Here is a 57,671-nt window from a genome sequence, read left to right as displayed (position 1 = left end):
TTAAAAAAGGATATTTTTTAAAATTCCCCTTCATTTTGAGAGTCCAGAAAATGGCGATGGCTAAAAATAACAGGGCTGTTATGGCATTTAAAGGCTCAGGGAAAAACTGAGACATATCTGTTTCTTTATATAACAGGCCTCCGTCCGGAGGTATTAGGTTTACTGGCATTGTCTTTTTTTATAATATTTACAGGCATGTTTAGAGTGTACAATACAAACACAAGCCATTTTTCTAACTATTAGTAAAACATTTACTTACTTCTTATAAATATAGAAAAAATTATAGCATCCTATACCTGGATGTGCCGGTTATATTTTATAAGACAAAAAAATAAACCATTTTATTATTTCCGAATAGTAAGACAAAGGCTATTCCGGCCATTAAAAGCAAACCGGAGAAATGCACTGAAAACGGATCAAATCCGGGTCTGCCAGCTACTCCTTTCCGTGTAATCAAAAGAACAGAAAATACTGATCTGCTTAAAAAAGTACCACATTTCTGTCCAATGGCAAAAAAATTGTAATTATTTAAATCAAAATAACAATCGTATGAACAATATCGTAAAAATTACATTGGCTCTTGCAGCAGGAAGTTCTTTGCTTTATCTGGGCCTGCGAAAAAAAAGTAAGAAAAGTAAAGTTTATCTTGCTCCTGATGGAAACACTTATAAAGAAAATCAGATTTACCGTACTTACGATAATACACTTTATAAGAACGGCAAGGAGTTTCATTATTCCATGCCTCAGACAGATAATGATCAGTATTCCAATAAAAATTACAGCAGTACCATTGACAATGTTCAATCCAACTATAAAACTGATCATAAAAGCACCCAATATCACCATAAAGGGGTAAGGCATCACTAAGAGAAACCACCTATACATAACACTAACCACAAAAAAATAATATTATGAGAAATTTACTATGGCTTGTTGCAGTAATCTGCATCGCTGTCTGGCTTCTGGGAATGCTTGGCATAATTCCGGGTATGGATACAGGAAGTTTAATTCATACACTTTTGGTTGTTGCCATTATTGTAGTTCTGATCAATATTTTTACCGGCAGGAAGCCTCTTAACTAAAAGAAAAAAAATCAGAGCAGCAATAATCTGCTCTGATTCTTTTCTGATCAGCAAATATGTAAAAAACAGACTACGAATTATCTGAAAAAAGCATATCTTTTTCAGTGGCTGTTTTTACGGCTTTATCATTCACATACACAGGTATACCGCCTACCCAGGTTTCCAGTACCGGAATGTCTCTCATTTTCATGTATTGTAACGAAGGGGTATTTAATGAAAGAGGATCCTGTTCCAAAATAACAAAATCAGCAAAGTAGCCTTTGTTTAGGGATCCCACCCATTTGTCTGCATAGCACTGCCAGGCAGCATCATAAGTAACGGCAATCAAAGCCTGTTCCGGAGTAATACGTTCCGCACTGTTTAAGACTTCAATCTCGTTTGGATTTTTCTCCATAATTCTGGTAATCGACTGTTCCATCATTCTCAAAGGACCTAGAGGGCTCACCTCATTATCGCTGTGAAGGGTAATTCTCATCCCTGCCGCAAGCGTTGAACCACAAAGATCAAGCATTTGTGCCTTTTCCCCGAATATCACTTCTTTAAAAGCATATCCCCAGTAGCCTACGTGGCCGATCAGGAAACTTGGGGAAACTCCCATTTGAAGCATATTGGTAATTTGCTCTGATGTAAGCAGTGAGCAGTGCTCTATACGGTTACGAAGCTCCCGTCCTCTATATTGAGCCAAAGTACGCTGATACGCATTAATGGCAAATGTTACCGCCTGATCTCCATTGGCATGAACCATCAGCGGCCAGCCTTTTACAGCGACCACGCTGTTGATTAATGTATTATAGCCCGGCGGAATCGTATGGGCAGGAATACCTGTCTGCGGAAAATTAAATACTCCGGTATTGTTGGCAGGATTACACAGATAAGGAGCACTCTGATACCCTGTCAGTCCCTGGTTGGAGCCATCTGAAACCACTTTAATATGCCCATAATATACAGGTTTATAGTGTTCCGGCTCTTGATAAGGCTCCAGGTTGTCAACATCTTCCTGGCTTGAGCAAAGATACGCGCCGCCAGTTCTTACCCGTTCGGGGTGAGTTTCGAAATATTTGGTTAAAAGTATTTCTGAACCTTTATTCAGTCCGGCATCATACATAAAAGTAACGCCTCTTGAATTGGCTGTATTGAAAAGTTTCGTAAGATACCTGTTGATTTCTATGCTCATCGCAATGATCTGCAGCTTTACCGTCTTCAATGCAGGAGTCATTTGTAAGCCTTCCTGCAGCTGACCTTTGGTCTCAGCTATATAATTTTCAACGGTTTTATACTCGTTACTGATATCGGAATTATTTTTAAATACATATTCCAGCGCCTTGGTATTCAGATAAAGAGTGTGCATGGAAGCACTTAACAGCATCATTTCTGTAGTATGATTAATACTGTCCAGTAATATATTATCAATGGTTATTAATTCTTTTTTGCCGTCTTTCTCCTTGAAAGGCATTAATGACGGGTCTAGTCCTCTCCCTAAAATAACAGTTCCCGGAATTTTAGGAATATGATTGTTGATGATGGTTCCCACAGAGTTTAAGTCATAGACCGCTTTTAAATTCTGTCCTTCAAAAGGACTAAGATCCAGCCAGCCCTGCATCATTGCTGTTGGAACCATATGAACATGAGGCTCTATCAGACCAGGGAGTAAAGTTTGAGCACCGGTCAGCTCTTTTCTTTGAAACCCCTGATAGTTCGCTTTCATGTATTCTTCCACCTGGTCTTTTGTACCGGTTACCACTACTTTTCCATCAGCGATCCCAACAGATTCAACGGTAGCAGTTGATCCTCCAATCATAGGGCGGATAATTCCTCCGCTTACCATCAGCGTCTGGGGTTTTTCGTGGGTTGCCTTTCCGGAACCAGGATTGAGTTTCGTCATATTTTCTGCACTGAAAATTTCTTCTTTCAGAACATCCAGAACAGGATTATGGCAAGAGCAATGAGTGCAGCCATGTGTGTGATTGTGTGATTTTTCCATAGGAATAATTGGATTTAAGGATTTGTTTAAGCTTAATTTTGTTGGTGTTGTTTTTTAATCAGGCTTTATCCTGATCTGCATAGAAATGCAGGCCTCTCATCAGATGAGGCTAACGTATCGGTTAAATGAAAGAGAATTTTTAAGGCACTAGGTTAGGTTGAATTCGGGAACGTGAATAAATTTCATATATTTTCATGTTTTAGTTTATTTTATAAAAATAATAAAAATATTCATTCAAAATATTTTTTATCACTCAATATTGATTAATTTTAAGTGTCTAAAATTTTAATTTACAGCACATTCCTTTTTAATTCACGATCCCACATGAGTATTTTCTAATGCTACATCATGCACTGCGTCCTGATATTTCCGGCATTAAAAACATTATTACTTTCTTTTCTCTGTTGTGAAATAACTTCTTAAATATCAATTCCGGAAGTCTATAAATGACTACATTAGCGAAGAATTAAAATGCGCTGAGATTTTTATGAAAAATATGTTCTGTGTATTGCTTCTTTCGATGGTACAACCTGTACTGGCGCAAACCAAACTGGAAAAAGCAATTGCTAATCTTGAGAATAATTACGGGCAGGAGAAAGTATATGTGCTCACCGACAAATCGCAATATGCAGCTGGTGATAAAATCTGGTTCAAAAGTTTTGTGTTTGACGGATACAACCGCTCCACATTATCCACTACCTTGTTTGTTGAGCTGTATAATTCTGATAAAAAATTAATAGACTGGAGAACCGTACTTCTTACAAATGGTGAAGGAAACGGGGATTTCCAGCTGAAAGAAGACCTTCCCGAACAGGTTTATTTTGTGAGAGCTTACACTCCTTACATGACCAATTTTAATGAAGATTTCCAAATTGTTAAAACAATTCCGGTTTACAATCCAAACTCTGCAGAATCACTGGTCATTGCAAAAAGCTCCGACTGGTCTGCCAAAGTTTTTCCGGAAGGCGGAACTTTCATTAACGGTACGCCTACAAAATTTGCTGTCAGGTTATCTTCCGGTTCTGCTCTCCCGGAAAACTGGTCCGGAAAAATAATAGACAGCCAGAATCCTAACAACCCTGTAGCTACATTCAAATCTTTTGATAAAAATGTGGCTTCTTTTAAGATAACTCCTGTTTCAGGAAAGAAATACCAGGCTATCATTCAGGATAATACCGGGAAAAGTAAAACAGTAGATTTGCCACAGGTTGCAGACAGCGGCCTGAATATAGAAGTTTCAAGTTCCAAAGAAGGGATAAAATATAATATAAAAGGTGTTAATCTGAAACAGCAGCTTCAGGGTTATAAAATTGTCGGACTCATCAATAATCATCTTGCCTACAGAGCCAATATCAACCACCTTACCAATGAAGCATCAAGTCTTATTCCTACAAAAATCAGTAACGGCGCGAATGGCATTTTGCAGTTAATAATTTTTGATGAGCAGGACAATCCTGTTGTACAAAGGCTTTGTTTTATAAAACCCGGTAATTTAAAGATAGAGAAAGCAGAAATAGTAGGCCAGAGCTTAAAACCAACGCCAAGAGCTTTCAACAGTATTGATCTTTCTCCGGAATCTTATTTCAAAAATTATACAGTTGTGGTAAGTGAAGATAATGGTACCCCAACTCCTGAGGATGAAAATATTCTGAGCAGTCTTTGGCTAACGGGAGATTTTACCACAAGAATAGACAGCCCGGCACAATACTTCTCTAAGAATGCCAATACCGAAGCTTTGGACGCTCTTCTTATTTCTGAAAACTGGAAAAGATTCGACTGGAACACTGTACTCAGCGGAGCTGCGCCAGCCATTAAAACCCAGTCTCAACAGTATCTTTCCTACAGGGTAAAACCTGTTAAAAATAATGCACTTCTGGTCAATACAACGGTCAATTTATTATCGAAATCGGGGCAGAACCAGCCTGTATTCAGTCAGTTCAAAACAGATCAGAGCGGGTATATTTATTTAAACAACCTCAACAATCAGGAACCTCTGGAAATTTCAGCCTTTGTGAATTCAGAAAATAAAGAATCAGGAAATGATGATTTGTTTGTCACCATAGAACCTTTAGTTACGCCTACAACCTTCAAAGGCAATTTTCCTGCTACAAAATATACGTTGGTAAAAGCTGATAAAAATAAAGTTCTTCCTTCAACTATTTCCAGAGCCATCAATACTCAGAAAAATATAAAAAAGAAAGAGAATAATGATATACAGATCCAGGAAGTCGCTTTAGTAGGAAAAAAGAAAGATCCAAAAGCTGAACTGGATAAACAGTTGTCCAGCGGAATGTTCAGTTCTGTTAACTCTACCGTATTCGATTTCGTGAATGAAGATCAGAACACTTCGGGATACACCAATATTTTAGACTGGCTGCAGGGAAAAGCTGCCGGCTTAACATTTCAGAGAAACAACTCAGGGGCTAATGTACCTTATATCCGCGGCCAGCAAGCTAAACTTTATTTGGATGAAGTACCTACTGACCCTACCATGATTTCCAGCCTTCCTGTGAATAATATTGCAATGGTAAAAATCATTAAGGCATCAGGATTGGTAGGTGATGCCGTAGCCATCTACACCATGAAGGGCAATATGCAGGCTAAAACCAATGAAAAAGAAACGAAAAAGAACAACTCATCCATCATCAAAGGCTATGACACCCCTTCAGAATTCCCTATTGAAATGATAGATGATGATGCTCCGGAAAAAATTGAAAATGATACCCGTGAAACACTGTACTGGAATCCTAATTTATTTGATAGTGATTATGTTCCGCCAAGAATTAAATTCTTCAACAACGACAGTGCAAAACAATATAAAATGTTAATCATAAGCTTTGATGAAGATGATAATATTCTTTATGACCAACAGGTTTTAAAATAATCCTTAAAAAGGTTTTGAAAATAATAAAAGAGACAAGTCTAAATACAGACTTGTCTCTTTTTATGACATTGTATGAATTGCCCATATTTTCCAGCATGGCAAATCAAACATTCTAAAAACAACAAAATATCCTTGTCAAGGTTTAAAACCTTGACAAGGATGTCTGCATAAGCCCCTTTGCCTGAAAATTTATACCAGACAGGCAAAAAACTTATTTTGTATTTCAATAGAGATCCTTATGATTAAAAAGGAGTGTAAACAACAGACATTGTGGCTCCCATCTGTCTGTACGATCCGCCTTTATTACATGCGCTGTACGCATGAAATTGCTCTCCAGCATTCAAAATAAAAACAGCCGTAATATTGGTATATCCATTGCCTAAATAATTAGATCCATACTGTTGGGTAAGCTTGTCTCCCCCAGTATTCCTTACCCCAACAGTTACGCCTCTGTAATGGCTTTCATCTACTGTTCCCTCAGGAACCTGGTCGAAATGTGCCGTAATGTTTATAGTGTATAATCCAGTTTTGGTTGCCTGAAAGGTACCGTTATCTATTCTTGTGAGATAAGCATTATTAGAAAGATGGGTATTCTCAAACCACATGATGGCTGCAGAGCCATCTGCCAATTTTAATGAAGGTCCTGTTCTTGTTGCTACCAAAACACTGGCTGGCGCTGTAATATCTACTTTTTTAGCAACCCCGTTAGCATCCAATGCCATTAACATATCTGTACTGTTCATTGTGGATGACGGAACCCCTCTGAATCGTACATTTCCGTCCACATCAAGCTTTTGCGAAGGAGACATTGCATAATTGGTATCATTACGTCCTATTCCCATGTCTCCGTTTTCATTAACGACAACAGCCGGCCGGTCACTGGTAGAAAATGTAAGAGCTGAAGAATTGGTTAACCCGTTTCCCCAGTAATTCGCTTTTATACCTGCCAATGGAAAATTAGCTCCCGCAATCTTTCCGTTAAAGGACAATTTTCCAAGCTCTGCTCCGGAAGATAAATTATTGACAGCTGTTCTTTCCAGATTAATTAATGGAGCACTATTGGTTGACTGCACTTTCAACTGATTACTGTCAGCATTGCCGTTTTCCTTTATATGCAACGCTGTATCAGGGGATTCTGTCCCTATTCCCACTCTTCCATTGTCTTTAATAACAAAATCGGTGTATAAAGATCTGGCAGTTCCTGTAGAAGCTGCTCCTAATTTTACCATTGTATTGGCGGGATCATCAATAAAGGCATCTGTCGTAGGATCTCCTACAGCGACAGTTCCTGAGTTCAACTTTTGCCAGCGGTTCAGATTGCTGTCAAAATAAAAATACCCCGTGCTGGTTACTTCTGCTGTCTGTCCGGCAGGAGCCGTATCGGCAGCTGTTACATACACCAATGCTCCCTGTTGTTTTTGGGTGTATGCTTTTGCCCTGAGTTGTGCTCCCGTAATTCTGGGAGCAATAATACCATCAAATACATTTGTGGAGGTGGGCTTACCTACGACGTCCAGGCTGGCCTGAGGATTTGGTGTATTAATACCTACTTGCGAGAACACCTGAAGGCTTATTAAAAAGCTTCCAAGTAATAGAATTTTTTTTTCCATCATTTGATCATTTTGTTGGCGCAAAAGTAATGAGATAAGAGACATACCAACAATATGTACATACATCAAAAATGCATTTTTAACAAATTATACATACATCAATGATGCATTTATCCCTTGTATACGACATATAAGCTGGCTGTATTATTAATCTGTTGTAAACGTGTTCTGACTATGGATTTTAAAAAGTGACAGATCTGATTCTGTTTTCCTCTTTCATTTTTTGTACAAATTCCTCATCTGATTTTTTAGTATTCCAAAGCAAACATTAAGAACAACAAAAGGGTCTAAATTTTTTTTTGATCAGAATAATCTATTGCCCTATCTTCTGTACGGAAAATATCTTTGCTAAGGTTTAAAATCCTGACAGGGAGGAAAACAGTACTTTAGTTTTTTTACTTTAGCCCTGTTAATCTCTGGAGATTTTTTATGTCAGGAACAACGGGAATTTCAAAAAAAACATCATCTTTCAAAAGAAACTCTCAAATATTCCGTTTAATTCTTAAATTTGGCTTATGCGAAAGAATCTTTATTTCATCATTCTATTATGTACACTTACCAGCTGCTATACCTATCAGGTAAAAAAGCCCGCAGATCCGGCTCCTGCTGCTAACAGCAATCAGGGCGCTAGAAAGAATACCGACATAGCGAATAATACTTCTTCTCAAATGATGGGTACAATCACTGCCGCTCCAAACCTTGGTGCACAGCCAGCTCCTGCACCCGTCAATATTCAGGAAAAACTGGCTGCCGGTAAAAATGTCAGAATTGAAGTAGATAGCAAGAGTTATAAAATCATTGTTGACCGTTGGGAAGGAGACAGTCTTGTGGCCCATCCGGTACGTAATGCTAAAAAAAGTCTGAAATTCCATAAAAACCAGATCAACAGCGAGAGAATTGCAGAGAAACGTTTTTCACAGCCTATCGCAGATATTCTTACTGTTACAGCTTATGCTGCCATTGGAGTGGGAATCTATCTTCTGGTCAAATAGGTCCCAACCAAAAAAGTCTGAAAAATTGACAGAATAAAAAAACTCGAATTAAAATATAGCAAAATAGACTGCCTTGTTGAGACAGTCTATTTTATTATACTTATTTTGTTGTTTAAGGCCAGATTACCCCAGATTGTTTAGGGCTTGTCCATGGTTTTCCTGCAGGGCTTGTTCCCGGATGGGCAGCAAGGCATTCACTTACCCATGTAGCACCTACAGCGTGCGATTTCACTTTTTTCACAGAGCAATAGGTAGTGCCGAGGTTATCTTTATACAGCTGATAGTTGGGATAAGCTCCTTTAGCAATGAATTCTTCATCACCAAGAAGTTCAACATCATCACTCACCTCAGCCGGATAATCCACAATAGCACCAAGAACCCATGCTATGGAATCTCTGTTGTTACCTGCCACAAGACTAGGTGGAGGGCTGAGTGTGATCTTGATTGTAGATTTGGATTGGTCTACGGAGATAGAAGATGAATAAGTAGATTCTTTAACGCTTGCCAATGGAATTCCTAAGAAAGAAAGCGTGGCTGAAGAAGATTGCTCAAAAGTTTTTTGAATACTTTTATAATCTTCACCTGTTACCGTGATTTCTACAGTAGGATAATTGGAAATCGCTACTCCATTCAGTAACCCGAAAGGTCCTTCAGGTCCGAATTTCATCCCCGGATCCGGAGAAAACTTATATCCTGAGATATGTTTTTCTTCCTCTTTGTCACGACTGTTGATCTGTGCTTTACGGATAGGATCAAACCATGCCCAGTACATATTGCTGGCAATATTAAAATCTTTTGGTCCAAAGTTCACAAGAGTAACCCCCGTAAACATCATGGATATTTGGATGGAGTTTTTGCTTGTCGCAATATCTTCACTGAAATAATTGGCATTGCCTCCGATTCCCAGCGTAAAGAAATCAAAGATAGGAATAGAAAAACCCGTTTTCCCTTCTACGGAAACCCGGAAACGGCTATCAGATTCACGGCTTACTTCCATATCGATCTGAGCAGTCTGAGAAGTATTTTTAAGACCATTTAAGATCTGGTCAAGCGGCGTGGTCACCTCAAAGGCCGGTAAAACACTGTCATCATTCAGGAGCAGTCCCCCATTTTCTTTTTTAGGATTCTGTACATTCTTCAATGCTTTGGATAAGTAGCCATTGTTCATTGTCACATTGTTCTGCAAAGATATCGTGGCGCCCAGCGCATCCAGATAATTGGCCAGCACAGGAATAATAGGTTTGCCGCTTGCCGGTGTCTTATTCAGTAATGCATCAAGGTTATCACTCTTCTGAATCTGGTATAAAGTAGTAGCCGGATTAGCCCATTCTGTAGCAATTTTATCCATAATGATATCAATAGGCTGCATAGTATCAGTAGCGGGAGGAAGTGTGTTATAAGCAGCTACCCACGCATTAAGTAAGGCCATTTGCTGATCTGTAGCTCTTGTATGCGCATCGTTCAGTACAGCGGTATCTTCTACAGATAAGGAATAGTTCACTTTTGAGAAAGCGTCAATAAAGTAATTGGTAAATACCTGGTCCAGCTGGACAGGCTCAGTACTGGCTCTAAGATTGGAAGAGATCCAGTCATACGTTTTCTTATTAAACTTCAGGTTAGAAGGGTCCTGCCAGTAATAAGGAAAATTTCCTTTTCCATTAATAGTAATTGCAGACAGGTCTGTACTTAACACACTGGCAAGAATATCATTGGCTCTGTCTTTCAGTTCTGTAATAATTTGTGCTGCTTCTACAAAGGGAGCAACATTTTCTGGATTTTTCATGATAATAATATTGGGTATGGTTCCTACTCTTTTCCTGGCTTTTCGGATGCTGCCGTTGTTCAGGGTTTTGAAGCTTCTTTTGAACATACCAAAGTAACGATGAAAAAAAACCGGATTTCAGAGTATAAATTTCCGATTTTGAAGCCAGGTATTTGTACTGTAGACGATAGGCATTTGTACGTATAAAAAACAACGCATCATTTTAACCATAAGCTTCTGTGAAAATATGCGTTATCTCTTGGAAAATATAAACCACAAAAGTCACAAAAGTTTTTAAGTATTTTAGTAAGATGAAGAGCATATCATCACACTGAAGAAGTACACATAAATTTTTAAAATGCTTGAGAATAAACAATACATTATTTTAAACATCAACATCTGTGAAAATCTGTGCCATCTGTGGGAAAAATAAATCTTCTGTAATTTAATTTTTAAAGATCAGACCACTAAGCAAATAGCGTAAATAAATTCTATATTTGAAAACCAACCAACACCTATCTCACACCATGAAAGATATTCAATACGATATTAAACTCAGGCCGACTGTAGTGGAAGATTTAGAAACTCTTTTTCAGTTTCAGCTTGATGATGAAGCGAATCATCTCGCTGCATTTACATCCAAAGATTCAGCGAATAAAGAAGCCTATATCGCCAAGTTCACCAAATTACTGGCAGACCCCACAGTGAACAACCAAACGATCATTGCCGGAACAGTGACCGTTGGAAGTATTGCCAGGTTTATCATGGAAGGTGACGCAGAAATCACCTATTGGATTGATAAAAATTTCTGGGGAAAAGGGATTGCCACAAACGCTTTGAAAGATTTTCTCACCCTTGAAACCGCAAGGCCCATTTTTGGACGGGTTGCCTTTGATAATCTCGGCTCACAAAAGGTGCTGGAAAAATGTGGTTTTGTAAAAATCGGTACCGATAAAGGATTTGCTAATGCCAGACAAAAAGAGATTGAGGAGTTTATTTACAGACTTGATGATTAAAAGAAAACGATATTCGTCTGCATAGGCTATAAATGAATTATTCGTATCTTCGATAAAACTAAAATCTATCATCATGAATTACAAAGTACTCTCCAATTTTATTTTAGAGAATTTAGAAAAGGAAGTTAACGACTACATCCTCCGCGGCTGGAAACCTCAAGGCGGAATATTCGTTAATGCCTCAGGATTCTACCAGGCCATATCCAAAGTATAGTACACCTTTATCATCTTGCTGCTGAGGATTAACTGTCCATGACTGTAATTAAAAATCAAACTCCAGGCTTCTCTTTTCGTGGAGTTGGAGGGAATCGACCCCTCTTCTGAACTTTCCTGGAAGAAGGGACTCGAACCCTCAGCAGATCATCAGATCTGCCTCACAAAATATTTCCATTTCTCAGATACCTGACTCATAATCAGGTAGCCGTAAACTATTCTCTGTAAGGATGTAATATAAAAAACATCCATTTTTAACTGCCCATTATCCATTCAACTTTGCAACAGCAAAAATGATAAATGCCACCTAAAAATTTAAACTACAGTAATTGCGATGCATATTAACCAAAAAAGCGTTCATTCATCTTATTAATTACCGTTTCTATACCTTCTTTTCTCAGCCATTCATATTCAGAAGTTGCCAGTTCACCAGCAATATAATGAAGCTGCTTTTTGTTGTCTGTAGCGGCTTCATACACGATATCAGCAATGGTTTCAGGAGCATCCCGTTTGGCAGATGAATCCGTTCTCATGGCTGTTATATATTGATTAAAAACAGGCTGGTAATCGGGATGGGAAACCATTTGCGCATTGCTTCCGAAATGGGTCTGCATATAAGCAGGAACTACTGTTTTACTCCTGATCCCCCACTCTTTCAGTTCGTAACTCATTCCTTCTGTCCATTTTTCCAATGCAGATTTTGTGGCAGCATATACGGAAACAAACGGGTAAGGAATATTGGCAGTAGATGATGTTATGGTAATAATTGTTCCATTTTTTCGGGCTCTTAAATACGGAAGAAATGCCTTTGTTACCAGTAGTGTTCCTAAGAAATTGGTATTGATCTGGCTGGCAAGCTGTTCATCTTCAATTCCTTCAAAAGGTCCCATAAGTCCGTAAGCAGCATTATTAAGGACTACGTCTACCGGACCTATTTTTTCTGCTTCTGAAGCAATGCCGGAAATCTGTTTCGGATCACTGATATCTAATTTCAGGAGATGGATGTTGGGAAATTCTGTAAGTTCAGTTTCCTTTTCGGGATGCCTCATGGTAGCAATTACCGTCCAGCCTTTTGAGGCAAATAGTTTGGCGGTGGCTTTTCCCAGTCCTGATGAAGAGCCGGTAATGAAAATTGTTGGGTTCATTTTTTATTATTTTAGATTGATATTGCAAAGTTGCAACGATAAAAAAAGAACCTGTTTACCATTTGGTAAAAAGCATCTTACCGGATATTTTTTCTGATTCTGCTTAATGACTGCTGGGTAATCCCGAGATAAGAAGCAATGTAAGACAAAGGAATACGATTGACCAATGTGGGATATTTTTCCATAAATTCCAGATAGCGTGTGGTAGCATCCTGAGAAACTAACGGACTTACTCTCTCCAGCTTTTGGGCAAGGGCTTTATTCGTCACTTTTTGAATAATATTTTCCCAGTCGATAATGGTATCTGAAATTTCTTTCCAATCCTGATTAGAAAACACCAGCAGTTTACAATCCGTAGCGGCCTGAATATATTCTGTAGAAGGCACATTTTTCAGATTGAAGAGCAAATGTTTTTCTTCAATAAAGATCTTGGTAATTTCTTCCCCTTTATTGTTATAATAGCAGATACGAATGATCCCGTCAAGAATAAAACCTACCTGCCTGAGGACTTTTCCTGCTTCTGCAAAATACTCATCCTTGCTCAGCTCAATCTCTTTTGCTTTGCTTGTGATGAGGTCTATCTGCTGCTGGTTCAAATGACCAAACTGCAGGATATATTCTATAAAATCTTTCATGATAACAAAGTTAGCCATTATCATCTGGGCGTATTTACCATTTGGTAAAAAATGATGTTATTAAAATGACTGTAGTGCTATTCTTTAAAATCTGTAGATGAGGAAAGTTCCTTCCAATATTGTATCTGTTCTAAAGACATTAAACTGCCATCATCTTGGGGAAAATCACTTGATAAAGTTCTACATTTATTCCTGTAAAACTCATCAAGGGTCTCGGTAGTTTTTGCCATAGCCTTTATTTTCCTGTTAAAATTTATACCTCTAAATGCATATCAATAAAACATTGTAATGCCCTTGACTGCGGTCCGTCTTTTCTAAAAACAAGAATGGTATTCATCGTTCCCAGCTGCTTATTCAGTCCATAGGTCTTAATTCCTCTTCCTGCATAATATTTAGTAACCACTTCTTCCGGCAATATGCTGACTCCCAACCCTGCTTCCACAAAGTTGATGACTCCTTCAATAGAATTCAAAACTGTACTTTTATAATTAAGAATTCCTTTGTGGCTTAACCAGGATTCTAATCTTTCCCTGAAAATACATCCTTCATCAAAAACCACTATTTTCAAGGGTTCTTTATCCATCAATGTCTGCAGATCCGGGCCTTTTGAGGAAGCCAGAATCACAAGCTGTTCTTCCTTAATGCAGATTTTCTCCAGTCCTTTGGCATTCACAGGAGCGGAAACAAAGGCAGCATCCAGGTTGTAATTCAAAACATCAGACAGCACTGAATCTCTGGTATCTGATTTGAACTCAAGCTCAATATCAGGATATTTTTCATCAAAAGTATTGAGGATTTCCGGAACTTTTAAGGCCATGGTTGTTTCTATACAGCCTATTTTCAGGCATCCTCTGATATTATCACCACTCCGGATATTATTTTTTGCTTCTTCCACCAAATGCTGAATCTGTTTTGAATACTGCATCAGGATCATCCCTTCAGAAGTAAGCTCTACCCTTCTGGATGTACGGGAGAAAAGCTTTGTATCAAATTCATCTTCAAGGTTTTTTATTCTTGCCGTAACGTTCGACTGAACCGTAAACATCACAGAAGCTGCCTTTGTAAAACTTCCCGTTTCAGCTACGGCTTCAAATATTTTTAAATCATTAATGTTCATTTTAATTAATCATTATTAGTGATTCAATCCATTATAATTAATCGTTTTTAATAATCAAATATCCGTATTAATTTTGGACTATCAAAAAAAATAAATGAAAAAAATTTCAAGACAATTCATTGCAGGTGTATCAGTTGCCCTTTTCAATGGCACTATGACAATGGCACAAAACAATCAAAAATTATATGTAAATAATCACATTATGGAAAATCACCCTGTTCACTACCGCAACGTCAAAGTAAATGATTTAAATCTGTTTTACAGAGAATCAGGTCCGGCCAATGCACCAACGATACTTCTTCTGCACGGATATCCTACTTCATCTCATATGTTCAGAAATCTAATCCCTATTTTGAGCAAAAAATACCATGTCGTAGCACCGGATCTGCCGGGATTCGGATATTCTGAAGCTCCGGATCATAAGGAGTTCTCTTATACCTTCGACAATCTTGCAGTAACAATGCAGGCATTTACAGAAAAGCTGAATATGAAACGTTTTGCTATTTACATCTTTGATTATGGTGCTCCGGTAGGTTTACGTCTCGCGATGAACAATCCTGAGAAAATTACAGGGATCGTTTCACAAAACGGAAATGCGTATGAAGAAGGATTAAGCAATGAATGGAATCCGATCCAAAAATACTGGCAGGACACAACGGAAGCCAACCGTCTTGCATTAAAAGGTTTTGTTTCTAAAGAAGTTACTTTGTTTCAGTACCAGCATGGTGTTTCTGATCCTTCTTTGATTGCCCCGGAAGCCTATACCCTTGATCAAAAATTCCTTGACCGACCTGGAAATATTGAAATCCAGCTGGATCTGGTTAAAGATTACAGAACCAATGTGGCTTTATATCCAAAATTCCATGAATATTTCAGAAAGTATCTGCCCAAATTATTACTGGTATGGGGGAACAAAGATCCCTATTTCCTACCTGCAGGAGCCGAAGCTTATAAAAAGGACTTACCGGAAGCGAAATTAAAATTTTATGACACCGGACACTTTGCCCTGGAAACCCATGCTGAAGAAATAGGTGCTGAAATCTTTGAATTTATGGGGACATTACCTCGATAGTACCTATCACTATTGAATCAATTTTAAGAAATAAGCGAAACATTTCATTATGAAGACAATTGTCATTAAAAACTATGGCGGACCGGAAGTTCTGCAGCTTGCGGAAATGCCTGTTCCTATTATAACCAACCCTTCTCAGGTAATAGTAAAAGTAAGGGCTACTTCTATAAACCCTCTTGATTATCAGATAAGACGGGGAGATTATGCATCATTTTTCGAACTCCCTATTATAACGGGTCATGATATCGCTGGTGATATTATTGCAGTAGGTGAAGCGGTCAAACAATGGAAACCTGGTGATAAAGTATACTATTCTCCCCGCTTTGGCGGCTCCGGAAGTTATACGGAATATCACCTTACTGATGAATCTTCACTATCCAGAATGCCGGAGAACATCAGCTATGAAGAAGCTGCTTCCATTCCTCTTATCGGAGGAACGGTTTGGGAAATGCTTGTGGTAAGAGCTCAATTAAAAAAGGGAGACAGCATTCTTATCCTTGGCGGAGCCGGAGGTGTTGGAACTCTTGCCATACAAATCGCCAAGGCATTTGGGGCTTTTGTCTACACTACCGGGCAAAGCATTCTGCATGAGGAATTAAAAAACCTTGGAGCAGATGTTGTCATTGATCACCATAAAGAAAACTGGATCGAGGAAATACAGACCTATACTAAAAGAAAGGGTGTAAATGTAATTATTGATACTGTAGGAGGAACAACACTTTCCGACAGTCCACTTGCTTTAGCGGATTATGGTTCTGTGGTAACGCTGGTAGATATTCCGCAACCTCAAAACCTTATCAATGCCTGGGAAAAAAATGCCACCTATCATTTTGTTTTTACCCGACAAAGCAGGGATGAGCTGCATCAGATCACTGAATTAATTGAAAACGGACAAGTAAAACCTGTGATAGACAGTATATATCCGCTTGAAGAGGTTCAAAAAGCCCATCAAAGAATAGAGGATTCTAAACGGGACAGACCTTTATTGGGGAAGATTGTACTTACAGTGTAATTATTTTATAAGAAGGTCTTCAAAATCGAAAACATCATTGTATTCAATGATGTTTTCGATTTTGTAAAATGCAAAATATTAACAACCTGAACACTCACAATAAAATCAATCTTTAAAATGATAAAGGAAAATCACATCTCCAGTATAGGCAGGTTTCACATGGTCTTTAATCAGAAGTTTGGCCTCCACGATTGCTTTTACAGTTCCTCTGAGGTTAGTAACAGATTTTACGGTTGCCTGTAGTTTTACCTCACTATTTACGGGAACAGCTTCTCCAAACTTAAGATTTTCTATTCCGTAATTGATTTCCATTTTTACATTTCTCACATCTGCAATCTGTTTCCAGAGATAGGGAATCAAAGATAATGTTAAATACCCATGAGCAATGGTTGATTTAAAAGGGCCTTCTTTCTCTGCCTTTTTCTGATCTGTATGAATCCACTGCTGATCCAGGGTGGCATCTGCAAATCTATTAATCTGATCCTGACTTATCGTATGCCAGGCAGAATCTCCCAGCATTTGCCCTTCAAGAGACTTATACTCATTAAAATTATTAATAATAATCATATCTTTTTCTGAACCTTTTAGGAATTACAATATGTACAGCTCAATCATTATCACCGTAGCCGAGTGTATATTAAGTCTGCATATTTATGTCTCAGGCATCTGCTCTTAGTCTGTCAATATTCAGACCAATTGCTACCTTATTTTCTTAAATCCCTGAAAACCTCTTACATAAAAGTAAGAGGCTAATGAACATCATGAAAATAAAAAGTAATCCGTATTACATCAATGTTCTTTCAGACAATATATCCAGATCCAGAAGTTTCATGGATTTGAATAAGAAAAAATATAAAATATGAGGCTTGATATGGCAAAGTATATTATTTCAACATATTTGCAATTAAGACTTTTATTATGCCAACTTTACGTTAACAGCATTTAAACCTTTATCGCTTTTTTGTATATCAAAAACTACTTTATCATTTTCACGGATCATTCTTGTGTTTAATCCTGAAGAATGTACGAATATATCTTTACTTCCGTCTGCCGGAGTAATAAAACCGAAGCCTTTTGCTTCATTGAAAAATTTTACGGTGCCTTCTTGCATTGTAATTGTTATTAAAAAATTGTGTATTATGATCTGTAAACGCTACAGATTTTATTTATGATATTCTGAGAGGTATTGTGCTTCCCATCAATGGTTGAATATTTTTAAGATCCGGGTGCTTCATCGTCTGTGGTATTGAAGATGCAGGATCTGCAATAATCTCTACAGGCTTGTTCAGGATTGCTTTGGCGAAATATTTTAAACTTCCCGGCATTGCAGCAGAAAAAAGCAGGTTTTGTCTTCTATGAGAAACCAGATTTAATATTTTTTTTATATGGTTAGCGAATCCCATATCAAGCATTTTATCGGCATCATCTAAAACAAACAGCTCAATTTTAGAAAGATCAATATGTCTCTGATTTTCTACATCAAGCAATCCTCCGGGTGTTGCCACAAGAACATCTACTCTTTTTCTCAGTGCAGCAAGCTGGCTTCCAATGGAAACCCCTTCATAAATAGAAAGCAGAGATAATGGTAAATATTTACTGTAGATTTTAAAATTCTCTTCTATCTGTATTGCCAGTTCCTGAGTGGGTGTAAGTATTAAAGTTCTTATTTCTTTATGATCCGGAGTTTGTCTTTTCAGCAGCTGTAAAATAGGCATCGCAAATGCAGCTGTTTTTCCAGCACCTGCCTGTGCAGACACTATAATATCTCTTCCTGCCAAAATATACGGAATTGCAGAATACTGTATTTCAGTAGGCCTGGAATATCCGGCTTCTGTCACTGCACGGATAATAGGATTAATTAGATTTAAATTTTTAAAATTCATTATAAATTCCGGCATTCCCGGTATCTTAAAACAAATCTGTTGATCAGAATTTGAATCGGTATATTATAATGACAAACAAAAGAGTATTCTTTTCTGTTCATCTTTCTCTTGCTTCAGCTACAATAATATTTTTATCTATATTACGAATGGCCCGGCAATAACGTGTCGCTCTTATCTACAATAGAACTTTATAATCTCTTATTTCCACTATGAAAACAAAGGCTATAAATTGGTAGCTGAAAAAGCAAAACTGAAAGAAAAAAGTGATTTTAAACTATGACAGAATAGCAAAGGCAGTGACCTGTTTTTATAAATGTTCTGCAAACCTACAATAAAAAAAACGAACACCACCTTATTTAATCAACTGATTATCAAAAATTTATTCGTACCTTCTGCAAATTAACCAAATTATTTGCTGACGCGGATGATTTTAAACTCCGGAATATGCAAGCTTCCTCCCCCATCCCTCAATCTGCTCCCAGAATATCAGAATCCCATTCCGGCCCACATGTAAGAATTGCTTATTTCATTATGATACATCATAAACCTGAAGTATTTAAAAGCATGTTTGAGAAAATCTATACAAGGGATCAGTTTTATCTTATCCATATTGATAAAAAAGCGAAACAAGAGTTCATTGAAGAAATACAACTTTATATCGTTCATTTTCCCAATGTCTATATTCTGGACAGTATGAATATAGTTTCGGGAGGTTTCAACATCGTTCAGGCAGAATTGAACGCTATGGAATTCCTCCTGAATGTAAGCAAAGAATGGGATTATTTTATTAATCTGAGCGGTGAAGATTATCCACTGAAATCACAAAATATTATCCGTAAATTTCTTACGACCAATAAAGGCAGGAATTATCTTTTTTATTATGATCAGAAGTTTTACAGACCCGACACGCTGAAAAGAATACAAAATCACTTTACAGAATTGGCTTATGTTATTTCATCTTTCATCTACAAAAGATCTTTTATGAAAGATGTGATTCCTTATATAGGTGGTAAATGGTTTATGTTTACAAGAGAAACCTGCTTATTTTTAACAAACAACAAAATGGTAATGGATTTTGAAGACTATTATCTTCATACTTTTTTACCTGCAGATTCATTTTTTCAGACTGTTCTTATGAATACATCGTTCAATGATATTATCGTCAATGATGATAAAAGAGCAGTACTTGAGACCTCCTTTTTTCAAAATACACAGAATACATTCAATTATATTCAATCATTAAAATCCGGTAATCAGCTTTTCATCAGAAAGGTTAACAAAAAAACGGATGAAAGTATCAGAAAGTATATTGAAGAAAGCTACCTTACTCCCCTTCCTTATATAAATGAAGTAGAAAGAGAATTGAAAAGAAATAACCGTCAAAACAACTGATTTTTGCACTTCATCCTCAATATACTTAAGTCAGATAGTCTTTAATGTTTTTCTGCCAAATCATTATATTTGGAGGAACATCATCAAACGTGCTTTATTCAAATTAAAATATGGAAAAGAAGCTGACACCGGAACACTTAAAACTGCTAACATTAGACAGTCAGGGATTAACACAAAATACACCATTCGGAACCGGAAAAACTGCAGTTTTGAACGCTTTGGAACATCTCGGATATATACAGATTGATACGTTATCTATGGTAGAGCGGGCGCATCATCATACACTCTGGACAAGAATTCCGGATTTTCGGGCAAATGATCTGGAAGAACTGGTAGAAGAACGTAAAGTATTTGAGTATTGGTTTCATGCTGCTTCTTACCTTCCGATGCAGGATTTCCGATATGTTTTGCCTCAGATGCTGATGATTAAAAGAGGGGAATCCCGTTATTACAATGCTGATCCTAAAGTGATGAAGTATGTAGTAGATAACATCCGTAATGAAGGGCCTAAAAGAGCAAGAGATTTTGAAAATGAAAGCCATAAAGCAGGAAGCTGGTGGAATTGGAAACCTGCCAAACTCGCTCTTGAAAGACTTTTCATGCAGGGAGACCTGATGATCAGCGGACGTTCCGGAATGCAGAAGACCTATGATCTGGCTGAAAGGGTTTTGCCATCCTTCATCGACACTACGGAACCTACTCCACTTGAGTTTGCTGAATATCTGGTGAAAACCAATCTGCGAGCGTATGGATTTACAACGTTAAAACAAATCACTCACCTCAGAAAAGGAAATGATTTAAAAACGAATGTCAATAAGGTTTTACAGATGATGCTTGAAGAAGATAAAATATCAAAAGTGACTATTGAAGGAGGATCTTCTGTTTTTGTTCAAAATGAAATGCTGGAAAGAACATTTGACCAGGCAAGTTCCAGTGTATGGCTTCTGTCTCCGTTTGACAATTCCATTATTCATCGGGAGCGGATTAAACAGATTTTTGATTTTGATTTCCGTCTGGAATGCTATACTCCAAAGGAAAAAAGACAGTACGGTTATTTCTGCCTGCCTATCCTGTTTGCAGATCAGTTTATCGGAAGGGTTGACTGTAAAGCTCACAGAAAAGAAAAAAAACTGGAGCTTATTCATTTACATATTGAAAACAGTACTATTGACCTTGATTTATGGCTTAAGCCTTTTGCAGAAACCATAAAACGTTTTGCCATTTTCAATGGTTGCGAATCTTTGGTTCTGACTAAAGTAAGTCCATCAAAGCTGGGTTCTTCTGTAAAAAAGGAATTGTCCAGATTAAAGTTTAAAAAGTAATCGATAGCTATTTAAAAGACAAAAGGCTGTCTCAAAGGTCAAATAACTTGGCTTTTGTCATTCTGACGAAGAAAGAATCTTATTGATAACCAAATATATGAGATTCTTCACTACATTTCATTTCATTCAGAATGACACTTTTGAGACAGCCTCTTTTTTCAGGATAATTCCGATTAATTTAATTTCTGATTTGTTTTCTGAACAAAATCATTCCATTGCTGGTTCAAATAAGTTATTGCTTTCTTTTTTTCACCATCGTTCATAGAAGAATAATTAATGGAATTAAAAACCAGTTTTTTCAATGCTTTCACATTAAGTTCCCAATAGATCTGTGTTACCCAAAAATCATAGCTCAGACCTGTGTATCCGTACACTGAAGGATCATCACTGTTAATGGAACATTGTACTCCATTGCTCAATAAGACTCTTGCCGGATGATTTCTCAAGTCACTTACATATCCTAAGATCTGATTACTAAGTGGACTTACCTCTACCAGCCTATCCTGTTTTCTGATCTGTTCCATCGTTTTTGGGAAATAGATCAGGTTCAGTCCATGACCGATTCTCTTATTGTTTAGCAGCGCTACATCCAGAATATTTTTATTCAGGATAGAAGTACTTTCGCCTGCATGAAGGAAAAGAGGCAGTTCCACGCCATATTTTTTACTAAGTATGTTCATTTTTGACCAGCTTTTCTCAAAAAAGCTGATATGATGCCCTGCTGCTTCATCTGCCACAAGATCAAAGCCTGAGATCATATCCGGAAATTCTTTCTTCATTTCAAATGCCGTTTCCAGCTGCTTTTCAATGTTTTCATTATCAAAGAATTTGAAGCTTGAATAGATCAGTTTCAGAGTGAACTGCGGGTATGATTTCTGTACTTCTTTAAGAATATCCTGAAGATCTGTGATTGTAGTTTTCAAAGGATATTTTCCATGCTGAAAATCATAAAGTTCATCAAAGATATATCTGATTTCTACGTGCTGTACTTTGTCTTTTATCAAATCCTGAAATCCTTTCAGATAATATGCCTTAAAGAAAGGACGGTACGGAAGCAGCAGACCGATGCGCTTAAAACGTTTTTCAAATTCAATCCAATAATCTGTGTAAGAGCAAAAGTTATCACGTTTCAGCGTAAGAAGGTTTTCCAACTCCTTTTCAAAACCGGGTGTTGAGGTCAGCTTTTTATCAAGGCTTACAAATCCTTCCGGAACTTTTCCTTTTTCAAAAAAGGCCAGCTGTCCGGAAATATACTGATCATTATCCTTCTGATCGAAAACATAGCATTCCTGATATTTTCTGGCAGCCGAAATAATCCATTTCACGTCTGTAATTCCCCCACTGTGGGTATGCAACAGACCTCCTTTCGGCATGGTCTGAAGGATTTCAAACATTTTGCTGCTTTCTATTAATGGTTTTAATTCATTAAAAGAGCTGTTATATAAAGATATTTTCTTTGCTTCCGATTCATTGAGAAACTGTTTACGAATCTGGAAGAGTTTTTTATCCAAAGTCATTTCTGCATCGGACAATTTTATGTCAGCATCAAATGCCATGGCTGCATTTTCTTTCTCTGATAACGCCAGGTTTTGTTGGTATGCAGATTCTTCAGTCACTTTACCTTGCCCCCAAAATAAGGGTGCTGCAAAAAGCGATATATAAATAAGGTATTTTTTCATCATACTAAATATTGGAGGGGTTTGTACTATCAGTTATGTTTTAAACCGATAAAATAAAAGTAGCTTGTTATAGCAAAAATTGTGCAAAATATAGCTAATTCAAAAATAAGATTAATTTTTTTGTAAAAAAACCTTCCGATATTTCTTTTTCTAACCTATTAAAGTTGATTCTGTGTTTTTTACTGAAAAGAAGTCCTGAACTCCAGGGGAGAAAGATTGGTTTTATTTTTAAACAGCTTGGTAAAGGATTGGGGATACTCAAAACCTAGTTCATAAGCAATCTCACTTACGGATAAGCTGGTGGTAGAAAGCTTTTCTTTTGCTTTTTTAATCAGTTTATCATGAATGAACTGCTGAGTGCTCTGTCCGGTAAGCGTTTTCAATAAACGGCTGAGATAATTGGGAGAAATACCAAGCTCATCGGCCACAAACTGTACGGTAGGCAATCCTTTTGATATTAAATCATGATCATTGAAATAATCCTCCAGCAAAACTTCCAAACGGTTGAGAATGGTATGATGAGTCACTTTTCTGGTGATAAACTGACGCTCATAAAATCTTTCTGAATAATTAAGTAAGGTTTCAATATGGGAAATGATAATATTCTGGCTGAATTTATCAACCACCGAATGGTATTCCCGCTCAATATTTTCTAGAATTCCATTGATGGTAAGTTCTTCTTTTTTTGAAAGGAATAAAGCTTCGTTCACCGAATAATCAAAAAAATCATACTGGTTGATGGTCTTCGCCAGCGAAGTATGCCATAGAAAATCCGGGTGAATCAGCAGCATCCAGCCGGATTGGTTTTCCTGCACGTTGGGATCTGCTTCTATTCTGAAAATCTGCTTTGGGGAAATAAAAAACAGCGTTCCTTCATCAAAATCATATTCCTGCTGGCCGTACTTCAACTTCCCATTCATGCCTGTTTTTAAAGAAATCTGATAAAAATCCAGCATCCAGTTGACCTCACCGATATCAGCGGGTCGCTTTACCTCTTTATAATCAATTACACTGATCAACGGATGTTCAGGAGGAGGCAATCCTCTAGAACGGTGAAATTCTGTGATGGTTTTTATTCTTTTTATAGCCCGCTGTTCCATATCTATAAAATTACAAATTGTTTTACAGTGAATGCTGCCATTTTTCCCTGAATATTGCTTAAACTTTTGTGGTTTATATTTTCCCACAGATTGCACTGATTTTCACAGATGTTTGTGGTTAAAGGAGTGCGTTGTTTTATTCTTAGGTGTACTCTTCAGCGTAAGAATATACTCTTTTTATTACTAAAATGCTTAAAAACTTTTGTGGCTTTTGCGGTTCACTATTTACGCTTCATCATTTTGATAAGCTTCAGCAAATTCTTTTGCAAAGTCTGCCAACTTTACTTTCCCCAAGACAGGCTGATGCTGATCGTAATCTTCGTAGAGAATGCCACTGCCCTGGCTTGCCTGTGTTTCTACAAAACCCTTAGCCACCTGTTCATTGAAACCGATATCCAGCCAGTTTTTCAATAATTCTTCATCGGAGATTATTTTCCACTCAAGATCCGGCTTTCCAATTGCTTTACCCAATGCTTTTGCAATTTCATCAGGAGAAACTTCATCACTGGCGACATAACGTACTGTTCGTTCTACAAATGGTTTTTCTGTTTCTTCCGCTACAACAGCTGCAATATCCAACGGAGAAACCCAGGGCTCTTTCTGATCTCCTCCCCAATTGGAAATAATAGCTCCTTTATTTTTAATTGTGCTGATGAATGAAAACATATTGAAATAAATGCCTACCGGACGGATAAATTTAATGCTAACATCATCCTGAAGCTGTTTTAAAATCTGTTCTACATGATGATGAAATACAATAATGCCCGTTCCTTTATCCGTGTGCGCTCCGATACTGCTAAGATGGATTATTTTCTTAACCCCCGAACGTTCCACAGCCCCTTTGTAATGATGACCAATTTCACTGATTTTTTCAATAAAATCAATATTTTTATCAAATAAATCACCTGCTGCTTCCATGGTTTCCATCAGATACACAATATCTGCTCCTGTGAATGTTTTGGTTAGAAAATCAGGATCAAACATACTGCCGATAGCTGCTTTTGCGCCCAAAGCTTCAATGGCTTCCCTTCTCTTTTCAGTACTGCTTATTACCGTTACGGTGTGTCCTTTCTCTACCAGTTCTTTTGTAAGTGGTTTTCCAATGTTCCCGATGGAACCTGTTAAAACAATATTCATTTCTTTAATTTTTTGTTGGGGTAAAATTCCGAAATGCCAGTAAAGAAGACTTCGCCGGATCTATCTTCTCTTTAGCCAAAAAAGCATAAACGAGAAATACCTTTATTTTTTCAATAAAACAGCCTGCTTTTTAACACTTTTTTAATCTTTAACGGTTGCACTTATTTTGAACTTTACCTACCTTTGCCTCTGGATGCGGAAAAGATTTTATCAATATTTGTACAGCTTATTATTTGCGTTGCTTACCGTTTTAGGATGGTACTATGGGCAAATTCAGCAGTATATTTCAACGGATATTTCTTCTGATCTTCATTTTACCACTGATCTTCTTGTTCATCAGAAAAAGAGTTTCAAAGAATCTTTTGCCTTTCTCAAAAATCATGAGGCCAATGATGCTTACAATGTCAGCCATCCCCGCTACAACAAAATCAGAGCAAACCTTTCTGAAAATGATAATGAAAATGACGACAATGTAGAATCATCGGGATCTACAGAACTTATTGCTCTTTTCAAAGATGGCTTCTGGCATCTTATTTCAGGCTTTGTCACTACATTTCACAACAGACAAATTGCTGTTTCACTTGCTCAATCAGAACATTTAAAGACCTTACATGATGATCTGTACCTCCAGTACAGGGTCATCCGCCTGTGATTTTTATACTAATTTTTTCGAAAACCTTATCTGCTTTCATTCTTTATGATGAGAGCCGGTAACTCTATTTTTTCAATTATAAATTATTATAAAAACAATATTTATCATGGTCAAGAAAAGTCTCATGTATATCAACTTGTGCCTTATTTTCTTGTTTGCAGGCTGTCAATCTGAAAAAAAGGAAAAAACAGAAGCAGCGTCATTCAACGTTACAAGCCCTCTTATAAAAGATACTTTAGTCAACAAAGATTATGTTGCGCAGATCCGTTCTATCAATCATATTGAGCTTCGTGCCCAGGAAAAAGGATACATCCAGTCTATTTATGTAGATGAAGGGCAGTTTGTACAGAAAGGGCAACTGATGTTCAAAATCATGCCTAATCTTTACGAATCTGATGTAAACCGCGCCAAAGCGGAAACCAAATACGCAGAAATTGAATATCAGAATACCAAAAACCTTTCTGACAAAAACATCGTTGCTCCTCAGGAAATGGCTATGGCTAAAGCAAGATATGAAAAAGCTCAGGCTGAGCTTTCTTCAATGAATACCCATTTGAGATTCACAGAAATCCGTGCTCCCTTTACCGGAATTGTAGGAAAATTACATGTAAGAAAAGGAAGCCTTGTAGATGAAGGCGAACTGGTAACAGAGCTTTCAGACAACAGCAAAATGTGGGTATATTTCAATGTACCGGAAGCTGAATATCTTAATCAGATGGATGCGAAAAAAGATGAGAATCCATTGCATGTACGCCTTAGAATGGCCAATGGCAAAGAGTTCACACAAGACGGTATCGTACAAACCATCGAGTCTGATTTTGACAATGAAACAGGAAATATCGCTTACAGAGCTACTTTCCCGAATCCAAAAGGACTGCTGAGATACGGTGAAACCGGAAACATTGTTATTACTTCTCCTTATGCCAATGCGATGATGATTCCACAGAAAGCAACTTTCGAAGAGCTGGAAAAGAAATATGTCTATGTGATTGGTAAAGATGGTAAAGTACATGCAAGAGAAATAAAAGTAGCTGCCGAATTACCTCATATTTATGTAGTGGCTTCAGGACTTGGAAAGGATGACAGAATCCTACTTGAGGGTCTTAGAATGGTTCAGGAAAACCAAAAGATCAGTTCAAAATATCAGAAACCTGAAAAAGTAATGTCGAACCTGGATCTGTACGCCGAGTAACCCAAAAGCAGCATTATGTTTAAAAAAGTAATACACCGACCGGTTTTCGCCATTGTGATATCGGTTGTGATCCTGTTTATGGGAGGTATCGCCATGAAGCAGCTTCCTACGGAACAGTTTCCAAAAATTGCCCCTACCACTGTAGCCGTTTCTATTGCCTATCCCGGCGCGAGTGCAGATGTATTGGTAAAATCATCTTTGATTACGATTGAAAATGCCATCAATGGAGTTCAGGGAATGCGTTACATCACGACCGATGCCACCAGTGCCGGAGAAGCTACGGTAAACGTCGTCTTTGATCCCGGAACCGATCCCAATGAGGCGGTAGTTCTGGTAAAAACCAGAGTGGATCAGGTTATGCCTTTATTACCCGAACTTGTACAGAAAGAAGGTGTTGTGGTAAACCCGATTCAGCCGAGTATGCTGATGTACGTAAACCTTTACAGTACGAATAAAAGTATGGATGAAAAATTCCTGTACAACTACTCTATGGTAAATATCATCCCGGAGATCAACCGTATCCACGGAATTGCAAAATCTCAGATTCTGGGTAGCCGAAGATATGCCATGCGTATCTGGCTGAATCCTGACCGTATGCGTGCGTATTCTATTTCTGTAGATGAGGTGATGAAAGCTATTGGCGAACAGAGTATCATCGGACGTCCGGGAAGAATCGGGCAAAGTTCCGGTATTGCGGCACAGTCGCTGGAATATGTATTGACTTATAAAGGACAGTACAACAAACCGGAAGAGTATGAAAATATCATTGTCCGTTCCAATGCAGAAGGAGAAAATGTAAAGCTGAAAGATATTGCCAAGGTAGAGCTTGGAAGTGAGTTCTTTGATATTTATTCCAATCTGGACGGACATCCTTCCGCCTCTATTGTTTTAAAACAGAATTACGGAAGTAATGCCAATGATGTGATCAGAGATGTGAAAGCGAAACTGGCAGAGATGAAAGGGAACTTTCCTCCGGGAGTTGATTATAAAATCAGTTATGACGTATCTCAATTCCTTGATGCTTCTATTGAACAGGTAATGCATACGTTGAGAGATGCGTTTATCCTTGTAGCCATCGTGGTTTTCATTTTCCTTGGAGACTGGCGTTCTACATTGATTCCTATTATTGCCGTACCGGTTTCTCTGATCGGAACTTTCTTTGTCATTCAGTTCTTCGGATTAACCATCAATTTGGTTACTCTTTTCGCATTGGTATTGGCGATCGGTATTGTGGTGGATAATGCCATTGTTGTCATTGAGGCTGTTCACGCCAAAATGGAAGATAGCAATATTTCTCCTTACAAAGCAGTAAAAGAAGTAATGGGTGAAATTGCAGGCGCTATTATTGCGATTACAGCTGTGATGGTAGCCGTGTTCATTCCGATTTCATTTATGACGGGTCCGGTGGGAACTTTCTATCGTCAGTTTTCGATTACTATGGCGAGCTCTATTGTGATTTCTGCAGTAGTAGCGCTTACTTTGACTCCGGTTTTGGCGGCAATGTTATTGAAAAACCATCATGGAAAGCCTAAGAAAGTCAATATTTTCACCAAAGCTTTAGACTCATTTAACAGCGGGTTTGATAAAATAACAGGAAAATACGCTTCATTCCTTAGAAAAATTGTGAGCCGAAAGGTGGTAACATGGGGAATTCTGATTGCTTTCTGTGCCGGAATTGTGATGATTAATAAAGTACTTCCGGGCGGATTTATTCCGAATGAAGACCAGGGAACAATTTATGCGATTATCCAGACACCTCCGGGTTCTACGCTGGAACAAACGAATAAGGTTTCCAGAACGTTGCAGAAAATCTGTATGGGTGTAGATGGTGTGGAATCTGTATCATCTCTGGCAGGATACGAAATCATGACGGAAGGACGTGGATCGAATGCAGGAACCTGTCTGATCAACCTTAAAAGCTGGAACGACCGTGATCATTCTGTAAAGGAAATCATGGAAGAACTGGAAGAAAAATCAAAAGATCTCGGAGCTACCATTGAGTTCTTTGAACCACCGGCTGTACCGGGATTCGGTTCTTCGGGAGGTTTCTCTATGAGACTTCTGGACCTGAACAGAACAACTGATTATCAGGAATTTGATAAAGCCAATAAAGATTTCATTGCACAGCTTAAAAAACGTAAGGAACTTTCAGGAGTATTCACCTTCTTTGCAGCCAATTATCCTCAGTATGAACTGGTATTTGATAATAATGCAGCGATGCAGAAAGGTGTTTCTATCGGAAAAGCGATGGACAACCTCAACATTCTGATCGGTAGTACCTATGAACAGGGCTTTATCCGTTTCGGACAGTTCTTTAAAGTATATGTACAATCGTCTCCGGAATTCAGAAGACTTCCGACAGATATTATGAATCTGTATGTGAAAAATGACCGTGACGAAATGGTGCCTTATTCGGCATTTATGACGATGAAAAAGACACAGGGACCAAACGAAATCACCCGTTACAACATGTACAATTCTGCAGCAATCCGCGGACTTCCGGCTGCAGGATATACTACTGCTGATGCTATTCAGGCCATCAATGAAACGGCAGCTAAAACACTTCCTCACGGATATAAAGTAGCCTGGGAAGGATTGTCTTACGATGAGGCACAGCGTGGGAATGAAGCCATCTATGTATTCCTTGTTGTGCTGGTATTCGTGTATCTGGTTCTGGCAGCTCAGTATGAAAGTTTCCTTATTCCGTTTGCGGTACTTTGCTCTTTACCAGTGGGAGTTTTCGGGTCTTTCTTATTATTAAAAGCGATGGGACTTGAGAATGACATTTACGCACAGGTTGGATTGATCATGATTATCGGATTACTGGGTAAAAATGCAGTACTTATTGTAGAGTTTGCCGTGAAAAGGCGTCAGGCAGGAGATTCTATTCTTGAAGCTGCCGTGGAAGGTTCCAAAGCCCGTTTCAGACCGATTCTGATGACCTCTTTTGCCTTTATTGCAGGATTGGTTCCGCTTGTTTTTGCAAGAGGTGCCGGAGCGATCGGAAACCACACCATTGGAGCGTCTTCACTAGGAGGAATGCTGATAGGAACGTTATTCGGAGTAATTGTAATTCCGGGGCTTTACTACATATTTGCCAAGTGGTCTGATGGTAAAAAAATGATCAAAGACGAAGATGAATCTCCATTAAGCGAAGACATGATCCATTATGAATAAAAGAAAAATATATCAATATGCAGGTCTGGCAGTCGTCTTATTAAGTCTTACTGCCTGTAAACCTATCGAAATAGCAAAGCGTGCTGAAAATAAAACCGTTCCTCAAAAATACGGTTCAGCAGAAAATGACACTATCAATACGGGAAAAATGAAGTGGAATGAATATTTCAGTGATCCTCATCTTCAGGAGCTGATTAGTCAGGCCCTTCAGAATAATCAGGAACTGAATATTGTCCTTCAGGAAATTGAAATGTCTAAAAACGAAATCAAAGCCAAGAAAGGTGAATATCTTCCTTCTGTAGGTTTAAAAGCCGGAGCTGGCGTAGACAAAGTAAGCCGATACACCAATATCGGAGCGATGGAAGCCAATACCGAAATAGAACCCGGCAGAGAAATGCCGGAACCTTTATTTGATTTTGGAGTTGGTGCTCAGGCGCAGTGGGAAACCGATATCTGGGGAAAACTTCATAATGCCACAAGAGCACAAATACAGCGATATCTTGCGAGCATTGAAGGAAAGAACTTCATGACCACTCATCTGATTTCTGAGATTGCCGATTCTTATTATGAACTTCTGGCAATGGATAATGAGCTGGTTATTTTGAATCAGAATATTAAAATTCAGAATGATGCGCTGGAGATTATCAAAGATTTAAAAAAGAATGCCCGATCCAATGAACTGGCCGTGCAGAGATTTGAAGCCCAGGTTCTTAAAACTCAGGGAATGCAGTATGATATCCAGCAGAAGATTGTTGAAACGGAGAATAAGATCAATTATCTGGTGGGAAGATTTCCTCAACCGGTGGAAAGAAGTCAGGATTCTTTTGATTCTGTTGTTCCGCAAGCGGTTTATGGAGGAATTCCTTCTGAATTATTGGAAAACCGCCCGGATATTAAACAGGCTGAATATGAACTGGCTGCTGCCAAGCTTGACATTAAAGTAGCCAAAGCAAGGTTCTACCCTTCTCTTGATCTTTCTGCCGGAGTTGGACTACAGGCTTTTAATCCTTTGTATATCATCAAACCTCAGTCTTTTCTGTTCTCTCTTGCAGGAGAACTTACTGCTCCACTGATCAACCGAAGAGCGATTAAAGCGGCTTATAATAATGCTAATGCCAAACAGATTCAGGCGGTATATCATTATGAGCAGACTGTTTTGGGAGCTTATATTGAGGTAGCGAATCAGCTGTCTAAAATTCATAATCTGGAAAGCAGTGTGAATATCAAAACGAAGGAAGTGAATGCTTTGACAAAGTCTATAGACATTTCCAACGACCTGTTCAAATATGCCCGTGCTGATTATATGGAGGTTTTACTGACTCAAAGAGATGCCCTGGAATCAAGGTTTGAGCTGGTGGAAAAGAAAGTAAACCAACTTAAAGCAAGTGTTGCTGTGTACAGAGCTCTTGGTGGTGGTTGGGACCAAACTCCTTTGGAAGTTCCGGATATTACCAAACAATAAATTCTTTTCAATCTTGTTTTTATAGGAGTCTGCCGTGAGGCAGGCTTCTTTTTTTAGGTTTTGGCTGAAGCCTGATGATTTTTTTAATCTTCGGTAAACGGGCTAAAGCCCGTTTCTATTGAATAGGATAGAACGACTATAAAATAAATAAAAAGTCTACAAAATAAATAGACTTCTTATTTTAATTTTAATTCACACTTGAAAATTAACTTTTTTATCATTTTTTAACATTTACAACAATCCAACCAACAAATTGATAATCAATCCATTACTTCATTAAAATCTAAATACCAACCATTAACCTACTAATTTGGTAGACTAATATGATTTATCTCATATACCTTTTTTGTAAGGGTTCACCTTTTATTAAATAATTTTGACCCAGTTAAAAAAATCATAAACTTTATTCTCATGAATAAGAATACCTTTAATTCTTACCTATGCACCATTACGGTGGCAGCTTCTGCACAGCAAAATTGTTGTGGAATGTCTGCCCTTTCACAGCACCAATGTATTTCTCAAGATATGTGCTTTGATATGATGGGCATGATGATGATGTGCTAACTTTTTAAGAGATCCATTCATTACTGTAGGAATTAAAGCCAACAAATTCGAGGCTTCTTTCATCCGGGTACATCTCCTGTAAATTTAAATCTTCCATTTTTGATATCCTCCCTGAAAAAGGAGGCGGGAAACTATTATTTGTAAGGAGAGATCAGCAGTAATACACAATTCAGTTTTAAACCTAGATTAATATAATGAAAAAGAAACAATGCAAGCTTGGTGTATTGGCCTTACTGCTGTTCGCGGAATATGGTTTTGCACAGAGCAAAGACAGTCTTTCCAAGGAAACCTCCATCAAAGAAGTAGTGGTAGTTGCCTTTGGAAAGCAGAAAAAAGAAGAGATTACAGGATCTGTACAGTCGCTGAAGGCTAAAGATCTTTCTAATCTTCAAAATGGAAATATTCTTCAGGGAATTGGAGGGAAAGTGGCCGGAGTACAGGTGATTTCATCTGGACAGCCGGGTTCACAGCCTACCATCAGAATGAGAGGAATAGGCTCTATCAACGCATCCAGCGACCCGTTAATTGTACTAGATGGTATTCCGTACAGCGGAAACCTGAACAGTATTGCGGCATCCGATATTGAAAGTATTTCTTTTCTGGAAGATGCCTCTTCGAATGCTCTGTATGGTTCCAGAGGAGCCAATGGTGTTATTATTGTGAATACCAAAAGAGGAAAAAGTAAAGGTGTAAGTATTGAGGCTGATGTAAAAACAGGGGTTAATTTCAGATCTATTGAAGATTATTCGGTTTATACTTCTCCTCAGGATTATTATACCGCCTATTATAACAGAGCCAGAATTGGCGAAACTGCAAGACTAAAACAACCGGGAGCAGTTCCTTCGGGCCCTTCTCCTCATGATGTGGGACTTTCAGCATTAACCAAACTTGGGTACAATGTGTATAATGTTCCGTTTAATCAATTGATATCAAAGGATGGTTCTTTTAATCCGGATGCAAAATTACTGTATCAGGATGATTGGAAAAAACTGCTTTTCAGACCTGCTTTGCGAAGAGAGGCTACGGTAGGAATCAATGCCAACGGGGATCAGGTAAAATCTTACACTTCCCTTAATTATCTGGATGACAAGGGATATTTGATTTCATCAGGTTTTGAAAGATTCGGGATCAGATCTAATGTAGATTACGCTATCACTTCAAAGCTGAAATTAACAAGTGCTTTATCCTACACGTACAGCAAGCAGGATTTCGGTGAGACCGGAGGTTTCTCCAACCCTTTCCAGTTTGCCCGAAATATTGCACCTTTCTATCCTGTTTTTCTGAGGGACAACAACTACCAGAGGCTTTATGACAGTTATGGAAATGCTTTGTATGATTACGGAGACGGCCAGGGACCTAACGGAGCGGCAAGATCTTATGCGGTGTTTGAAAATCCTGTAGGAAACCTTCAGAAGAATAAATCACAAATCGTAAGTAATGTGACCAATCTGAATCTTGGGTTAAATTATGAAATCATCAAAGGACTGGATTTTACCTATAATTTTGGTGCTTATCTCGAAAATAACAGAAACCTTCAGTTCGGAAATACGGAAGGAGGAACTTCTTCTTCTGTGGGAGGAACTATTTCACAAAGTTCAAACTTTAAATATACACTGAATCACCAGCAGTTGCTTACCTACCAGAAAAAACTGGGAAATCACAGCTTCAACCTCCTTGTAGGACATGAACTGAATAAGATAAAAGATGATGGCTTTTCAGGATCAAAACAGCAGCTTTTATTACCCGACTCGCAAGCTTTTGATAATGCCGTGAAAATTACCGGTTTATCAGGAAGCGGTTATGAATATGCGGTAGAAGGGTATTTCACAAGGTTACTCTATAATTATGATGGAAAATATTTCTTCAATGCCAATATCCGTAGAGACGGTTCTTCTGTATTTTCTCCGGAGAGCAGATGGGGAAATTTCTATGGACTTGGTCTGGCATGGAATATCGCAAAAGAAGATTTCCTTAAGGACAACAGCGTGATTAATTCTTTAAAATTAAAAGCTTCTTACGGCCAACAGGGAAATGACAACATTCTTTTAGGAGGTTCCAGCAGAGATTATTATGCTTATCAGGATATCTACGGAATCAACAACTTCGGGGATGACAAACCTGTTCTGTCGCTTAAAAAACAAGGAAATAAAGATTTGAAATGGGAAACTTCCAAAAACCTGAATGCCGGTTTTGAAATTTCACTTTTAAAAAACAGAATCAACCTGAATGCTGACTATTTTGAAAGGAAAGTTTCGGATATGATCTACACGCTTCCTCTTCCTCCCTCCAATGCAGGCTCCTATGTGAAGTATGGAAATATCGGGGATATGACGAACAGAGGTGTTCAGGCTAATATCAGTGTGGATATCCTTCGTGGAGATGAGTTCCAGTGGAGTTTTTACGCGAATGCCACCCATTATAAAAATAAGATTACAAAATTACCGGCTGAGCAGAGAAATACAGGACTTGTTTCAGGTTTATTTATCCTGACAGAAGGTGGAGACCGTTACACGTATTTCCTCAAAGAATTTGCCGGAGTAAATCCTGAGAATGGTGATGCTTTATGGTATCGTACAACCATTAATCCTGCTACTCAAAAGGAAGAAAGAACAGTGACCAATAATTATAAGGAAGCCACCGATTATAACACCGGAAAGTCTGCCATTCCAAAGGTATATGGAGGATTTGGGATAGATTTCAGTTATAAAAGATTCAATCTTGCAGTGAATTTTGCTTACCAGTTCGGAGGCTATGGCTATGATGATATTTACAGAAGTTTATTCCATTCTGATACCTATGGATCTAACTATTCAACAGATCTGGATAAAACCTGGACTCCAGAAAATCCAACAGCGGCTTTACCAAGGGTAGATCTTACGGCTACGAACCAGAATGGAAATTCAACACTGTATCTGATCAAATCGGATTATATCAGTCTTCAGGATGTAACCCTCTCCTATCAGCTTCCTGAAGGCTTTGCCCAACAGGCAGGATTATCAGGATTGAAAATTTATGTAACAGGAAACAACCTGTATCTATGGTCTAAGAGAAAAGGATATGATCCAAGAGCTTCACTGACGGGAGTTTCTGATGCCTACCGTTATTCTCTTTTGTCCAGTGTCTCTTTAGGCTTTAAACTTAATTTTTAAAAGAACAGGAATGAATACAATAAAATACTTGATAACAGCTGCGACCCTGAGTTTTCTGGCTACCAGCTGTGCTAATGATCTCAATACGTTACCGGAAGGAGATATTTCCGGGGAGCAGCTCAATAACGATGCCAACAGTCCGGAAAAAATTCTGGGTGGAATCTATCTTGATCTTCGAAGTAATGGTGCAGGCGGTACCACCGTTCACTCAGATTTCGGAATCATGGGAATCAAAGCAGGTGCTGACCTGATGTCAAACGATGTAATACAGTCTACTAACCAGCATTTAGGAATGTTTTATAATTACGAAGCTACCAATGCCAGTAATATTGCTTCTGAGATTGTATGGACCACTTTTTACGCAAGAATATTTGTGATCAACAAACTGCTTGATGGTCTGGATAAAAATGCCAATGCAAAAAACAGAGCGATTGCGGGACAGTTGCTCGCTTTAAGAGCTTATTCCTACTTCTATCTGGTTCGTTTTTATGCCAATGATTATAACGGACATCAGTCTGAGCCCGGACTTCCATTGGTACTTACCGCAGCTAATCCAAGTCAGGGACTTCCGAGATCAACGGTTGCTGAGGTGTATACGCAAATCAAAAAAGATATAGAGGAATCTGTTTCGCTTTTGGATACGTATGCCCGCCCTTCCAGAGCCCAGATAGACCAAAGAACTGCCAAGGCTATTGCAGCCGAAGTATTTCTGGAAACAGCAGATTATATCAAAGCAGCTAAATACGCTGAGGAAAGTAAGCAGGGAATTGCCCTGATGACCGAGGACGATTATACCAATACCGGATTTTCCAACATCAATAATCCTGAGGTAATATGGGGTTTTCATAATACGATTTCCACGATGAGTATCGGAAATTATTATGCTTCTTTCTTCTCCATGTTTGATAATACCAATGAAGGATATGCAGGAGCAGCACAGATCCGTAAGCTGATAGACAAGCGTCTTTATGAAGCCATTCCGGCATCGGATTACCGTAAAAAAGTATTCAATGGAAGCCAGAATGCAACGTATACTTTTAATGGGAAAACGAAAAACTATCCGCCTTATGTAAGCTGGAAATTTAAAGATCCTACGCTTTTTGAAGGAGATTATATTTACATCAGAGCTTCTTCTCTGTATTATATTCAGGCTGAAGCCCTTGCCAGACAAGGACGAGAAGCTGAAGCCAGACAGGTATTATTTGACATTACCTCAAAAAGAGATCAGGCTTATACATTGTCTACGAAATCAGGCAGTGAGCTGATTAATGAAATTATCCTGCAAAAGAGAATAGAACTTTGGGGTGAAGGTTACGCCTGGTTTGATATGAAAAGGCTCAATACTCCTTTAGAAAGAGTATACACAGGGACGAATCACACTTTTGGAAGATTCAACCTGACCCCGGATAAATTCAGATTCCAGATTCCTAATAAAGAGATTAATAATAACCCACAAATCAAACAGAATGAATAGATAAACAGAAACAATTTTACATTCAAATATATTCAGTGACGAGGCGCCATTTACTTGTAAGTGGTGCCTTTTTACGTCATATTTGTCATTTCGGGCATAACAAGGAATCTAAAATAATCTCACGCTGATTTTAAAATTGGGTGAAATTTCCAGAGTCTGCGAGATATTTTTTAACGCAAAGTTTCTTTGATGCTTTCATAATTTTTAAGGAAGCAAAGTTGGAATCAATAAATTGATTCTTTCCAAGCAAACGCATTACGATTCAACTTCCTTAGCGACAAAGTCGCTTACTTTGCTCGCTTACTATATTTTTAGCTTTATTAAACTTTGTGTTTATGATAGATCATCTCTTGCTTGTCTTTGGAAAATCGCAAAGACGCAAACTTTTTCTAAATTTTGAGTATAATTTTAAGACGCAAAAAAAGCAAAGATTTTTAGCAAGAGAATGTTTAAAATTTTTTCGTGATTTCAACAATTTTTGCATAAAGATCTGCTTAATTTGCAAAATCTGCGAGAGATAAAAAAAATCAGCAGATTTTTTATTTTATAATAATATCAGACTTGTAATGATCTTTCACCAGCTCACCATTTTTATACAACCTCTGGTTAACAACCTTTCCTTTTTCATTAAAGTAAAGCCACAACGCATTTTTTCTTCCTAAAGAATCCAGACGCCCCATTTCTTTCGGCATTTTATTGTTATGAAGAATCTGAACAGGATATAATCCTTTCAGGTCTTTCAGGGAATCCATTTTTTCGGGGAGCAGTTCATAGTCATTCCCGATTTTGAAAATATACTTTTTTCCTTTATCACTATTCAAAATCAATTCATCACCTGATATCTTATATTTACCTTCTGAAAAAGGTGCTGTTACGATTTGATCATAACTTATAAGTTCTGTTTTTAAAAATTCGAAATTTCCATCTTTTATATAAAGAGAATAGTTTCCATTTCCCGATTCCAATTCAACATATTTAGGATATTCTCTATCTTTTTTACAGGAAATAATAGTGAAAAAAATAACAGTAAGGCTAATAGTTTTAATTTTCATGGAAACTAAATTATTAAAATATTTGAATTAAAAGCAAAAGAGGAAATACATATATTTGGAAACATTTTAACATCCTGTATATTTCTTATTTTTTCAGTAATACAAATAAATAATGACCATTATAAAATTATTCTTCACGAGTGTTTTTTTCGCCGTATTATCTGTTACCGCAGCAGCTCAGAAAAAGGACAGTTATGAGCACAAAATCGACAGCATTATCACCGCTTCCAACCCGATACAGTTCAACGGAGTTGTTTTGGTAGCTCAAAAAGGGAAAATACAGTATCTTAAATCTAATGGTTATAAAGATTTCGAAAAGAAAATACCCTTGAAAACGGAGGACCAGTTTGAAATCATGTCAAATTCCAAACAGATTACTGCCATTTTAATTTTACAGGCTGCCGAACAGGGAAAACTGGATCTTCATACTCCTATCAAAAAATATCTCCCCGGGCTTACCCAGACCTGGGCAGATACAGTAACAATCCATCATCTCCTGAATCATACTCACGGAATCAGCAATCCGGAAAAACCTGCAGCGTTCAAAGCGGGCACCCAGTTTAAATATGGTAATCTTTCTTATATGATGCTTGGTGACATCCTTAAAAATACAACCGGGAAAAGTTTCACTGAATTGGCCAATTCTCTTTTCAAAAAACTAAGAATGGATCATACTTTTGTTTACAATACCAAGAATAATCAATCTCTGGTTTCAGGTTATATGAATGAAAACAATAAGTTTGAAAAAGTAAAAGAGTCCTTTCTGAATGAGGATATTGCTCCTGCTGCAGGAATTATTTCTACGGTACAGGATCTTGCCAGTTGGGATGAGGCATTATTTAAAGGTAAGCTTCTCTCCGCAAAATTTCAGAAACAGATGATGACCCCTTCTACCCGTTCTCAGCATGATGTATTTGGAAAAGAAAGCATGGGATTCGGGTATAATATAAGGTTCATCAAAGAAGCAGGGCTGGATTATTATGCAGTGACGGGTCTTGGAGATGGCTTCACCTGCCTTAACACTTACTTTCCTTCCACAGATACAATATTGATCATTCTCGAAAATCAGATGCCGGAAAACCGTGAATACTGGAGTTTCAATGAAGCTGCAATAAAAAATACCGTTCTGAAAGCAATCACCGCGAAATAAACTCTAAAACTATTAAAAAGTATCCACCAAAGGCTTTTAAAATACACAGCATGCAATTTTATCGCAGATAAAATCTTTGCGTCTTATAACCACTTTATTAATAACATTTTGCGCCTTTGCGTTCTCTAATTAAACCTTTTATATTTATGTTTTTTTGGAAAACGCAAAGGCGCAAGTTTTTTTAATATTATATTTTTTTAAGGCGCAAAAAAATCAAAGATTTTTAGCAAGGATAATACTTTTTCATTTTTTCAAAATCTATCCTGAAGATGGTAGAGATCTTACAATTCTTTTTAAAATTCTTGTTTTAACAATAGAGAAAGGTTTTTCTATCACCAATCTGTAGAATAAGCCTCCAAGTATACAGGCAAAAAGACAAACCATAAGACTTATGTTATCTGATGTTTCAAGGTTGAAATAATCCAGACCTTCCTGCACGAGATGAATAATTCCCTTATGTGAAAGGTAAACAGCATAAGATAAAGCTGCCAGCTGAGCAGTGAGATAAGATTTTGTCCGATACAGGAAAGATGATGAAGAAACTGCAGCCATAAGAATGACTCCAAAACTTACAGCTACCAACGTAAACCCAAATATAGAAGCTGTTTTTGAAGCCTGCTCATTACATATCCAGAAAGATATTCCCAACAGTACAATTCCCAAAAAGAAAAGTCTGTTTCCGTTGTTATTTACCATTTTTTTGAATTGTGATGAATACAGCATCAAATAGCCGATCAAAACACCTATCCCCAACCCATCCAGCCTTGTATGAGTGGGGTAATATATTTTCATATACCATAGTTTCCAAAAATCAGTGGAAGCTGTATCCAGCCCTGATATATATTCATTCCATACCATCAACCTGAATACAATAGAAAGTCCGATAACAGCCATCATCAGAACCGCCAGATATCTGACCAGTTTTGTTGGCATTACTATCAAAAGGAATAAAGGAAGAATGAGGTAAAACTGCTCTTCAATACACAATGACCAGGCATGAGAAAATGTTCCCCGGTTAATAACATCCAGCCCGTAGTTTTGGGTAAAAGTAACAAATTTCCATAACGGAGATAAAGCTTCGCGTTCTCTGAAAAAAGGAAATGTAAAATAGAGGAAAAGCGTAAAAAAGTAAGCTGGAAAAATCCTGAAAAACCGTTTTATATAAAATACTTTCAGATTGATATTTCCTTTATTCTTTATTTCTCTGAACAACTGTCCCGAGATCAGAAAACCACTTAAAACAAAGAACAGATCTACTCCTGTCCAGCCAAACCTTCCGACACTGTCTATCCAGTCAGGATGTTTGAATGCCCGGTAATGATACATGAGCACCAATAAAATGGCAATTGCTCTGAGATGATCCAATCCGTAAAACCTTTCTGAATATTCCTTCATTATTTTTTTATGCAAATGTGGATGAATTCAGGACTGATTTCCGAAGTAATATCCGAACAGCAGTCTATTCATGATCAAAGACAAAATATGCAGTTTAAATCGTGAATAATGTTGTATGTCATTATTTTAATGTCATTGGTACAACATTTTCCTGAGGTTGTTTAAGATTTTATATTTTTGAAGATGATGAAAACTCCGTCAGAAATTCAGATCAGACAAAATCTATACTTCCAGCTGCTCTTCTGGACGGCTTTATTTTTATTCGGAACGGTAAGAATGTATGGAGAGTATGATGGTGAAGCTTCCCATGAGTTGATTATTTATAATTTCTGCCACTGGATTTTCCAGATTGCGGGAGCCAATTTTATTTATTTTGTTCTGATTCGTCATTTTTTTGATCAGAAAAAGTATATTGAATTAATACTGTCTATTCTCCTTAGCCTTTATATTATTTCTGTCATCAATCGTTTTTTTATCGTTTATGTTGCAGAACCTCTATTCATCAATGAGATGAAAGACACTCCTTTTGAAATTTTCACAGATATTCCTTACCTGCTGCTTCATTATACTTTTCCGATTATCAGCGCTGCCTTTATCTTCATCTCAATTATGTTTATCATACGGTATAAGGATGAAAAAGAACGTACGATCAAACTGCAGAAGGAAAAGACAGAGCTGGAACTTCAATCTCTCAAATCTCAGCTCAACCCTCATTTTCTCTTTAATACTCTGAATAATATTTATTCGCTGTCCATCAGCCATTCCGATAAAACCTCCCAATCCATCAGCCAGCTGTCTGATATTCTGGATTATATTTTATACAAAGGTCAGAAGAAATGGGTGCAGGTTTCTGATGAACTGGATATTATAGATCAATATATTGCTTTGGAAAGCCTCAGATATCATGAGGAAAGGTTAAAAATTCAAAAATATATTACCATCCCCTCTCCCAATACCATTCCGCCACTGCTGTATCTTACTCTGGTAGAAAATGCTTTTAAACACGGTGCCGGAAAAAGTTCGGAGACCACAGAAATAAAAATTGAGATTAAAACGAATCAGCAGCATTCTGTTTTTACCATTGAAAATACCTTTTCAGATCACCCCACAAATCATGAAAAAGGAATTGGACTCCAGAACATACAAAAGCAGCTTCACTATCATTATCAGGAAAATTTCACCTTTCGGATCTCAAAAGAAAACAATATTTTTAAAGTAGAAATAACAACACCTTCCCATTATGATTAACTGTATTATTGTAGATGACGAACCTTTAGCTGCATCATTACTGGAAAATCATATCTCAAAAATTGACGATCTCAGGCTTACCGGGAAAGCCCAAAACGCGATAGAGGCTTATAAAATACTGCAAAAACAATCGGTCGACCTTATGTTTCTGGATATTCAGATGCCCCATCTCAATGGAATTGATTTTCTGAAATCGCTGCCACAAAAACCCAAAACAATTTTCACCACAGCCTACCGGGATTTTGCGGTTGAAGGCTTTGAACTGGAAGCGGTAGATTATCTTCTGAAGCCCATTACCTTTGAGCGCTTTTTCAAAGCCGTAGAACGTATATTAAGAAGTACTGCCGGCAATACAGAGGATTTCATCATCATCAAAACGGAGGGAATGCAACGCAAGATTTCTCTTTCGGAAATCGTATATTTTGAAAGCCAGGGAAATGATATCAAAGTGGTACTTACCTACGAAAGCTTCACTGCAAAAAGTAAAATCACAGATTTAGAGATCATGCTTTCTGATAGAGGTTTCATCAGAATCCACAGATCATTTATCATTAATAGTTCTTTTGTTACCGCTTTTAATAATAATGAATTGGTTATCAACAAATATCAGATTCCTGTTGGAAGGAGTTATAAACACGAGTTCGATCTCTTTATAGCCGCTCTTTCCAAAAACAAACTGTTATAATTTTTTTATCTTAATTCACCAAAGCCCATTTTAAACATTTATTTTTAATAAATTTTTAATTTTATCACACCTGAGTAATTTTCAATCTGTTTTTCAACACCTTACACGATATCTGAAATTATAAACTGATGTAAACAAAAATGCCAGCCTCTTTAGAAAGCAGGATCAAAGCAATGATTAACAACCCCTTATATAAACCATGAAATCCATAGCATCAGAAGTAGCTTACTAATAAATATTAAAAAAAAGTGTTACTTTTGCTTTAACGAATTAAAATTGCTTTTTAGCTTTTTTATAAGTAAATTTATGTGCACCAAGTTATAAAACATTAAAATTCATTCCATGAGAAAAATAATTCTACTTATTACCTGTATGTTCGGTATTTCAGTTTTCTCACAGATCAAAGTGTTGAAAAATGAAAGTTTGGTGGAAATTGGTAAAGATAATTCCGTTGGTCTCTATAAAAAGGAAGATAAATTTACAGTTAACTATCAGGATCTGAACACCAGCAACCTGAATACAATCCGTTCTTTTTCATTCCAGAATCTTAATGGTGATGTGGCAGGATTATATAAACTGATTATGGATGGTTTTATTTCCACTCCGGAAGAAAATGTTGTATTGGAACTGCCTAATGATATCATAGAGCTTCATTATGAAAAGAACTACGGGCAGCAAACTATGCAGTTTATCCAGGTGATCAATAAAAACCGGAAATACATTGGAAAATCACAGTTTTTAACCCAAAAACAGGTGGATAAAATCTTCGGAAGAACCAATGGAAAGTACGCGATGTATGACAAACCTTCCAGCATAAATCCTGCGGCAGTAAAAGGAGCTACCAATACAGCATCCACTGCAGCTCCTGCATCTGGAGGAGCCAAGAAAAAATCAAGAAAATAATTATATTTTATAAATATTGCGAACTCATTCTATCGGATGAGTTTTTTTATTTTATTTTTGCAGAAAGATCGTACAACTTATGCCACTTCAGATAATCAATTTAACCAAAAAATTTGGTGAACAGACTGCTCTTGACAACATCAACATTTCTATTGATAAAAATGAAATCATTGGTCTTCTTGGCCCAAACGGTGCCGGAAAATCTACCCTGATGAAATCTATTGTCGGTGCACTGAAAATTGATCAGGGAGAAATTATTTTTAATGGAATGAATATCTCAGATCATGAGATCGAAAGCAAAAAGAAAATCGGTTTTCTTCCGGAAAATAATCCGCTTTATCTGGAGATGTATGTGAAAGAATACCTTCAGTTTGTGGCCAACATCCACAAGATTTCTGAATCCAGAGTAGATGAAGTGATCGAACTGGTAGGAATTACTCCCGAAAAATCTAAAAAAATCGGACAGCTGTCTAAAGGATACAAACAACGTATAGGGCTTGCACAGGCCATTATTCATCAGCCGGATTTACTGATTCTGGATGAGCCTACCAACGGTCTGGATCCTAACCAAATCATTGAAATCCGTAATGTGGTAAAAGAAATCGGACAGCAAAAGACGGTTTTACTTTCTACCCACATCATGCAGGAAGTGGAGGCGCTTTGCTCAAGAGTCATTCTGATCCATAAAGGAAATATTCTTCAGGACTGCCCTATTGATGAGTTTAAAGGTAAATTTGAAAGCCTGGAAGATGCTTTTGCAAGTTATACAGCATAAAGAATATGAAATCGCCCGAAAGTTCTTCGGGCGATTTTTTAATTTTTAATGATGTATCCTACAGGTGCTGTAATTTTCAAAATCTCATATTTTTTGTAGTGAATCCAGAATTTATTTTTATTATTCAAATCCTGATTCATATAAAGCGTATCTTTTTGAGGCATAAGCACAATATAAATATCCTTATCAGCAACTCTCATTTTCTCACTTACAATATGAATATTGGACAATTCTTTTTTTGAAAAAGATGAATTACTCTGTTCTATTTTTGAAGTTTCTATATTTTCTACAAGTTCATTTTTAACCCAATGATTGCGTACTGTAATCATTAAAAAAAATAAAATCAAGCTAACAAGCATACCAAAAAATGCCTTTGAACTTTTTTTCGCCATTTCACAATAGATTTCAATAATGGAGAAAACAAAAAAACTAATAATCAGTAGTGCTATAATGAGCTGAACGATATAAATCATTTTAAAAATTCTAAATTTGAATTAAGTTTACGTTATTTGTCAATTGGGTTAAGAATTGTTATCTGGTTTTTCTCCAGTAGCAGCAACGGTATCAATACCTTTCTTCTGAACCTGTTCCAAGAGCTGAAGTCCTAAAAGTCCACTGATTCCTCCATTCGCAGAATCTCCGCTTCCTCCGATTAATACTTCAGGCATTATTCTTACATTCTGACTCGCAATATTTTCCATGATTTTTAATTGAGTGAAATTATTACCGCCCATTGCTTCTACAGACAGTTTGTAAGATTCTGCATTAGATTTACCGATGGCCAGAATTTTTTCTGCTTCCGCATTACCCGTCAATGAAATCTGCTCAGCACTTGCTTTGGCCAGCAACTCTATTTTTTCTGCTTCAGCTTTTGCGAGAAGCCTTGTTTTCTCTGCTTCTCCGGTTGCCAGCAGCTTTAATCGGTCTCCTTCAGCATTGGCCTGCAGTCTTACAGAATTGGCGTCTCCGGTTGCTTTTTTCACCGATGCATCCGCTATTCTTTCTGCAATCACAACGCCCTGATCGGCTTTTACAATTTCTTTCTGCATATCCGCAACAGCCGTTTCTTTTTCCAGTGCCTGACGGGTTTCCTGGGCCAGCATCTCAGTTTCGTAAGTAATCTTCTGTTCCTCCGCCAGTTTTCTGTCTGTTAGAGTTTTCATTAAACTTTCCGGTGGAACAATAGCTCCTATCAAAGTATCGACAGCGTTGACATTATATTGTTCCAAAACACTGCTGATATGGTCTTTTGCAGATTGCTGTCTTTCTTTTCGGGTTCCTAAAAAAGCAATCACATCACTGTCCTGTGCTGAGTTTCTGAAATAATTCCCAATCGTTGGCTCTAAAACCTGGCTCACAAGATTGATCATATTCCCGAAACGGGCAATTACTTTTGGTGCTTCATAAGTAGGAATATGAATGATCTGGGAAACATCAAGATTGAAAGGGAAACCGTCTTTACTTCGTACGGTAATCGTTGAAAGATTTTTATCGAGTTGGTGAGATTCGCTTCTTTCATACGCCCAGTTCAATACCAAGTTGGTAGTAGGAACAAGCTCAACCTTCATAATATAAGGGTTAATAGGATATTTTCCGGGGCCAATAGGTTCTGCCCAAACGCCCTTATGACCTTTCTCAACGATATTTCCATGTTTAAAATCAACTCCGCTGAGATCTTTTCCTTCTTCACCTACATAGCTGATGATTACCCCAACATGGCCAATCGGAATTTCCGTCATTTTTACCATTTCCACTTTTGTAAACCAGGGATTCAGAAAATACGAACCAGCCAGGATAACCTGCTCCTGAAGGCCTTTATATCCTCCGTTATTTAAAAAAGTATCTACATCCTGGAACTTATTATGATCATTGATAATCTTACCGGCAATCTGGCCTTCTTCCAAAGGACTTCCTTCCATTGTTGTGATAATTCCGACTGCATTGTCAGGAATTTGAGTCATCTCCGTTAATTCAATTTCAAACAGCAGGGTATTGATCCTGTAAGATCCCGGTGCAATAATTGCAGTCTGGCGGCCTTTTCTTCCACCGTTTTTTAAAAACGCTTCAGCATCCTGAAAAGAATCACAGTCTACTTTTCTGGCTAGAATCCTTCCTGTTTCCAGTTCAATCCCATCCTTTGCCAGCAGTAGCCCTATTTTACCGGTCGGAATCACTGTAAATGGTTGAAAATCGATAGAATACTGCCAGATCCATTTTCCAAAATACACTCCCGGAGCCAATGTCTGAGCCTGAAAACCTGCTTCTCCGTTGGTGGCAATAATTCTACCTTCCGGAAGTTCCTGTTTTCCTACCAATACAAATTTTTTGGTCACCAAACCAATTTTGTCCTGAGGAACAATGATCAATCCAAAGAAAATTCTTAAGATGAATTTGTAAAAAAGTACGCACAAAAGCGCCATTACGGCCGGAATCATCCAGCCATGAAAATCTAATTCCATAGTTTGTTTTGTTTTTTAATTAAATTTTAAAACAGGGATTGCGCTCTGATTCTTCAGAATACGAAAAAACAGAGTACGAATTATGTGATAATTCTTTTGAAAAAATTAAGAAATTACAGGAGGAGATGTATTAAAAATCGTGAAGATGATTTCTGATACTTTTAATAGAAAAAACTTAAAGTTAATTAGTTTCATTTTGATAATAAAGGAACGAGATCCTTTGATGGTACAAATGTACATAAGAAAAGTAATCAGTTGTTTTAGAAACTGACAATATTTCACCAATACAACAATAACAAATTGAAAATCAGTATTATTATTTTCTAAAAACACGCGTCCGACAGTTGTAAAAATCTAATTTTCAACACTATATATTTATATTCTAAATTAAAAATGGCTTTATATTTGATAGAATCTAAAATGTTAACCAATAACCACTCAATATGATAAAGCATATTTTATTAGGAGCTTTCTGCTTAGCTCAGTTTTCTTTCGTTTATGCCAAAGAAGTTCCGGCTCCTAAAACAGACGGTTTTATTACTTCTTCTCCCCTTCAGCAGGTACCGAAGACTGTTATTATCAAAACCAAAAAGTTCAAAATCAGAATCGACAAACAACCGAATGGCAAGTACCTTTACCAGTCGTGGAATGCCAACACAAAGATTACGGCAAAACCAAGCATGATCATCAGTGATGGTGAACTGATTCCTGATGGTACAGGAGGTAACTATTACATCAACTTCAATAATGAGGGACACAGCTATCAGATCTGGAGAAATTATCTTACGGATTCTCCGAAAAAAGCACCTTATACATTGGTTGTAAATGATACGAATGACCGTGAAATTGTTCGCCAGGACGGATATGTAGTGAAGAATTAAGCTGGAAGATGTAGGCGAGAAGCTGGAAGTTGTTATCTTCTCTTTTAGAACTCAAAACCGTTTTTCCGCTTTTATAAAATAAAATCCTGTATTCAATTGATACAGGATTTTTTTATGTTCCGGATTGTCTTAATTCTGTGAAAAAGGTACTTTCTTCGTAGCTTTCTTTGGCGGCTTTGTAACCGATATTGAAGATCTCTTCCAATCTGTCTTTCCTGCGTTCAAAAGTTCCGTAGGAAGATAATTTTTGGGACGAAATAAACCAGTCACAGTAATCAAATTTTATTTTTTCGATCCTGTAGGATAGAAGGTCGTAAGAACGGGAAACGATAGCCTTAATGGAATTCAGATCCTTGATCTTTGCTTCGTTGGGCGGGGATACAAATACGCCAATCAGCTTATCACAGTCTTCCCTGATGATATCTGCCGGGAAGTTATTCAATACTCCTCCATCACAATACATTTCATCACCAATGATGTAAGGTGTCGTTATTCCGGGAATAGAGCATGAAGCAATAATGGCATCAACGATCTCAAAATCTTTATCAAAAATCTTCTGGCTTCCCGCAACAAGTTCTGTAGCTACAATTTTCACCTCGATATCAAGATCTCCCAATTTCATTTCATGGAAAATAGGTTTCAGATAGTTTCTGAAGATTACTGAAGAAACCAAACCCGGCTGATTGAATGTAAAGTGTTTCCAGTTGAAAAAATAGACGGAATTGAAAAATTCCAGGATTTCCTCAGGGGTTTTTCCTATTGCATGAAGGCATCCTACAATAGAACCTGCACTGCAGCAGGAAAGGATATCTACTTCAATATTTTTTTCCTGTAAGAATTTTAATACTCCTGCATGAGCGATTCCTTTGGTACCGCCTCCTGATAAAACAAGTCCTACTCTCTCAAAATTCATTGAATAAATGTAAGAAAACAGCCTGAGATAATTAAGTTAATTTTTATAAATATGTTGATTTTAAAATTATTTTAATAAAATCTATAATAATGGGTCAAAAATTTAATCTAAAAAATGGAAATACCTCTATTCTTCGATGTGGTTATTATTTAATAAAGATGTATTAGTATCAAACCTAACAGGTTTTTGAAACCTGTTAGGTTTACTTTACCCCTATTTCTTTGCAGCATCAACAAAAAAAGCCTGGATTTCTCCAGGCTTTTATGATATATTTTTCTGTATTTCAGATTAGATGTGAATCACTTCACCATAAGCAGCAGCAGCAGCTTCCATAATAGCTTCAGAAACTGTTGGGTGCGGGTGGATAGACTTGATGATCTCGTGACCTGTAGTTTCTAGTTTTCTGGCTACAACAGCTTCAGCAACCATATCAGTTACTCCTTCACCGATCATGTGGCATCCTAACCACTCACCATATTTAGCATCAAAAATCACTTTGATAAATCCATCCGTATTTCCGTTTGCAGTAGCTTTACCACTTGCAGAAAGAGGGAATTTACCAACTTTGATTTCATATCCTTTTTCTTTAGCCTGCTTTTCAGTAAGACCTACAGATGCTACTTCAGGGTGGCAGTAAGTACATCCAGGGATATTGCCATAGTCGATTTTCTCAACGTGCATTCCTTTGATCTTCTCAACACAAGTGATTCCTTCTGCAGAAGCAACGTGAGCCAATGCCTGAGTCGGGATGATATCACCGATCGCATAGTAACCAGGTACTGAAGTTTCGTACCATTCGTTTACCAATACTCTTCCTTTGTCTGTCTGGATTCCTACTTCTTCTAATCCGATGTTCTCGATATTAGCAGCAATACCTACAGCAGATAATAAGATATCAGCTTCAAGGGTAATGTTTCCGTTTGCTGTTTTCACAGTAGCTTTTACTCCTTCTCCGCTTGTATCAACACTTTCTACAGAAGCGTTTGTCATGATCTCAATTCCTGTCTTTTTAAGAGATTTCTCTAAGTGTTTAGAGATTTCTTCGTCTTCTACAGGCACAATGTTTGGCATGAACTCAACAACAGTTACTTTAGTTCCCATTGTGTTATAGAAATCAGCAAATTCTACCCCGATAGCTCCGGAACCTACAACGATCATAGATTTCGGCTGCTCAGGAAGAGATAATGCCTGTCTGTATCCGATTACTTTTTTACCATCCTGCGGTAAGTTCGGTAATTCTCTTGAACGAGCTCCTGTAGCGATAATAACGTGAGTACCTGTATATTCGGTTACTTTTCCTTCTTTATCGGTAACAGAAACTTTTTTACCTTTCTGTACTTTTGCAGTACCAAGAATTACGTCGATCTTATTCTTTTTCATCAAGAATTCGATTCCTTTGCTCATTTTGCTGGCAACACCACGGCTTCTCTGAATCACATTCGGGAATTCAAAGCTTGCCTCCACTTTATTCAGACCATAATCTTCAGCATGGTTGATATAATGAAAAACCTGAGCAGATTTCAATAAAGCTTTAGTTGGAATACATCCCCAGTTAAGGCAGATTCCTCCTAAATTTTCTTTCTCGATAATTGCGGTTTTGAAACCTAATTGCGCTGCTCTGATTGCAGTAACATATCCACCAGGACCACTTCCAATGACAATAATATCGTAATTCATTACTTTAAAAATTTTTATGCGAATTTAAGGAAAAATATTGGATGTTTTATGATTCTTCAAACTGATCTTAAAATGCATCAACAAAGGCATTTTATTCCATTTTAAATAAAGAAAGAGAATACAAACGTATTCTCTTTCAATAAATTTCATATTCTGTTGAAAACTTATTAAAACTTAAAGTATAAAAAAAGGTTTTTCCTATTTTATTAATTGCAAAAATACTGTACTATTTTGCCTCTCTAAGTAATCGTTTTTCAGTTGCATATCTTTGATTTAAGGCTTTCATCTGATCCCTCTTCATCTGTTTGGTAGCAAGAGGATGATTAAGGATAAGCTTTTTCTCAAGATTGTATTTTTTGGTAAGCTCCTGCATTTTAATATTCACCAGCTCGCTTTTTGAAGGATGCGGCGGTGTAGGTGGATGTTTCTGCGCTGAAACATTCATGGACAAACCTAATAACAATACTGTTGAAATTAATAACTTTTTCATAATGTTCATATTTTTGAATGGTTTCAATTAATTCAATATCATTTAATGAAATTCATTCCGGTTCATGATAAATCTTGCATATATCGTACCAATATTTTTTCAAAAAGCAAAATGCAAAATACATGGATAGTTGTTTATGGAGTGGTGATCTATTTTTCATACATTTATTCATCTTTTAAATAAGCACTTATGAAGACATCAGTGAAAAAAAATCATATGACCAAAGACAATATCTGGCTGAAAGAGCCTGAAGATCATGATTTTCCTGCTGCTCAGGATTATCTTGAACTCCTTTTCCAATCTGAGGAAGCAAAAAAAATGGTCGAACAATTAAAGGCAGCTCCTACAATTATAAAGAAGTCGAAAGACATTTTAAGAGCCAGTAAACTCACCCTTCTGCCGGAGACGAATATCCATGTGAAAGAAAACCTTAAAAAGGTGGAAAAAAATAAAAAGCTTTCCCCAATATTACTGGTTAGAGGGCAAAATGAACTGATCATTGCAGATGGCTACCACCGGCTCTGTTCCAGCTATTATCTTACCGAAGATCTGGAGGTTCCCTGCCGATTGATTTAATCCTTAAAAAAACAACCCTTCTCACCAGAAAGCGATTTGGTTTAAAATATTCATCATTCGGTGACTTTTAGTTATTTTTTTATATTTTTGTTTAAATCCAAATTTGTACAATATGAAAAAATACATTTCGATCTTTTTATTTGCAGTCGTTCCCCTAACTGCACAAGTAGGTATTAATACAACAACACCTAACAGTACACTTGCTGTGAACGGTTCTTTAAGGGCTGGTTATACTCAGATTACTGCTACAACGTACAATATTCTGTCTACTGACCATTATATTACCTATAACGGAACGGCGGATGCTACGTTTACTCTTCCCGTCATAGGAACAGGCACCACCAGTTTTACAGGAAGAATTTATAAGATTAAAAACATTTCTCCCAATGCTATCACGTTGCAGGCTTCCAGTGGAAATACTTTGAGAATTGACAATACCCCGGTTGCTTCATTTGTAATTCCTACAGGAGCGTATGCTGAAGTTGTAAACAACAGCAATACTTCCGGAGGAACCTGGGATTTATCTTTTACAGTGCTTCCCAAACCAAGTAATGTTGAGATTTATGGTACACAGCTTTTCATTCCTCCTCATGCACTTGGAACAGCGGCCCTTGCTGACTGGACCGCTCATGCTAATGCAGGTTATGATTCAGGTGCTGCAACAGACAGGTGGTGGATTGTGAGCAAAACGTCTGTGGACAGAGCCCAGACTGCTTCCTACTCCAATGCCAGCAGAATGACCCTTGTTTATGAATATCAGGGTACTCCTTTCAATGTTACCAATATGTATCCTATTCTTACTGCAGGAAACAACTCAAGTTTCCCGGATGTGTTTACAGCCTCTTTTGTAAGTCTGGCCAATAATGGTACTGGCGGTAAAACCAGGCTTACTGTATCTGTTGCCCGTGTAGACTTTATTGGCACCAATGGCGTCACTACCAATAACAGTAACTGGGCAGGAACATTCCTGTTGAACGTCCTATTGGCCAGAAAATACTAAATATATTCAAAGCTATATACGTAAAAAGAGCAGAAAAATCTGCTCTTTTTTAATTTCTATAAAATCTCAATATTTTGTTTTAAAGGAAGACTCCTGGAGGAATTACCGATCATAATTCTGTACGTTCCTTTTTCTACAATCCATTCCATCTTTTCATTTAAAAACTGTAATTGTTTTACCGGAACTTCTATGGTAACTGTTTTTGATTCTCCGGGTTGTAATTCGATTTTCTGAAATCCTTTGAGCTCAATAATTGGTCTTGAAACTGAAGCCAATACATCTTTTATATACAACTGAACGACTTCACTTCCGGTTTTTGAACCTGTATTTTTCACGTTGACTTTAGCCACAATGGTTTCATTTTCCGAATACTGGGTTTTATCCAATTGCAGCTCAGAAATTTCAAAAGAGGTATAACTGAGTCCGAAGCCAAACGGATATAAGGGTTCTCCACTCAGATCATGATAATCATTTCCTCTTCCTGTCGGGTGATGATTATAAGTTAAAGGCAGCTGACCTTCCTGCACCGGAAAAGTAACAGGCAGCTTACCTGATGGGTTCTCTGCCCCGAAAAGGGTTTTTGCCACCGCATTTCCTCCTTCTTCTCCCGGATACCAAATGTCTAAGATGGCTCCTACCTTGTCTTTCCACGCTGTTGTTTTTATGGCAGAACCTCCTATGAGAACAACAGTTACAGGTTTCTTCAGTTTTGAAACCTCATGAATAAACGCTTCCTGATTTCCAGGCAAACTTAGTGATGATCTGTCCTGAAATTCTCCTTCATGAATTCCAGCCGTAACAAGAATATAGTCTGCTTTTGAGGCAAGATCTAAAGCTTCTTTAAAATCTTTTTGATAATCATACAAATCATAGTTCCAGATCAATTCCAGATTGGCTTCGCCACGATTTTCATGAAATTCGATCTTAATATCATATTTTCTCCCTTGTACAAAATCTACATTCACTGTTTTGGTGGAATAGCTCAGCTTTTCCCACTGATCAATCACTAAATTTCCATCGAGGTATAATCTGAAGCCGTCATTTCCACGTAAACCTATCTGATATTTTCCGGAATTTGGAGCTTCCAGTTTTCCCGTCCAGCGAATACTATAATTGTCAGACTGCAGTTTTTCCGGATCAGGAGAATATAAAGTCCATTTAAAATTGAGTTGTTCATCCTGCCTTTCAAAGGCCGGATTGCCTTTTAGATCTGTATTGGAAAAATAAGTGCCTTTTAATCCTTTTTTATTTTCAGAGGATAGATATAGGTTTGATATAGTGGCAAAATCTTTTACATTCCAGTCAATTCCTTTTGAATATATAACTTCAATGTCTGTATTTTTCAAATAATTTTTAAGACCATCCAGGATATTTACTTTTTTGTTTCCAGGCCCTGAGTAACCTCCTAATCTTGCATCCACAGCATCTGTTCCTACCACCAGAATCTTTTTAACATTCGCGGGAACAGGAAGCGTTTGGTTATTGTTCTGAAGCAAAACAAAAGACTCTGCCGCTGCTTTTTCTGCCAAAGGTTTGTGATTAAGTTTTTTTAATTCACCAATTTCCTTAGCAGAAACATAAGGGTTTTCAAATAATCCAAGTTCAAATTTGGCTTTCAATACTCTTGATACGGCATCATCTATTCTTTCTTTTGAAATCCTTCCATCCAGGAACGGTGGAATAAAGAGCTGATAATGTTTATATTCTGTCTGGAAAATCACATCAAGACCTGCGTTAATTGCCTGTGCAGAGGCATCATCATAATCTTTTGCTGTAAAATGCAGCACATTTGCTCCACCAACCGCACTTGCATCACTGATAACAAAGCCTTTGAAATCCCAGTTTTTTTTCAATTTTTCCGTTAACAGCCAATGGTTTGCAGTTGACGGTCTTCCATCAAGCAGATTATAGGAAGTCATCACTGAACAGCTTTTTCCTTGGGTAAAAGCATTGTGGAAAGGTATTAAATGGGTTTCTTCAAGATATCTTCTGCTCCAATGAATCGGGTATGAATCTCTTCCTCCTTCTCCTACATTGGCTAAAAAGTGTTTAGGGGTGGTAATAATTCCCCTATTTTCAAACGGAGTAACAAAGCTGACTCCCATTACAGAAGTCAAAAACGGATCTTCACCATAGGTTTCTTCTGTTCTTCCCCATCGTACATCATTGGCAATGTTGACTACAGGAGTCAGGATCTGACGGATTCCTCTCAGTCTTGATTCTTTTGCAATGGCTGTTGAAACCCTGGTCATTAATTCCGGATTAAAAGTAGCAGCCAGGCCAATAGCCTGAGGAAAAGCTGTAGCATCTTCCCGAACCAACCCGTGTAAAGCTTCATCAAAAGGGATGATTGGAATTCCCAATCGTGATTCTTCCACAAAATATTTCTGAATGGCATTAATCTTTTTCACAAGTATCTCTGCTTTTTCACTGGCATTGTATTGCAGCAGTTGTCCTGCTGCTCCGCCTCCCTGATTTCCTGCGCTTACCTGCAAACCAAAAATTCCATGGGAATATTGTCCTTTCGGAACGTTATCCAGATCTCCGGGAATCATAAAACACTGCCAGAATTTTTCCTCCGGGGTCATTCTCTTCAACAGATCCTGAACTCTGGTTTCAATGGGTTGTTGGGGGTCTTTATATAAAGGTTTTTGAGCAGAGATAAATACTGAGCTCAACAAGAAAATTCCTAAAATTTCAAATCGAAGTTTAAAACACATCTAAAGAATAATTTAGTTTAAAATTTGTTCTTTTACCTTGAAGCAAAAGAACCAAAAGTTCAAGACCTGGAACTCTCCGCTAAAAATAAAATCTGTTCTCTAAAAATTCTAAAACTCGCGCGAATTTGATGTTAGTTTTCCTGTTCAACAATTGTCTCGCGCTCAAACAGTAGAATTTTCTTAACGTTCACAGACTTTATTCTCTTAACGCTCCGATTTCCTATGTCATTTTAATATAAAAATGAGTCACAAATTCAACTATTGCAGTATTTGAATGACAGTTGAATATTTTAACTGAGCTCTTTCTTTAGGTAAATTAATTTCAATTGAATTCCCTGATTTTTTCCATTGAATTTTGTTTGGTAACCCTAAAATTTTCAAAGATTTCGGTTTAAAATTTTCCGGAACTATAAAATTTAATGTTGATGGAGACTCATAATTTGTTTTTTCATCCAAGTGAAAAATATTTACTGTTTTTCCATCTTTGCTTTGTGTATAATAAAAATTTCCGTCGTGATAAGGCGCAATGCTTCTGGTTGCAAAAACCGCAGACTGATTTTTCTCCATCCAGGCTGAAATTTGCTGTAACCTTTCATAAACTATCGGATCATAATCTCCGTTAGGTCCGGGCGCAATATTCATAAGGTAATTTCCTCCTCTTGAAATGATTTTAACCAATGTTTCAATGATCTTCTGGGAGCTTTTATAGTTGTCATTGGGAACGTAAGAAAAGGAATCGCCCATGGTGATGCAGCTTTCCCAGGGAATGGAAAGCGCGTGTTCCGGAACAGCCTGCTCAGGAGTGACATAGTTTTCCCATTTCCCGGAAACCGTACGGTCAACAATAATAATACCAGGCTGATTTTTTCTTGCCATCGTTCCTATTTTATCCATATCGATATCCTGTTCTACTTTGATGGTGCGCTGCCATTCCACTTTTGGATCTATGGTATGAAAGGGACGTACCCAGCCGCCATCCAGCCAGAGAATATCAATTTTACCGTAATTGGAAGTAATTTCGTTCAGTTGATTGAAAGTGATTTTTTTAAAGTTCTCCCATTTTTCCGGATGTTTTTTGGGATCATAATTGACATTTCTGTCCTTGGGCGGAAAATAAGACCACCAGTAATCATCGGAATGCCAATCTGGTTTTGAAAAATAAGCACCAATTTTAAAGCCTTCTTTTCTGAATGTATTGAAAATTTCTTTCGTCACATCAGATTTTGGATTTTTTGAAAAAGGGGTTTTGGGAGAAGTGATTTTATAATCTGACTGCTGAGTATCAAACATAGCAAAACCATCGTGATGCTTGGTGGTGAAAACCACATATTTCATTCCTGCTTTTTTTACAGCATCTGCCCATTTCTGAGGATTGAACTGAGTTGGATTGAAAGTTGTCTGAAGATTTTCATAATTCTTCACATATTCATAATAAGATTTTCCATGTTCAGGTTTTCTCTGTGTCCATGATTCATCTTCCGGGCATAAGCTCCAGCTTTCAACAATTCCCCACTGGCTGTAGGTTCCCCAATGCATAAACAACCCGAATTTCATATCCTGCCATTGCTCCAGATTCCGGACAACCAATGGGTCTGTAGGCTTCTGATAGCCTTCTGATACATTATGAGCTTGTGAAAAAGCAATTGAACTTATTAACAAGGATGAAAGAAAAAAGGGTTTTATTTTGGATATAACCAGCATAAGGAATAGTTTTCTGCTAATTTAATTATCCTTTGGGAAACCCGCAAACATTAGGATTCCAAGAGATTAAGAATCACTTCATCAAATGTGGGATATGAAAACTGAAATCCGCTTTTTATAAGTTTATCAGGGTAAACGTTTCTGCTTTTTAATAATAATTCTGTTTCTGTATTCAGGAATAGGGAGGCAATTTCCAACTGCCATACAGGGGCATTGAGCCCAAAAGGAACTTTCATTTTATGTCTCAGTTTTTTCATCATGTTTTGATTGGAAAGAGGAGTCGGAGCGGTTATATTCACTGTTCCTGAAAGATTCTGATCCTGAATAAGCCAATCCACTGCTCTACAGAAATCTTCAATATGAATCCAGCTTACCATCTGATTTCCTCTTCCCTGTTTTCCACCTAACCCCAGTTTTGTAATCATTTTCAGTTTTGGAAAAGCACCGCCATTATTTCCAAGGACAATAGAAGTACGAAGGGCAACTTTTCGTATTTCTTCATTTTTAACTGCAAAAAATTCTTTCTCCCAGCTCTTGCAGATATTCATAGAAAAATCGTCTCCGATAATTCCGTTTTCTTCTGTATTGAGATGGTTTTCGGAATGAACATAAATGGTTGCAGAACTTGCATTCAACCATATTTTTGGTTTTTCAGCACATTGGTCTACGGCTTCCTGCAGTATTCTTGTACTGTTGATTCTTGAAGAATAGATCTCCTGTTTATTTTTCTCATGATAACGGCAATCCACAGATTTCCCTGTCAGGTTGATCAAAACATCTGCTTTTTCAAGGCTGTTTTTCCATTCACCTATCGTTTGGGCATCCCAATAGATTTCGTTTTTACGTTGAGGATTGCGGGTAAAAATACAGACCTGATTTCCTTTTTCTGTAAAGTATTTTTCTAAGTTTTCACCGAGAAATCCGGTGCCTCCGGCTATGATTATTTTCATTGTTTTAAAGTTTAAAGTTTTGAGTTCAATGTTTAAGGTTTTCGCACAGATTTCGCAGATTTTCACAGATGATTATATTGTATTTTCCTTGTGTTTATTTGTGAAAGTATTGGTGATATTTGTGTTTAAAATAATTTGTCGCAACTATTATTAGACAGTGTTTTTTGCCCACAGATGACACAGATTTTCACAGATGATTATGTTGTATTTTCCTTGTGTTTATTTGTGAAAATATTGGGGATATTTGTGTTTAAAATAATTTGTCGCAGCTATTATCGGAAAGTGTTTTTTGCCCACAGATGACACAGATTTTCCTTTAGATTTACAAAAGGATTTAGTTATAAATTAGATAATAATTATATTCTGAAGAACCAGAGAAAATAAAGTGAACT

48 protein-coding genes (1 of these 48 running past the window's edge) are annotated in these 57,671 nt (G+C 37.4%); 24 read left to right on the top strand and 24 right to left on the bottom strand.

The genetic code is table 11. From position 1 onward, the window contains the following. A protein-coding gene (locus RAH34_RS21345; protein ID WP_306597471.1) for a hypothetical protein crosses the window boundary here: on the bottom strand, positions 1 to 169 show its 5' portion. The gene continues 503 nt to the left of window position 1, outside the view; only the first 169 of its 672 coding nucleotides appear in the window; the start codon lies at positions 167 to 169; its stop codon lies beyond the left edge, outside the window. Between the two features lie 380 nt (positions 170 to 549). Here RAH34_RS21345 and RAH34_RS21340 point away from each other — a divergent pair, with 380 nt between their 5' ends. Both RAH34_RS21340 and RAH34_RS21335 read left to right on the top strand, forming a co-directional pair. Then, positions 550 to 867 carry a hypothetical protein gene (locus RAH34_RS21340; RefSeq protein WP_306597470.1) on the top strand — a complete coding sequence of 106 codons (318 nt, stop codon included), beginning with the start codon at positions 550 to 552 and terminating at the stop codon, positions 865 to 867. 44 nt (positions 868 to 911) lie between these two features. Then, positions 912 to 1,082 (top strand): lmo0937 family membrane protein, encoded by a 171-nt coding sequence (locus RAH34_RS21335; RefSeq protein ID WP_047433678.1) that lies wholly within the window; start codon positions 912 to 914, stop codon positions 1,080 to 1,082. A 70-nt stretch (positions 1,083 to 1,152) separates the two neighbouring features. On the opposite strand, the gene RAH34_RS21330 is transcribed toward RAH34_RS21335, so the two are convergent. Next, positions 1,153 to 3,063: an amidohydrolase gene (locus RAH34_RS21330; RefSeq protein WP_114821803.1), complete on the bottom strand. Its 1,911-nt coding sequence runs from the start codon at positions 3,061 to 3,063 to the stop codon at positions 1,153 to 1,155. 487 nt (positions 3,064 to 3,550) lie between these two features. On the opposite strand from RAH34_RS21330, the gene RAH34_RS21325 reads away from it, so the two are divergent. Continuing rightward, positions 3,551 to 5,947 carry a TonB-dependent receptor plug domain-containing protein gene (locus RAH34_RS21325; RefSeq protein ID WP_306597469.1) on the top strand — a complete coding sequence of 799 codons (2,397 nt, stop codon included), beginning with the start codon at positions 3,551 to 3,553 and terminating at the stop codon, positions 5,945 to 5,947. Between the two features lie 242 nt (positions 5,948 to 6,189). Here RAH34_RS21325 and RAH34_RS21320 read toward each other — a convergent pair whose 3' ends face one another. Further along, complete coding sequence (locus tag RAH34_RS21320) at positions 6,190 to 7,560, bottom strand: hypothetical protein (RefSeq protein WP_306597468.1); 1,371 nt, start codon at positions 7,558 to 7,560, stop codon at positions 6,190 to 6,192. Between the two features lie 512 nt (positions 7,561 to 8,072). On the opposite strand from RAH34_RS21320, the gene RAH34_RS21315 reads away from it, so the two are divergent. Beyond that, positions 8,073 to 8,549: a hypothetical protein gene (locus RAH34_RS21315; RefSeq protein WP_306597467.1), complete on the top strand. Its 477-nt coding sequence runs from the start codon at positions 8,073 to 8,075 to the stop codon at positions 8,547 to 8,549. 112 nt (positions 8,550 to 8,661) lie between these two features. Here the strand turns inward: RAH34_RS21315 and RAH34_RS21310 are convergent, their stop codons facing one another. Then, entirely contained in the window at positions 8,662 to 10,332 is a 1,671-nt protein-coding gene (locus RAH34_RS21310; RefSeq protein WP_306597466.1) for a lamin tail domain-containing protein, read from the bottom strand. A gap of 476 nt (positions 10,333 to 10,808) precedes the next feature. Here RAH34_RS21310 and RAH34_RS21305 point away from each other — a divergent pair, with 476 nt between their 5' ends. Both RAH34_RS21305 and RAH34_RS21300 read left to right on the top strand, forming a co-directional pair. Beyond that, a complete protein-coding gene (locus RAH34_RS21305) occupies positions 10,809 to 11,327 on the top strand; it encodes a GNAT family N-acetyltransferase (protein WP_306597465.1) in 519 nt (172 codons plus the stop codon). A 73-nt stretch (positions 11,328 to 11,400) separates the two neighbouring features. Continuing rightward, entirely contained in the window at positions 11,401 to 11,541 is a 141-nt protein-coding gene (locus RAH34_RS21300; RefSeq protein ID WP_162800955.1) for a hypothetical protein, read from the top strand. Positions 11,542 to 11,881: 340 nt separating this feature from the next. On the opposite strand, the gene RAH34_RS21295 is transcribed toward RAH34_RS21300, so the two are convergent. From RAH34_RS21295 to RAH34_RS21280, 4 genes are all read right to left on the bottom strand, one after another. Beyond that, on the bottom strand, positions 11,882 to 12,685 hold the full coding sequence (locus RAH34_RS21295) for an SDR family oxidoreductase (RefSeq protein WP_306597464.1): 804 nt from the start codon (positions 12,683 to 12,685) through the stop codon (positions 11,882 to 11,884). Positions 12,686 to 12,762: 77 nt separating this feature from the next. Further along, on the bottom strand, positions 12,763 to 13,320 hold the full coding sequence (locus RAH34_RS21290; protein ID WP_114821837.1) for a Crp/Fnr family transcriptional regulator: 558 nt from the start codon (positions 13,318 to 13,320) through the stop codon (positions 12,763 to 12,765). Between the two features lie 77 nt (positions 13,321 to 13,397). Beyond that, the gene (locus RAH34_RS21285; protein WP_306597463.1) at positions 13,398 to 13,550 is read right to left on the bottom strand and encodes a hypothetical protein; all 153 of its coding nucleotides are present in this window, start codon (positions 13,548 to 13,550) and stop codon (positions 13,398 to 13,400) included. 23 nt (positions 13,551 to 13,573) lie between these two features. Beyond that, positions 13,574 to 14,437: a LysR family transcriptional regulator gene (locus RAH34_RS21280; protein ID WP_306597462.1), complete on the bottom strand. Its 864-nt coding sequence runs from the start codon at positions 14,435 to 14,437 to the stop codon at positions 13,574 to 13,576. Between the two features lie 94 nt (positions 14,438 to 14,531). Here RAH34_RS21280 and RAH34_RS21275 point away from each other — a divergent pair, with 94 nt between their 5' ends. Together RAH34_RS21275 and RAH34_RS21270 are read left to right on the top strand one after the other, a co-directional pair. Further along, the gene (locus tag RAH34_RS21275; RefSeq protein WP_306597461.1) at positions 14,532 to 15,509 is read left to right on the top strand and encodes an alpha/beta fold hydrolase; all 978 of its coding nucleotides are present in this window, start codon (positions 14,532 to 14,534) and stop codon (positions 15,507 to 15,509) included. A 49-nt stretch (positions 15,510 to 15,558) separates the two neighbouring features. Beyond that, positions 15,559 to 16,521 carry a zinc-binding dehydrogenase gene (locus tag RAH34_RS21270; protein ID WP_306597460.1) on the top strand — a complete coding sequence of 321 codons (963 nt, stop codon included), beginning with the start codon at positions 15,559 to 15,561 and terminating at the stop codon, positions 16,519 to 16,521. A 105-nt stretch (positions 16,522 to 16,626) separates the two neighbouring features. Here RAH34_RS21270 and RAH34_RS21265 read toward each other — a convergent pair whose 3' ends face one another. From RAH34_RS21265 to RAH34_RS21255, 3 genes are all read right to left on the bottom strand, one after another. Next, positions 16,627 to 17,088, bottom strand: coding sequence for a MaoC family dehydratase (locus tag RAH34_RS21265; RefSeq protein WP_120231731.1), 462 nt, complete (start codon positions 17,086 to 17,088; stop codon positions 16,627 to 16,629). A 349-nt stretch (positions 17,089 to 17,437) separates the two neighbouring features. Next, positions 17,438 to 17,632 (bottom strand): cold-shock protein, encoded by a 195-nt coding sequence (locus RAH34_RS21260; RefSeq protein ID WP_123279622.1) that lies wholly within the window; start codon positions 17,630 to 17,632, stop codon positions 17,438 to 17,440. Positions 17,633 to 17,687: 55 nt separating this feature from the next. After that, the gene (locus tag RAH34_RS21255; protein ID WP_306597459.1) at positions 17,688 to 18,419 is read right to left on the bottom strand and encodes a DEAD/DEAH box helicase; all 732 of its coding nucleotides are present in this window, start codon (positions 18,417 to 18,419) and stop codon (positions 17,688 to 17,690) included. Between the two features lie 429 nt (positions 18,420 to 18,848). Between RAH34_RS21255 and RAH34_RS21250 the strand changes: the two genes are divergently transcribed. Both RAH34_RS21250 and RAH34_RS21245 read left to right on the top strand, forming a co-directional pair. After that, a complete protein-coding gene (locus RAH34_RS21250; RefSeq protein WP_306597458.1) occupies positions 18,849 to 19,796 on the top strand; it encodes a beta-1,6-N-acetylglucosaminyltransferase in 948 nt (315 codons plus the stop codon). A gap of 110 nt (positions 19,797 to 19,906) precedes the next feature. Then, the gene (locus RAH34_RS21245) at positions 19,907 to 21,118 is read left to right on the top strand and encodes a winged helix-turn-helix domain-containing protein (protein ID WP_306597457.1); all 1,212 of its coding nucleotides are present in this window, start codon (positions 19,907 to 19,909) and stop codon (positions 21,116 to 21,118) included. Positions 21,119 to 21,291: 173 nt separating this feature from the next. Here the strand turns inward: RAH34_RS21245 and RAH34_RS21240 are convergent, their stop codons facing one another. The 3 genes from RAH34_RS21240 to RAH34_RS21230 all read right to left on the bottom strand — a co-directional run bounded on the left by RAH34_RS21240 (position 21,292) and on the right by RAH34_RS21230 (position 25,034). Continuing rightward, entirely contained in the window at positions 21,292 to 22,800 is a 1,509-nt protein-coding gene (locus RAH34_RS21240; RefSeq protein WP_306597456.1) for an adenosine kinase, read from the bottom strand. Between the two features lie 176 nt (positions 22,801 to 22,976). Further along, entirely contained in the window at positions 22,977 to 23,897 is a 921-nt protein-coding gene (locus tag RAH34_RS21235; RefSeq protein WP_306597487.1) for an AraC family transcriptional regulator, read from the bottom strand. A gap of 225 nt (positions 23,898 to 24,122) precedes the next feature. After that, entirely contained in the window at positions 24,123 to 25,034 is a 912-nt protein-coding gene (locus tag RAH34_RS21230; protein ID WP_306597455.1) for an SDR family oxidoreductase, read from the bottom strand. A gap of 217 nt (positions 25,035 to 25,251) precedes the next feature. Here RAH34_RS21230 and RAH34_RS21225 point away from each other — a divergent pair, with 217 nt between their 5' ends. The 6 genes from RAH34_RS21225 to RAH34_RS21200 all read left to right on the top strand — a co-directional run bounded on the left by RAH34_RS21225 (position 25,252) and on the right by RAH34_RS21200 (position 36,704). Further along, positions 25,252 to 25,686: a hypothetical protein gene (locus tag RAH34_RS21225; RefSeq protein ID WP_306597454.1), complete on the top strand. Its 435-nt coding sequence runs from the start codon at positions 25,252 to 25,254 to the stop codon at positions 25,684 to 25,686. 106 nt (positions 25,687 to 25,792) lie between these two features. Then, positions 25,793 to 26,878: an efflux RND transporter periplasmic adaptor subunit gene (locus RAH34_RS21220; RefSeq protein WP_306597453.1), complete on the top strand. Its 1,086-nt coding sequence runs from the start codon at positions 25,793 to 25,795 to the stop codon at positions 26,876 to 26,878. Between the two features lie 15 nt (positions 26,879 to 26,893). Then, the gene (locus RAH34_RS21215; protein ID WP_076595625.1) at positions 26,894 to 30,055 is read left to right on the top strand and encodes an efflux RND transporter permease subunit; all 3,162 of its coding nucleotides are present in this window, start codon (positions 26,894 to 26,896) and stop codon (positions 30,053 to 30,055) included. Next, positions 30,048 to 31,517, top strand: coding sequence for a TolC family protein (locus tag RAH34_RS21210; RefSeq protein ID WP_306597452.1), 1,470 nt, complete (start codon positions 30,048 to 30,050; stop codon positions 31,515 to 31,517). The genes RAH34_RS21215 and RAH34_RS21210 overlap by 8 nt, the downstream gene beginning before the upstream one ends. Before the next feature lie 758 nt (positions 31,518 to 32,275). Further along, a complete protein-coding gene (locus RAH34_RS21205; RefSeq protein ID WP_306597451.1) occupies positions 32,276 to 35,230 on the top strand; it encodes a SusC/RagA family TonB-linked outer membrane protein in 2,955 nt (984 codons plus the stop codon). A gap of 10 nt (positions 35,231 to 35,240) precedes the next feature. Next, positions 35,241 to 36,704 carry a RagB/SusD family nutrient uptake outer membrane protein gene (locus RAH34_RS21200; RefSeq protein WP_114821782.1) on the top strand — a complete coding sequence of 488 codons (1,464 nt, stop codon included), beginning with the start codon at positions 35,241 to 35,243 and terminating at the stop codon, positions 36,702 to 36,704. A gap of 539 nt (positions 36,705 to 37,243) precedes the next feature. Here RAH34_RS21200 and RAH34_RS21195 read toward each other — a convergent pair. Beyond that, positions 37,244 to 37,756 (bottom strand): hypothetical protein, encoded by a 513-nt coding sequence (locus RAH34_RS21195; RefSeq protein WP_306597450.1) that lies wholly within the window; start codon positions 37,754 to 37,756, stop codon positions 37,244 to 37,246. Positions 37,757 to 37,868: 112 nt separating this feature from the next. On the opposite strand from RAH34_RS21195, the gene RAH34_RS21190 reads away from it, so the two are divergent. Further along, positions 37,869 to 38,906, top strand: coding sequence for a serine hydrolase (locus RAH34_RS21190; protein ID WP_306597449.1), 1,038 nt, complete (start codon positions 37,869 to 37,871; stop codon positions 38,904 to 38,906). 258 nt (positions 38,907 to 39,164) lie between these two features. Here RAH34_RS21190 and RAH34_RS21185 read toward each other — a convergent pair whose 3' ends face one another. Beyond that, positions 39,165 to 40,301 carry an acyltransferase gene (locus tag RAH34_RS21185; protein WP_306597448.1) on the bottom strand — a complete coding sequence of 379 codons (1,137 nt, stop codon included), beginning with the start codon at positions 40,299 to 40,301 and terminating at the stop codon, positions 39,165 to 39,167. 183 nt (positions 40,302 to 40,484) lie between these two features. On the opposite strand from RAH34_RS21185, the gene RAH34_RS21180 reads away from it, so the two are divergent. From RAH34_RS21180 to RAH34_RS21165, 4 genes are all read left to right on the top strand, one after another. Next, positions 40,485 to 41,549, top strand: coding sequence for a sensor histidine kinase (locus RAH34_RS21180; RefSeq protein ID WP_306597447.1), 1,065 nt, complete (start codon positions 40,485 to 40,487; stop codon positions 41,547 to 41,549). After that, complete coding sequence (locus RAH34_RS21175; protein ID WP_306597446.1) at positions 41,542 to 42,234, top strand: LytTR family DNA-binding domain-containing protein; 693 nt, start codon at positions 41,542 to 41,544, stop codon at positions 42,232 to 42,234. The genes RAH34_RS21180 and RAH34_RS21175 overlap by 8 nt, the downstream gene beginning before the upstream one ends. A gap of 342 nt (positions 42,235 to 42,576) precedes the next feature. Continuing rightward, a complete protein-coding gene (locus RAH34_RS21170) occupies positions 42,577 to 43,137 on the top strand; it encodes a hypothetical protein (protein WP_114821776.1) in 561 nt (186 codons plus the stop codon). A gap of 79 nt (positions 43,138 to 43,216) precedes the next feature. Next, positions 43,217 to 43,912 carry an ABC transporter ATP-binding protein gene (locus RAH34_RS21165; protein WP_306597445.1) on the top strand — a complete coding sequence of 232 codons (696 nt, stop codon included), beginning with the start codon at positions 43,217 to 43,219 and terminating at the stop codon, positions 43,910 to 43,912. A gap of 38 nt (positions 43,913 to 43,950) precedes the next feature. Here the strand turns inward: RAH34_RS21165 and RAH34_RS21160 are convergent, their stop codons facing one another. After that, entirely contained in the window at positions 43,951 to 44,304 is a 354-nt protein-coding gene (locus tag RAH34_RS21160; RefSeq protein ID WP_162800954.1) for a hypothetical protein, read from the bottom strand. Positions 44,305 to 44,433: 129 nt separating this feature from the next. After that, positions 44,434 to 46,371, bottom strand: a complete 1,938-nt coding sequence (locus tag RAH34_RS21155) for an SPFH domain-containing protein (protein ID WP_306597444.1) — start codon at positions 46,369 to 46,371, stop codon at positions 44,434 to 44,436. A gap of 443 nt (positions 46,372 to 46,814) precedes the next feature. Between RAH34_RS21155 and RAH34_RS21150 the strand changes: the two genes are divergently transcribed. Beyond that, positions 46,815 to 47,252 carry a hypothetical protein gene (locus RAH34_RS21150; protein WP_306597443.1) on the top strand — a complete coding sequence of 146 codons (438 nt, stop codon included), beginning with the start codon at positions 46,815 to 46,817 and terminating at the stop codon, positions 47,250 to 47,252. 112 nt (positions 47,253 to 47,364) lie between these two features. Here RAH34_RS21150 and RAH34_RS21145 read toward each other — a convergent pair whose 3' ends face one another. From RAH34_RS21145 to RAH34_RS21135, 3 genes are all read right to left on the bottom strand, one after another. After that, the gene (locus RAH34_RS21145; RefSeq protein WP_114821771.1) at positions 47,365 to 48,165 is read right to left on the bottom strand and encodes a patatin-like phospholipase family protein; all 801 of its coding nucleotides are present in this window, start codon (positions 48,163 to 48,165) and stop codon (positions 47,365 to 47,367) included. A 288-nt stretch (positions 48,166 to 48,453) separates the two neighbouring features. Then, positions 48,454 to 49,842 carry a dihydrolipoyl dehydrogenase gene (gene lpdA, locus RAH34_RS21140; RefSeq protein WP_306597442.1) on the bottom strand — a complete coding sequence of 463 codons (1,389 nt, stop codon included), beginning with the start codon at positions 49,840 to 49,842 and terminating at the stop codon, positions 48,454 to 48,456. A 226-nt stretch (positions 49,843 to 50,068) separates the two neighbouring features. After that, the gene (locus tag RAH34_RS21135; RefSeq protein WP_228412023.1) at positions 50,069 to 50,332 is read right to left on the bottom strand and encodes a hypothetical protein; all 264 of its coding nucleotides are present in this window, start codon (positions 50,330 to 50,332) and stop codon (positions 50,069 to 50,071) included. 189 nt (positions 50,333 to 50,521) lie between these two features. Between RAH34_RS21135 and RAH34_RS21130 the strand changes: the two genes are divergently transcribed. Together RAH34_RS21130 and RAH34_RS21125 are read left to right on the top strand one after the other, a co-directional pair. Beyond that, positions 50,522 to 50,908 (top strand): hypothetical protein, encoded by a 387-nt coding sequence (locus RAH34_RS21130; protein WP_306597441.1) that lies wholly within the window; start codon positions 50,522 to 50,524, stop codon positions 50,906 to 50,908. Between the two features lie 112 nt (positions 50,909 to 51,020). Beyond that, positions 51,021 to 51,908, top strand: coding sequence for a hypothetical protein (locus RAH34_RS21125; RefSeq protein ID WP_114821768.1), 888 nt, complete (start codon positions 51,021 to 51,023; stop codon positions 51,906 to 51,908). Between the two features lie 56 nt (positions 51,909 to 51,964). Here RAH34_RS21125 and RAH34_RS21120 read toward each other — a convergent pair whose 3' ends face one another. The 3 genes from RAH34_RS21120 to RAH34_RS21110 all read right to left on the bottom strand — a co-directional run bounded on the left by RAH34_RS21120 (position 51,965) and on the right by RAH34_RS21110 (position 57,279). After that, positions 51,965 to 54,628 carry a beta-glucosidase gene (locus tag RAH34_RS21120; RefSeq protein WP_306597440.1) on the bottom strand — a complete coding sequence of 888 codons (2,664 nt, stop codon included), beginning with the start codon at positions 54,626 to 54,628 and terminating at the stop codon, positions 51,965 to 51,967. Positions 54,629 to 54,886: 258 nt separating this feature from the next. Further along, on the bottom strand, positions 54,887 to 56,329 hold the full coding sequence (locus RAH34_RS21115) for an alpha-L-fucosidase (RefSeq protein WP_306597439.1): 1,443 nt from the start codon (positions 56,327 to 56,329) through the stop codon (positions 54,887 to 54,889). Between the two features lie 50 nt (positions 56,330 to 56,379). Further along, positions 56,380 to 57,279, bottom strand: a complete 900-nt coding sequence (locus RAH34_RS21110; protein ID WP_114821765.1) for a TIGR01777 family oxidoreductase — start codon at positions 57,277 to 57,279, stop codon at positions 56,380 to 56,382. Positions 57,280 to 57,671: the final 392 nt, after the last annotated feature.

The organism is Chryseobacterium sp. WLY505, from assembly GCF_030846215.1.
Classification (GTDB): Bacteria; Bacteroidota; Bacteroidia; order Flavobacteriales; family Weeksellaceae; genus Chryseobacterium.
The sequence above is the reverse complement of the archived record's forward strand: the minus strand, read 5'-3'. Positions and strand labels throughout refer to the sequence as shown.

Coding starts and splice junctions, on each gene's coding strand:
- RAH34_RS21240 (WP_306597456.1), bottom strand. CDS start 22,800: ATGATGAAAAAATACCTTATTTATATATCGCTTTTTGCAGCACCCTTA.
- lpdA (WP_306597442.1), bottom strand. CDS start 49,842: ATGAATTACGATATTATTGTCATTGGAAGTGGTCCTGGTGGATATGTT.
- RAH34_RS21215 (WP_076595625.1), top strand. CDS start 26,894: ATGTTTAAAAAAGTAATACACCGACCGGTTTTCGCCATTGTGATATCG.
- RAH34_RS21315 (WP_306597467.1), top strand. CDS start 8,073: ATGCGAAAGAATCTTTATTTCATCATTCTATTATGTACACTTACCAGC.
- RAH34_RS21205 (WP_306597451.1), top strand. CDS start 32,276: ATGAAAAAGAAACAATGCAAGCTTGGTGTATTGGCCTTACTGCTGTTC.
- RAH34_RS21295 (WP_306597464.1), bottom strand. CDS start 12,685: ATGAACCCAACAATTTTCATTACCGGCTCTTCATCAGGACTGGGAAAA.
- RAH34_RS21155 (WP_306597444.1), bottom strand. CDS start 46,371: ATGGAATTAGATTTTCATGGCTGGATGATTCCGGCCGTAATGGCGCTT.
- RAH34_RS21245 (WP_306597457.1), top strand. CDS start 19,907: ATGGAAAAGAAGCTGACACCGGAACACTTAAAACTGCTAACATTAGAC.
- RAH34_RS21185 (WP_306597448.1), bottom strand. CDS start 40,301: ATGAAGGAATATTCAGAAAGGTTTTACGGATTGGATCATCTCAGAGCA.
- RAH34_RS21255 (WP_306597459.1), bottom strand. CDS start 18,419: ATGCCGGAATTTATAATGAATTTTAAAAATTTAAATCTAATTAATCCT.
- RAH34_RS21280 (WP_306597462.1), bottom strand. CDS start 14,437: ATGAACATTAATGATTTAAAAATATTTGAAGCCGTAGCTGAAACGGGA.
- RAH34_RS21160 (WP_162800954.1), bottom strand. CDS start 44,304: ATGGCGAAAAAAAGTTCAAAGGCATTTTTTGGTATGCTTGTTAGCTTG.
- RAH34_RS21190 (WP_306597449.1), top strand. CDS start 37,869: ATGACCATTATAAAATTATTCTTCACGAGTGTTTTTTTCGCCGTATTA.
- RAH34_RS21250 (WP_306597458.1), top strand. CDS start 18,849: ATGCAAGCTTCCTCCCCCATCCCTCAATCTGCTCCCAGAATATCAGAA.
- RAH34_RS21220 (WP_306597453.1), top strand. CDS start 25,793: ATGGTCAAGAAAAGTCTCATGTATATCAACTTGTGCCTTATTTTCTTG.
- RAH34_RS21115 (WP_306597439.1), bottom strand. CDS start 56,329: ATGCTGGTTATATCCAAAATAAAACCCTTTTTTCTTTCATCCTTGTTA.
- RAH34_RS21340 (WP_306597470.1), top strand. CDS start 550: ATGAACAATATCGTAAAAATTACATTGGCTCTTGCAGCAGGAAGTTCT.
- RAH34_RS21200 (WP_114821782.1), top strand. CDS start 35,241: ATGAATACAATAAAATACTTGATAACAGCTGCGACCCTGAGTTTTCTG.
- RAH34_RS21260 (WP_123279622.1), bottom strand. CDS start 17,632: ATGCAAGAAGGCACCGTAAAATTTTTCAATGAAGCAAAAGGCTTCGGT.
- RAH34_RS21125 (WP_114821768.1), top strand. CDS start 51,021: ATGAAAAAATACATTTCGATCTTTTTATTTGCAGTCGTTCCCCTAACT.
- RAH34_RS21265 (WP_120231731.1), bottom strand. CDS start 17,088: ATGATTATTATTAATAATTTTAATGAGTATAAGTCTCTTGAAGGGCAA.
- RAH34_RS21195 (WP_306597450.1), bottom strand. CDS start 37,756: ATGAAAATTAAAACTATTAGCCTTACTGTTATTTTTTTCACTATTATT.
- RAH34_RS21270 (WP_306597460.1), top strand. CDS start 15,559: ATGAAGACAATTGTCATTAAAAACTATGGCGGACCGGAAGTTCTGCAG.
- RAH34_RS21120 (WP_306597440.1), bottom strand. CDS start 54,628: ATGTGTTTTAAACTTCGATTTGAAATTTTAGGAATTTTCTTGTTGAGC.
- RAH34_RS21145 (WP_114821771.1), bottom strand. CDS start 48,165: ATGAATTTTGAGAGAGTAGGACTTGTTTTATCAGGAGGCGGTACCAAA.
- RAH34_RS21175 (WP_306597446.1), top strand. CDS start 41,542: ATGATTAACTGTATTATTGTAGATGACGAACCTTTAGCTGCATCATTA.
- RAH34_RS21310 (WP_306597466.1), bottom strand. CDS start 10,332: ATGAAAAATCCAGAAAATGTTGCTCCCTTTGTAGAAGCAGCACAAATT.
- RAH34_RS21235 (WP_306597487.1), bottom strand. CDS start 23,897: ATGGAACAGCGGGCTATAAAAAGAATAAAAACCATCACAGAATTTCAC.
- RAH34_RS21230 (WP_306597455.1), bottom strand. CDS start 25,034: ATGAATATTGTTTTAACAGGTTCCATCGGGAACATTGGAAAACCACTT.
- RAH34_RS21320 (WP_306597468.1), bottom strand. CDS start 7,560: ATGATGGAAAAAAAAATTCTATTACTTGGAAGCTTTTTAATAAGCCTT.
- RAH34_RS21135 (WP_228412023.1), bottom strand. CDS start 50,332: ATGAAAAAGTTATTAATTTCAACAGTATTGTTATTAGGTTTGTCCATG.
- RAH34_RS21110 (WP_114821765.1), bottom strand. CDS start 57,279: ATGAAAATAATCATAGCCGGAGGCACCGGATTTCTCGGTGAAAACTTA.
- RAH34_RS21210 (WP_306597452.1), top strand. CDS start 30,048: ATGAATAAAAGAAAAATATATCAATATGCAGGTCTGGCAGTCGTCTTA.
- RAH34_RS21150 (WP_306597443.1), top strand. CDS start 46,815: ATGATAAAGCATATTTTATTAGGAGCTTTCTGCTTAGCTCAGTTTTCT.
- RAH34_RS21180 (WP_306597447.1), top strand. CDS start 40,485: ATGATGAAAACTCCGTCAGAAATTCAGATCAGACAAAATCTATACTTC.
- RAH34_RS21285 (WP_306597463.1), bottom strand. CDS start 13,550: ATGGCAAAAACTACCGAGACCCTTGATGAGTTTTACAGGAATAAATGT.
- RAH34_RS21275 (WP_306597461.1), top strand. CDS start 14,532: ATGAAAAAAATTTCAAGACAATTCATTGCAGGTGTATCAGTTGCCCTT.
- RAH34_RS21325 (WP_306597469.1), top strand. CDS start 3,551: ATGAAAAATATGTTCTGTGTATTGCTTCTTTCGATGGTACAACCTGTA.
- RAH34_RS21300 (WP_162800955.1), top strand. CDS start 11,401: ATGAATTACAAAGTACTCTCCAATTTTATTTTAGAGAATTTAGAAAAG.
- RAH34_RS21130 (WP_306597441.1), top strand. CDS start 50,522: ATGAAGACATCAGTGAAAAAAAATCATATGACCAAAGACAATATCTGG.
- RAH34_RS21165 (WP_306597445.1), top strand. CDS start 43,217: ATGCCACTTCAGATAATCAATTTAACCAAAAAATTTGGTGAACAGACT.
- RAH34_RS21170 (WP_114821776.1), top strand. CDS start 42,577: ATGAGAAAAATAATTCTACTTATTACCTGTATGTTCGGTATTTCAGTT.
- RAH34_RS21335 (WP_047433678.1), top strand. CDS start 912: ATGAGAAATTTACTATGGCTTGTTGCAGTAATCTGCATCGCTGTCTGG.
- RAH34_RS21330 (WP_114821803.1), bottom strand. CDS start 3,063: ATGGAAAAATCACACAATCACACACATGGCTGCACTCATTGCTCTTGC.
- RAH34_RS21290 (WP_114821837.1), bottom strand. CDS start 13,320: ATGAAAGATTTTATAGAATATATCCTGCAGTTTGGTCATTTGAACCAG.